51 protein-coding genes (1 of these 51 only partly in view) are annotated in these 56,280 nt (G+C 64.6%); 37 read left to right on the top strand and 14 right to left on the bottom strand.

Annotation, left to right across the window (positions count from 1 at the left end):
* The 3 genes from murD to ACVOLQ_RS12755 form a co-directional block, all read right to left on the bottom strand.
* Window positions 1–386, bottom strand: the beginning of a protein-coding gene (murD, locus tag ACVOLQ_RS12765) for a UDP-N-acetylmuramoyl-L-alanine--D-glutamate ligase (protein WP_481528256.1). 1,054 nt of this gene lie to the left of the window's left edge; the window shows 386 of its 1,440 coding nt (coding positions 1–386); the start codon lies at window positions 384–386; its stop codon lies beyond the left edge, outside the window.
* Entirely contained in the window at window positions 367–1,818 is a 1,452-nt protein-coding gene (gene murL / locus ACVOLQ_RS12760; RefSeq protein WP_481528255.1) for a UDP-N-acetyl-alpha-D-muramoyl-L-alanyl-L-glutamate epimerase, read from the bottom strand. Before murL ends, murD begins: the two co-directional genes overlap by 20 nt.
* Before the next feature lie 76 nt (window positions 1,819–1,894).
* Window positions 1,895–4,504 carry a bifunctional aspartate kinase/diaminopimelate decarboxylase gene (locus ACVOLQ_RS12755; protein ID WP_481528254.1) on the bottom strand — a complete coding sequence of 870 codons (2,610 nt, stop codon included), beginning with the start codon at window positions 4,502–4,504 and terminating at the stop codon, window positions 1,895–1,897.
* Between the two features lie 461 nt (window positions 4,505–4,965).
* Between ACVOLQ_RS12755 and ACVOLQ_RS12750 the strand changes: the two genes are divergently transcribed.
* Both ACVOLQ_RS12750 and ACVOLQ_RS12745 read left to right on the top strand, forming a co-directional pair.
* A complete protein-coding gene (locus ACVOLQ_RS12750; RefSeq protein WP_481528253.1) occupies window positions 4,966–5,835 on the top strand; it encodes a PhzF family phenazine biosynthesis protein in 870 nt (289 codons plus the stop codon).
* Window positions 5,836–5,867: 32 nt separating this feature from the next.
* Complete coding sequence (locus tag ACVOLQ_RS12745; RefSeq protein ID WP_481528252.1) at window positions 5,868–6,728, top strand: PhzF family phenazine biosynthesis protein; 861 nt, start codon at window positions 5,868–5,870, stop codon at window positions 6,726–6,728.
* 162 nt (window positions 6,729–6,890) lie between these two features.
* Here ACVOLQ_RS12745 and ACVOLQ_RS12740 read toward each other — a convergent pair whose 3' ends face one another.
* Window positions 6,891–7,064: a hypothetical protein gene (locus ACVOLQ_RS12740; protein ID WP_481528251.1), complete on the bottom strand. Its 174-nt coding sequence runs from the start codon at window positions 7,062–7,064 to the stop codon at window positions 6,891–6,893.
* Between ACVOLQ_RS12740 and ACVOLQ_RS12735 the strand changes: the two genes are divergently transcribed.
* Genes ACVOLQ_RS12735 through ACVOLQ_RS12725 form a run of 3 tightly spaced genes read left to right on the top strand, consistent with a single transcriptional unit; the run spans window position 7,063 to window position 9,155 of the window.
* On the top strand, window positions 7,063–7,938 hold the full coding sequence (locus tag ACVOLQ_RS12735; protein WP_481528250.1) for a PhzF family phenazine biosynthesis protein: 876 nt from the start codon (window positions 7,063–7,065) through the stop codon (window positions 7,936–7,938). The genes ACVOLQ_RS12740 and ACVOLQ_RS12735 overlap by 2 nt on opposite strands.
* Window positions 7,939–7,984: 46 nt before the next feature.
* Window positions 7,985–8,776: a hypothetical protein gene (locus ACVOLQ_RS12730; protein WP_481528249.1), complete on the top strand. Its 792-nt coding sequence runs from the start codon at window positions 7,985–7,987 to the stop codon at window positions 8,774–8,776.
* A gap of 13 nt (window positions 8,777–8,789) precedes the next feature.
* Window positions 8,790–9,155, top strand: a complete 366-nt coding sequence (locus ACVOLQ_RS12725; RefSeq protein ID WP_481528248.1) for a 5-carboxymethyl-2-hydroxymuconate Delta-isomerase — start codon at window positions 8,790–8,792, stop codon at window positions 9,153–9,155.
* A 70-nt stretch (window positions 9,156–9,225) separates the two neighbouring features.
* On the opposite strand, the gene ACVOLQ_RS12720 is transcribed toward ACVOLQ_RS12725, so the two are convergent.
* Complete coding sequence (locus tag ACVOLQ_RS12720) at window positions 9,226–9,669, bottom strand: hypothetical protein (RefSeq protein WP_481528247.1); 444 nt, start codon at window positions 9,667–9,669, stop codon at window positions 9,226–9,228.
* Between the two features lie 230 nt (window positions 9,670–9,899).
* On the opposite strand from ACVOLQ_RS12720, the gene ACVOLQ_RS12715 reads away from it, so the two are divergent.
* A complete protein-coding gene (locus ACVOLQ_RS12715; protein WP_481528246.1) occupies window positions 9,900–10,292 on the top strand; it encodes a bleomycin resistance protein in 393 nt (130 codons plus the stop codon).
* Window positions 10,293–10,376: 84 nt separating this feature from the next.
* Here the strand turns inward: ACVOLQ_RS12715 and ACVOLQ_RS12710 are convergent, their stop codons facing one another.
* Window positions 10,377–10,808 (bottom strand): hypothetical protein, encoded by a 432-nt coding sequence (locus ACVOLQ_RS12710; protein WP_481528245.1) that lies wholly within the window; start codon window positions 10,806–10,808, stop codon window positions 10,377–10,379.
* Window positions 10,809–10,889: 81 nt separating this feature from the next.
* On the opposite strand from ACVOLQ_RS12710, the gene ACVOLQ_RS12705 reads away from it, so the two are divergent.
* A complete protein-coding gene (locus ACVOLQ_RS12705) occupies window positions 10,890–11,252 on the top strand; it encodes a GFA family protein (RefSeq protein ID WP_481528244.1) in 363 nt (120 codons plus the stop codon).
* 220 nt (window positions 11,253–11,472) lie between these two features.
* Here the strand turns inward: ACVOLQ_RS12705 and ACVOLQ_RS12700 are convergent, their stop codons facing one another.
* The 3 genes from ACVOLQ_RS12700 to ACVOLQ_RS12690 form a co-directional block, all read right to left on the bottom strand.
* A complete protein-coding gene (locus tag ACVOLQ_RS12700) occupies window positions 11,473–13,818 on the bottom strand; it encodes a TonB-dependent receptor (RefSeq protein WP_481528243.1) in 2,346 nt (781 codons plus the stop codon).
* Between the two features lie 206 nt (window positions 13,819–14,024).
* Window positions 14,025–15,029 (bottom strand): extracellular catalytic domain type 1 short-chain-length polyhydroxyalkanoate depolymerase, encoded by a 1,005-nt coding sequence (locus ACVOLQ_RS12695; RefSeq protein ID WP_481528242.1) that lies wholly within the window; start codon window positions 15,027–15,029, stop codon window positions 14,025–14,027.
* An 84-nt stretch (window positions 15,030–15,113) separates the two neighbouring features.
* Complete coding sequence (locus ACVOLQ_RS12690; RefSeq protein ID WP_481528241.1) at window positions 15,114–16,517, bottom strand: GntP family permease; 1,404 nt, start codon at window positions 16,515–16,517, stop codon at window positions 15,114–15,116.
* 155 nt (window positions 16,518–16,672) lie between these two features.
* Here ACVOLQ_RS12690 and ACVOLQ_RS12685 point away from each other — a divergent pair, with 155 nt between their 5' ends.
* The 4 genes from ACVOLQ_RS12685 (at window position 16,673) to ACVOLQ_RS12670 (ending at window position 23,655) form a co-directional block, all read left to right on the top strand.
* The gene (locus tag ACVOLQ_RS12685; RefSeq protein ID WP_481528240.1) at window positions 16,673–18,871 is read left to right on the top strand and encodes a TonB-dependent receptor; all 2,199 of its coding nucleotides are present in this window, start codon (window positions 16,673–16,675) and stop codon (window positions 18,869–18,871) included.
* Window positions 18,872–18,882: 11 nt separating this feature from the next.
* Window positions 18,883–19,761 (top strand): alpha/beta fold hydrolase, encoded by an 879-nt coding sequence (locus ACVOLQ_RS12680; RefSeq protein WP_481528239.1) that lies wholly within the window; start codon window positions 18,883–18,885, stop codon window positions 19,759–19,761.
* Window positions 19,762–19,772: 11 nt separating this feature from the next.
* Window positions 19,773–20,243 (top strand): MaoC family dehydratase, encoded by a 471-nt coding sequence (locus ACVOLQ_RS12675; protein WP_481528238.1) that lies wholly within the window; start codon window positions 19,773–19,775, stop codon window positions 20,241–20,243.
* Between the two features lie 70 nt (window positions 20,244–20,313).
* Complete coding sequence (locus ACVOLQ_RS12670; RefSeq protein WP_481528237.1) at window positions 20,314–23,655, top strand: hybrid sensor histidine kinase/response regulator; 3,342 nt, start codon at window positions 20,314–20,316, stop codon at window positions 23,653–23,655.
* A gap of 51 nt (window positions 23,656–23,706) precedes the next feature.
* Here ACVOLQ_RS12670 and ACVOLQ_RS12665 read toward each other — a convergent pair whose 3' ends face one another.
* Entirely contained in the window at window positions 23,707–24,381 is a 675-nt protein-coding gene (locus ACVOLQ_RS12665; RefSeq protein ID WP_481528236.1) for a response regulator transcription factor, read from the bottom strand.
* Window positions 24,382–24,470: 89 nt separating this feature from the next.
* Here ACVOLQ_RS12665 and ACVOLQ_RS12660 point away from each other — a divergent pair, with 89 nt between their 5' ends.
* Both ACVOLQ_RS12660 and ACVOLQ_RS12655 read left to right on the top strand, forming a co-directional pair.
* Window positions 24,471–26,312 (top strand): 3-hydroxybutyrate oligomer hydrolase family protein, encoded by a 1,842-nt coding sequence (locus tag ACVOLQ_RS12660; protein ID WP_481528235.1) that lies wholly within the window; start codon window positions 24,471–24,473, stop codon window positions 26,310–26,312.
* A 24-nt stretch (window positions 26,313–26,336) separates the two neighbouring features.
* Window positions 26,337–27,998: a fatty acid--CoA ligase gene (locus tag ACVOLQ_RS12655; protein WP_481528234.1), complete on the top strand. Its 1,662-nt coding sequence runs from the start codon at window positions 26,337–26,339 to the stop codon at window positions 27,996–27,998.
* A gap of 377 nt (window positions 27,999–28,375) precedes the next feature.
* Here the strand turns inward: ACVOLQ_RS12655 and ACVOLQ_RS12650 are convergent, their stop codons facing one another.
* From ACVOLQ_RS12650 to ACVOLQ_RS12640, 3 genes are all read right to left on the bottom strand, one after another.
* Window positions 28,376–30,058, bottom strand: coding sequence for an amidohydrolase (locus ACVOLQ_RS12650; protein WP_481528263.1), 1,683 nt, complete (start codon window positions 30,056–30,058; stop codon window positions 28,376–28,378).
* Between the two features lie 99 nt (window positions 30,059–30,157).
* Window positions 30,158–30,898 carry a glycine zipper 2TM domain-containing protein gene (locus ACVOLQ_RS12645; RefSeq protein WP_481528233.1) on the bottom strand — a complete coding sequence of 247 codons (741 nt, stop codon included), beginning with the start codon at window positions 30,896–30,898 and terminating at the stop codon, window positions 30,158–30,160.
* 117 nt (window positions 30,899–31,015) lie between these two features.
* The gene (locus tag ACVOLQ_RS12640; protein WP_481528232.1) at window positions 31,016–31,450 is read right to left on the bottom strand and encodes an OsmC family protein; all 435 of its coding nucleotides are present in this window, start codon (window positions 31,448–31,450) and stop codon (window positions 31,016–31,018) included.
* 303 nt (window positions 31,451–31,753) lie between these two features.
* Between ACVOLQ_RS12640 and ACVOLQ_RS12635 the strand changes: the two genes are divergently transcribed.
* From ACVOLQ_RS12635 to ACVOLQ_RS12620, 4 genes are all read left to right on the top strand, one after another.
* Window positions 31,754–32,164: an HU family DNA-binding protein gene (locus tag ACVOLQ_RS12635; protein WP_057627275.1), complete on the top strand. Its 411-nt coding sequence runs from the start codon at window positions 31,754–31,756 to the stop codon at window positions 32,162–32,164.
* 208 nt (window positions 32,165–32,372) lie between these two features.
* Window positions 32,373–32,681: a DUF3861 family protein gene (locus ACVOLQ_RS12630; protein WP_313170445.1), complete on the top strand. Its 309-nt coding sequence runs from the start codon at window positions 32,373–32,375 to the stop codon at window positions 32,679–32,681.
* A 59-nt stretch (window positions 32,682–32,740) separates the two neighbouring features.
* Window positions 32,741–33,265: a hypothetical protein gene (locus ACVOLQ_RS12625; RefSeq protein WP_481528231.1), complete on the top strand. Its 525-nt coding sequence runs from the start codon at window positions 32,741–32,743 to the stop codon at window positions 33,263–33,265.
* Window positions 33,266–33,337: 72 nt separating this feature from the next.
* Entirely contained in the window at window positions 33,338–33,922 is a 585-nt protein-coding gene (locus ACVOLQ_RS12620; protein WP_313170442.1) for a YceB family lipoprotein, read from the top strand.
* 218 nt (window positions 33,923–34,140) lie between these two features.
* Here ACVOLQ_RS12620 and ACVOLQ_RS12615 read toward each other — a convergent pair whose 3' ends face one another.
* Window positions 34,141–34,608, bottom strand: a complete 468-nt coding sequence (locus tag ACVOLQ_RS12615; protein ID WP_313170440.1) for an SET domain-containing protein — start codon at window positions 34,606–34,608, stop codon at window positions 34,141–34,143.
* Window positions 34,609–35,298: 690 nt separating this feature from the next.
* On the opposite strand from ACVOLQ_RS12615, the gene ACVOLQ_RS12610 reads away from it, so the two are divergent.
* The 20 genes from ACVOLQ_RS12610 (at window position 35,299) to ACVOLQ_RS12515 (ending at window position 56,141) form a co-directional block, all read left to right on the top strand.
* On the top strand, window positions 35,299–35,745 hold the full coding sequence (locus tag ACVOLQ_RS12610) for an SUF system Fe-S cluster assembly regulator (protein WP_057627263.1): 447 nt from the start codon (window positions 35,299–35,301) through the stop codon (window positions 35,743–35,745).
* 19 nt (window positions 35,746–35,764) lie between these two features.
* Complete coding sequence (gene sufB / locus ACVOLQ_RS12605; RefSeq protein WP_312370881.1) at window positions 35,765–37,240, top strand: Fe-S cluster assembly protein SufB; 1,476 nt, start codon at window positions 35,765–35,767, stop codon at window positions 37,238–37,240.
* The gene (locus ACVOLQ_RS12600; protein ID WP_481528230.1) at window positions 37,237–37,647 is read left to right on the top strand and encodes a lysozyme inhibitor LprI family protein; all 411 of its coding nucleotides are present in this window, start codon (window positions 37,237–37,239) and stop codon (window positions 37,645–37,647) included. Before sufB ends, ACVOLQ_RS12600 begins: the two co-directional genes overlap by 4 nt.
* Before the next feature lie 36 nt (window positions 37,648–37,683).
* Entirely contained in the window at window positions 37,684–38,448 is a 765-nt protein-coding gene (gene sufC, locus ACVOLQ_RS12595; RefSeq protein ID WP_282271346.1) for a Fe-S cluster assembly ATPase SufC, read from the top strand.
* The gene (gene sufD / locus ACVOLQ_RS12590) at window positions 38,448–39,710 is read left to right on the top strand and encodes a Fe-S cluster assembly protein SufD (protein ID WP_481528229.1); all 1,263 of its coding nucleotides are present in this window, start codon (window positions 38,448–38,450) and stop codon (window positions 39,708–39,710) included. The genes sufC and sufD overlap by 1 nt, the downstream gene beginning before the upstream one ends.
* Window positions 39,707–40,963, top strand: a complete 1,257-nt coding sequence (locus ACVOLQ_RS12585) for a cysteine desulfurase (RefSeq protein WP_481528228.1) — start codon at window positions 39,707–39,709, stop codon at window positions 40,961–40,963. The genes sufD and ACVOLQ_RS12585 overlap by 4 nt, the downstream gene beginning before the upstream one ends.
* A 273-nt stretch (window positions 40,964–41,236) precedes the next feature.
* Window positions 41,237–41,773 carry a GNAT family N-acetyltransferase gene (locus ACVOLQ_RS12580; protein ID WP_481528227.1) on the top strand — a complete coding sequence of 179 codons (537 nt, stop codon included), beginning with the start codon at window positions 41,237–41,239 and terminating at the stop codon, window positions 41,771–41,773.
* Window positions 41,770–42,102, top strand: coding sequence for a non-heme iron oxygenase ferredoxin subunit (locus ACVOLQ_RS12575; protein ID WP_481528226.1), 333 nt, complete (start codon window positions 41,770–41,772; stop codon window positions 42,100–42,102). The genes ACVOLQ_RS12580 and ACVOLQ_RS12575 overlap by 4 nt, the downstream gene beginning before the upstream one ends.
* A gap of 246 nt (window positions 42,103–42,348) precedes the next feature.
* Complete coding sequence (locus ACVOLQ_RS12570) at window positions 42,349–42,789, top strand: hypothetical protein (RefSeq protein WP_481528225.1); 441 nt, start codon at window positions 42,349–42,351, stop codon at window positions 42,787–42,789.
* A 125-nt stretch (window positions 42,790–42,914) separates the two neighbouring features.
* Window positions 42,915–45,206, top strand: a complete 2,292-nt coding sequence (locus ACVOLQ_RS12565; RefSeq protein ID WP_481528224.1) for a TonB-dependent receptor — start codon at window positions 42,915–42,917, stop codon at window positions 45,204–45,206.
* A gap of 142 nt (window positions 45,207–45,348) precedes the next feature.
* Window positions 45,349–46,056 carry a tetratricopeptide repeat protein gene (locus ACVOLQ_RS12560; protein ID WP_481528223.1) on the top strand — a complete coding sequence of 236 codons (708 nt, stop codon included), beginning with the start codon at window positions 45,349–45,351 and terminating at the stop codon, window positions 46,054–46,056.
* A gap of 21 nt (window positions 46,057–46,077) precedes the next feature.
* Window positions 46,078–46,755, top strand: coding sequence for a Fe2+-dependent dioxygenase (locus ACVOLQ_RS12555; RefSeq protein ID WP_313170420.1), 678 nt, complete (start codon window positions 46,078–46,080; stop codon window positions 46,753–46,755).
* A 275-nt stretch (window positions 46,756–47,030) separates the two neighbouring features.
* A complete protein-coding gene (locus tag ACVOLQ_RS12550; RefSeq protein WP_481528222.1) occupies window positions 47,031–47,444 on the top strand; it encodes a hypothetical protein in 414 nt (137 codons plus the stop codon).
* 118 nt (window positions 47,445–47,562) lie between these two features.
* On the top strand, window positions 47,563–49,977 hold the full coding sequence (locus ACVOLQ_RS12545; protein WP_481528221.1) for a TonB-dependent receptor domain-containing protein: 2,415 nt from the start codon (window positions 47,563–47,565) through the stop codon (window positions 49,975–49,977).
* Between the two features lie 217 nt (window positions 49,978–50,194).
* Entirely contained in the window at window positions 50,195–51,271 is a 1,077-nt protein-coding gene (locus ACVOLQ_RS12540) for an acyltransferase family protein (protein WP_481528220.1), read from the top strand.
* Between the two features lie 90 nt (window positions 51,272–51,361).
* Complete coding sequence (locus ACVOLQ_RS12535) at window positions 51,362–52,003, top strand: PepSY-associated TM helix domain-containing protein (protein WP_481528219.1); 642 nt, start codon at window positions 51,362–51,364, stop codon at window positions 52,001–52,003.
* 25 nt (window positions 52,004–52,028) lie between these two features.
* On the top strand, window positions 52,029–52,550 hold the full coding sequence (locus ACVOLQ_RS12530; RefSeq protein ID WP_313170411.1) for a DUF2271 domain-containing protein: 522 nt from the start codon (window positions 52,029–52,031) through the stop codon (window positions 52,548–52,550).
* 25 nt (window positions 52,551–52,575) lie between these two features.
* Window positions 52,576–53,382 carry a DUF4198 domain-containing protein gene (locus ACVOLQ_RS12525; RefSeq protein WP_481528218.1) on the top strand — a complete coding sequence of 269 codons (807 nt, stop codon included), beginning with the start codon at window positions 52,576–52,578 and terminating at the stop codon, window positions 53,380–53,382.
* A 177-nt stretch (window positions 53,383–53,559) separates the two neighbouring features.
* Window positions 53,560–54,534 (top strand): FAD:protein FMN transferase, encoded by a 975-nt coding sequence (locus tag ACVOLQ_RS12520; RefSeq protein WP_481528217.1) that lies wholly within the window; start codon window positions 53,560–53,562, stop codon window positions 54,532–54,534.
* Complete coding sequence (locus ACVOLQ_RS12515) at window positions 54,531–56,141, top strand: sulfite reductase subunit alpha (protein ID WP_481528216.1); 1,611 nt, start codon at window positions 54,531–54,533, stop codon at window positions 56,139–56,141. The genes ACVOLQ_RS12520 and ACVOLQ_RS12515 overlap by 4 nt, the downstream gene beginning before the upstream one ends.
* The last annotated feature ends 139 nt before the right edge of the window (window positions 56,142–56,280 follow it).

Genomic DNA, 56,280 nt, shown 5'->3' with positions numbered 1-56,280 from the left:
ACCGTGTTCGGCAGCGTGCCATCGGCATCGGCGTGCTCGCTGAACCACAGCGAGGTGCCGCCGATGAACTGCGTACCCCGTGCCATGGCATGCTGCGCCTCGGGCTTGTACGGACTGATACCCGGTGACTTGATCACCACATCGAACGAAGCCAGCAGCTCACCACTGAGCTCGGTTTCAACGCGCAGATGCGCATCGCCCAGCGCCCGAATTTCCGCTGCTTCAGCAGCAGAACAAAGCACCGTCAAACGCGCAGGAAACCGATCTTCCGATTCCCGAGTCCCGATTCCCCATTCCCGATCACGCAGCGCGTGATAGGCCGCGCGGCCTTCACGGCCCCAGCCCCACAACGCGACGCGCTTGCCTTCAAGCTGCGAAATTCGCACGCAGACGCTCCCACAGTGCTGCCGGGATGCGGTGTTCACCATCGATGACCAGCAAGGGTTCGACCTGCAGTTCGTCGGCGGCCAAGGTCGGCTGGATCAGGCTGGCGAAGCGCTTGACCAGCACATCTTCCTTCCAGTCCGGACGCGATGCCAGGGTCGCCATTGCCGCGCGCGATTCCTTGCCCTCGCCCACGCACTCGAACGGTTTGTGGTCCTGGAACTCGAGCAGCGCGTCGTAGCCGCCGGCCTGCTCCATGTCATCCAGCAGGTTGCGGCCGAAGATGCGCACCAGCCGGATCTTCGGCATGAACGGGGCCAGCGCCAGGAACACGAAGTGGCACTTCGGGCAGACGCCGCACCAGCGGTTCACCGGGCGCTCGCCGAGGATGTGGAAATTGCGGTTGCAGCTGGAGAAATGCGCGTCGTAGAAATCGGTCTTGGCGAACTGACGGGCCACTGCCAGCTCCGACAGCGGACGCAGCAGCGAGTAGTAGTTCAGGTCGGCAGCGATGTACTGCTGCACGTAGTCACCAAACGCCTTCTCGAAGGCCCAGCCCTTGGACCACTGGTGGTTCACTTCGCCGGTACCGGCAATCTGGCTGCCGTAGCTGGCCGAGCGTTCGTTGGAGAACACCACCTGGTCCACACCCTGCACCACGGCGGCCAGCACCATGATCGCCGAGTTCACCGCGGTGACCGGGATATGCCCGTTCCACGCGCCCTGGCGATTGAGCTCGAACAGCTCCGGCGCCAGCGTGCGGCCGATGTTCAGCGTCGGCAGGCCGGTGCGCTCTGCACAGGCACGGATCAGCTGCGAGCCGCCGATCCAGGTAACGGTTTCGGCGACACCCGCATTGCGCAGGGCTTCGATGCTGACCAGCGAATCCTTGCCGCCACCGATGGCGACCAGGGCGTGGTGGGCCAGGCCGAGTGCCGGCGCGTTGCTCCCCTCTCCCTGCGGGAGAGGGGCCGGGGGTGAAGGTACGGCTGCGGCGGAAGCTGCGTCGGCTGACGCACCCTCTCCCCAACCCCTCTCCCGGGGGGAGAGGGGCACATTCACGGGCAGCTTGAACCGGTCGCGCAGGTTCAGGCCGTTGCGGTAGGCGAATTCGCCGAGGCCGTTGAAGTACACCGTCTCCACCAGCGCGGCGGTGGCCGCGTCGATGGCGTAGCTGTCGATGCTCACCTGCGACGGCACCGCTGCCTTGTAGTAGCTCACACCTGCGATCAGGTGCAGCAACTGCAAAGCGCGTTGCACCGCGGCCGCGCGCTCACCGTCCAACTGGAACGGCGCGCCCGGCACGGTGACGGTCTCGGTCATCTCCGGGCCGTCGTCGAAGGCGTATACCAGCCGCGCCACACCGGTGTCCGCAGCGAAATCGCAGCGGACGAAGCGGAAACGGGAAACCTGGTCTTTATCAAAAGCTGTCATGGCGTATCCGGGAATCAAACTGGCCGTTGCGCGTCAGCGCGCAACGGACGACAAAGGTTTTCGCATCAGGCGGACGTCACTGTGCATCATCAATCACGTCCTCGCGCGGCAAGGCGCGTTGGTTATAGGTACTGGCCATGCTGAAGCCATAGGCGCCGGCATCGGCGATGACCATCACATCGCCCGGGGCGGTCGCCGCCGGCAGCTTCACCCGCTCGGCAAACACATCGCTGGATTCGCAGATCGGGCCGACCACGCTGAAATCAACATCGCGGGCGGCATCCAGGCGCGACAGGTTGGCGATGTCGTGCCAGGCGTCGTACAGCGCCGGGCGCAGCAAGGCATTCATGCCGGCATCCAGGCCAACACGGCGCACGCCATCCTTCTCCACCACCTGGTTGGCGTGGGTCAGCAACACGCCGCACTCGGCGACCATGAAGCGGCCCGGCTCGATCGCCAGTTGGAAGGCCGGGTGCACCGCCTTGATATCGGCCAGGCCAGCGGCCCAGGCGTCCAGGTCGAACGGCTCATCGTCATCGCTGTACGGCACCGGCAGGCCGCCGCCGATATCGAGGATTTCAACGCTGCCGATGCGGCGCGCGAAGCCGGCCATTTCATCGACCATCTGCTTCCAATGGCCGCTGTTCTCGATGCCGCTGCCCAGGTGGGCGTGCACGCCGGTGATGCGGATATCCAGCGCGCGCGCAGCGGCGATGAACTCATCCACACGCAGCGCGGACAGGCCGAACTTGGAATCCTTGCCGCCGGTGTTCACCTTCTTGTGGTGACCATCGCCGTGGCCCAGGTCGATGCGCAGCCACAGCTTGCGGCCACGGAAAACCTCCGGCCAGCGCTGCAGCAGCTCGACGTTGTCGACGGTGACGTTGACGCCACGCGCCAGCACTGCCTGGTACTCGCTGATCGGCGCAAAGCTGGGGGTGAACAGCACGCGCTCCGGGCTGATGTCCGGCACCGAGGCAAACACCAGTTCCACCTCGCCCTGCGACACACACTCCAGGCCGAAGCCTTCGGCCGCCAGGGTGCGCAGGATCTCGGGGTGCGAGTTGGCCTTGATCGCATAGAAGCGGCGGTCGATGGCGTCGATGGCCTTCAACTGGCGGGCACGCTCGCGCACCTTGTCCAGGTCGTAGATATAGGCCGGCGTGCCCTGTGCGGCCAGCGCCAGCAGTTGCTTCTGCTTGGCCGGCGCATGCCACCACGGCGTCTGCCGCGGACGGATGCTGCCGATGATCTCGCGCCAGCGCGGGCCGAATACGTGTTCCTCGTAAACCGGCATCGCGCCACTGTCGATCAGCTCGGCGTGCAGGATGGGCAACAGCCCATCGGCATCGGCCTCGTCGATGACGAAGGTCAGGTTCAGGTCATTGGAGGACTGCGAGATCATGTGCACGCGCTCCTTGCCGAACGTGGCCCACACGTCCGAGAGCTTGTACAGCAGCGAGCGCATGCCACGGCCAACCAGGGTGATGGCCGCGCAGGGCACGATCACCTTGACCTTGCAGATTTCCGACAGGTCGGCCGACAGTGCGGCCAGCACATCGGTGCTGACCAGGTTTTCGGACGGGTCCAGCGACACGGTGACGTTGGTCTCGGCCGAACCGATCAGGTCCACCGACAGGCCGTGCTTCTTGAACAGGTTGAACACGTCGGACAGGAAACCGACCTGCTGCCACATGCCGATGCCTTCCATCGAGATCAGCACGATGCCGTTGCGGCGGCTGATCGCCTTGACCCCCGGCACCGGCTCGGCATTGCCGTCGATGCTGGTGCCCGGCATATGTGGGCGCTCGGTGTCGAGAATGGCCATCGGCACGCCGGCATCGCGGCAGGGCTTGATCGAGCGCGGGTGCAGCACCTTGGCACCGGTGGTGGCGATTTCCTGCGCTTCGTAATAGTCCAGGCGGGTCAGCAGGCGCGCGTCGGGCACGTCCTTGGGGTTGGCGCTGAACATGCCCGGCACGTCGGTCCAGATTTCCACGCGGCTGGCACCGAGCAGCGCGCCGAAATAGGCCGCCGACGTATCCGAACCACCGCGACCGAGGATGGCGGTGCCACCGTCGCCGTGGCGGGCGATGAAGCCCTGGGTGATCAGCAACTGCGTGGGCTGGGCCGCGAAACGCTGCTTGAAGCCCTCCTCGCCCTGCCACTGGCAGTTGACCGAAAGGCGCTGCGACCAGGCGGTCTGGTTGGGGGCCGGCGGCTGCGCATGCAGCCACTCACGGGCGTCCATCCAGCCAAAATCCAAGCCGGTGCTGCGCAGGTAGGCGGCACCGACGCTGGAGGACAGCAGTTCGCCCTGGCCCAGCACCTCGGCCTGCCAGTCCAGCGGACGGCTGGCCGCGCGCGGGTCGTCCAGCAGCGCCTGCAGCGCGGCCAGGCGTTCAGCCAGCACCTCGCGGCCCAGCTCCAGCTCGGCAAGGAAATCATTGTGGCGGCTGACCAGCGCGGCCACGCGCTCGCGGCTGTCGGCAGCGCCGTCGGCAATGGCGGTCAGTTCATTGGTGACGCCGGACAAGGCCGACACCACCACCAGCACCCTGCCACCGGTCTCGTCCGCACGTTTTTTCGCCAACTGACCGATCGTGTTCCAGCGATGACGACGCGACACCGAGGTGCCACCGAACTTGAGGACGATCCAGCGATCAGCAATTGGGGAAGCAGACATTGGCTTTGTGGGTTCACAGGTGGGAGAAAGACCCGGCAATGCGGGCGGAACTCCCGATTCTATGCCAAGCCGCTGAGGCAGGACGGCTGAGTTACCGGCGATACCATCGCCGCCCGGCCTCCCCTCCCGGGGCGAAGAAAGTAGCACTTGCAACGATCCGGGTCATCTTTGCGTGAATGGGGGCGGTTTGAGGGCTATGGCTATGGCTATGGCTATGGCTTTGGCTTTGGCACCCGCTTTTAAGAAGCCGTCATTCCCCCGCAGGCGGGAATCGCTCCTTCTCCTGCTCCTGCTCCTGCTCTGGCTATGGCTCTAGCAAAGGAAAAGCACAAAGCCCAGAGCGATTCCATCATGCGCGGGAATGATGGTTCAGTTGTTGGCAGATTGCGCTGAAACCAACACTTGACGACTTCCTGCATGCCCATGCCTAAGCTGTACCACCCCGCCCCACCCCAAAACCCATGCCTCCACGCCGTTACCTGCAACTGGACGTCTTCGCCGCCCGCCCCGGCAGCGGCAACCCCTTGGGTGTCATCCTCGACAGCGATGGCCTGGATACCGCCGCCATGCAAGCGCTCGCCGCCTGGCTGAACCTCTCCGAGACGGTGTTCTTCCTGCCGCCGGACGCCGGCGCCAGCTACCGCATCCGCATCTTCACCCCAAGCAGCGAACTGCCCTTCGCCGGCCATCCCAGCGTCGGCGCGGCCTGGGCGGCGGTCACCTCGGGCCTGGCAACGCCGCGTGATGGCCAGCTGCTGCAGCAATGCGCTGCAGGCCTGCTGCCGGTGCGGGTAAGCGGGCCGGAAGATGCTCCCACCCTCCTGTTGGCCAGCCCACCCGCCCGCCAGCATCCAACTGCGCCAGACGCTGTACCTGAACAACTGCAGGCCCTGCTCGCGCCCGGCCACAGCCCCGAACTCTGGGGCAACGGCCCCCGCTGGTGGCTGTTGCCGGCCCGCGATGCCGCCAGCGTCCGCGCACTGATGCCAGACATGCCCGCAATCGCCGACTGGAGCAATGCCACCGGCGCGACCGGTGTGGCGGTATTTGCTGCCGAAGCCGGCCCGGATCACGCGCTGGTAACGCGTGCGTTCTGCCCGGCCGATGCAGCCGACGTACCCGAGGACCCTGTCACCGGCAGTGCCAACGCCCTGATCGCGGCGTGGCTGCGGCAACACGGGCAACTACCCAAGGCTGATGGCAACTACGTCGTCAGCCAGGGCCGCGAAGTGGGCCGCGACGGTCGCGTCCAGATCGCAATCGACGCACAAGGAAGCGTCTGGATCGGCGGTCAGGTCCAACCGGTTATCGCAGGACAGGTGCACTGGTAAGCTGCCCAGCCGTCGTCTGGAAGCGATTTTCAATGTCTGTTCGCCGTTATCTGCAGTTGGATGTGTTTGCCGCCCGCGCCGGTGCTGGCAACGCGTTGGGCGTCATCGTTGACAGCGAGGGCCTGGACGACACCGCCCTGCAGGCCATCGCCGCCTGGCTAAACCTGTCCGAGACCATCTTCTTCCTGCCGCCCACCGAAGGCGCCAGTTACCACATCCGCATCTTCACCCCGAAGGGCGAGCTGCCCTTCGCAGGCCACCCCAGCGTCGGTGCCGCCTGGGCGGCGGTGGAACTGGGCCTGGCCACGCCCGATGACAACGGCCAGCTGATCCAGCAATGCGCCGCTGGTCTGCTGCCGGTGCGGGTACAGGGCGGGCGCTGGTTCCGCCAGATCCACGTGCGCAGCCCGCAGGCTGAACGCCGCAACGTCGCCGCCCCCGCACTGCCGGAAGGCCTGGCCGCATTGGCCAAGCCCGGCCATACCCCGGAACTGTGGAACAACGGTCCGGACTGGTGGTTGCTGGAAGCCGGCAGCGAGGCCGCCCTGCGCCGCTACAAGCCGGAGCTGGCCGCCATCGGCGCCCTGCCCGGCCGCGGCAAGCTGGCCGTGTACGCGCCCGCTGACCGCCCGGACGTGGGCTACCAATACGCCGTACGCGCCTTCGCCCCCGGCGTGGGCATCAACGAAGACCCGGTAACCGGCAGCGCCAATGCGCTGGTGGCCGCCCAGTTGCTGGCACAGGGTCGGATCAAGCCGTTCCAGCAATACCTGGCCAGCCAGGGCCGCGAACTCGGCCGCAATGGCGAGGTGCGGGTGGAAGTGGATGCCGAGTCCAACATCTGGATTGGCGGTGAAGTGCAGCAGGTGATTGCTGGGCAGATTGAGTGGTGACAGCGCAAGCGATGCCCGCTATTCCCTTCTCCCGCTCGCGGGAGAAGGTGCCCCGAAGGGGCGGATGAGGGGAAGCGTGCGAAGCACGCATGCCTTTGATTTTGCCTTTGCCGACAGCAACAACCAAAAAGCACCAAGCAAGCGGACTGCGTCCGCCTCCCCTCACCCCAACCCCTCTCCCGCAAGCGGGAGAGGGGCTAAAGCAAAAGCCAACTGCAACTGCCCAAACCAAGGCAACAGCCACGGCCAAAGCAGCAGCAACAGCAGCAACAGCAGCAACAGCAACAGCAACAGCAACAGCAACAGAACAGCCTTACAGCATTCGGACTCTCCCATGACCACCCGCCGCTTCCTGCAACTCGACGTCTTCGCCCCGCGCCCCGGCACCGGCAACCCGCTGGCCGTGGTCCTCGATGCCGATGGCCTGGACGATGCCGCCATGCAGGCCATCGCCCGTTGGACCCGCCTGCCTGAAACCACTTTCATCTTCGCCCCGACCAAGCCCGGCAGCAGCTACGGCATCCGCATGTTCGCCCCGCAGAAAGAGGTACCGTTCGCCGGCCATCCCAGCGTTGGCAGCGCGCATGCTGTGCTTGAAAGCGGCGTGGCTGCAGCCATCGACGGGCAACTGATACAGGACGGCATCGCCGGCCAACTGCCTTTGCAGATCAGCGAGCGCGATGGCATCCGCACCATCGCCATCCGTACCCCGCGTGCGTGGGTGGCCGAGGTCGTCAGCGCCAATGACCCGCGCCTGCAGCCGGCGATCCTCGGCTGGCCCTTGGGTGCGTTACCACCGGCACTGATGGACGGCGGTCGCCGCTGGTGGGTCGTGGAAGTGGCCAATGAAGCCGCCCTGCGCGCCCTCAGCCCGGACTGGGATGCCATTGCCACGCTGGCCGAGGCCACCGGCGCGATGGGCGTATTCGCCTATGCACGCACCGCTGGCGACAACTACCAACTGGTGGTGCGGGCATTCGTCGGCAATGGCCGTCGTTTTGAGGATGCTGCTTCCGGTGCCGCCAATGCGGTGCTGGCCGCCTGGTTGGACGAGCGCGATGCCCTGCCCGGCGTGGACAAGCGCTACACCGCCAGCCAGGGCCGCGAAGTCGGCCACGACGCCCTGCTGGAACTGCGCATCGACGAGCACGGCGATGTCTGGTCCGGCGGGCAGGTGCAGACTGTGATCCGCGGAACCATCGATTGGTGATGCGGTCAGAGACTCGCCAATAGCCGATCAAGACACGGAGTTCGGAATGCGCAGATGGATCTCGCTGCTGACGCTGTTGTTCGCCTTCACCGTGTGCGCTGCGCAACCGTCAGCGCAGCCGCAGAAAGCACTGTTCGTTGGCAACAGCCTCATCTACGTGGGCAACCTGCCAGCGACCTACGCTGCACTCAGCACCGCCAATGGCCATCCGCTGCAAAGTCAGATGATTGTCAAAGGTGGCGCGTTGCTTGACCAACGGGTTGCGGATGGCTCGGTTCAACGTGCTCTGGCCGAGCATCGCCCACAGCTATTGGTTCTGCAGGAACAAGGCGGCGCCCTGCTGTGCTGGCCCGACGAAGCCGCCTGTACGAAATCGCAGGCGGCGATTAGGACACTGGCAAAGGCAGGCAGCAACGCCGGCGCGCGCGTCCTGCTGCTGGGTAGCTACCAGGCACAAGCGGCAGCATCTGCCCGCCTGATCGCCAAGGAAGCAGCCGCCGCCGAACAGGCCGGCATTCCCTATGTGGCAATCTCCGAAGCCCTGCGCAGCGCCGCGGCCGCAGCCCCCGAATTGCAATGGTATGACGCTGACGGCATGCACCCGGGCCCGGCGCTGACCCTGCTTGATGCCATCCAGCTTTATCGTACCGCCCATGGCCGCCTGCCTGAGCACGGCTTCTCGGTGGCCGCGCCAATCTACCTGCCCAAAAGCGGGCTTGTTGCGGACCTGCGCGATGCCGATGCCGCCGCACCGCTCGCCGATACACCCACCCATATCCACTACCCGGATGCGATGATCCATCGGATCAACGCGCTGCTGCCATCCGCGCAGCCCTGACAACGAGTTCGCCATGCCCCACCTGACCGTCGAATACAGCAGCAACCTCGCCACCGCCATCACCCCGGCCGTGCTGCGCACCCTCAACCTTGCGCTGCTTGGCACAGGCCAATTCGAGGAGGCCGACATCAAATCGCGTGCGCTGGAGTTTGATTGCGTCGCGATCGGAACCACTGACAGCCCACGCGGCTTTGTGGCCGCGCGCTTGGCAATACTCAGCGGTCGCAGTAGCGAAATCAAACGCGAGTTGGCCGACACGCTGCTGGCCGCGCTTGAATCTGCCATCGCCGCTGGTGGAATGGAGCTGCAGATCAGCGCCGAAATTGTCGACATCGATCGTGACAGCTACGCAAAAGCCGTGATCCAGGCCGAGATCTGAGCGAACACCCGCCGCGATTGAAGTGCCGCTGAAGCCGCACTTAAATCCGCAGGACCGAGCGCCGTGACGCTCAGCTCTCGGCCATCTTGAAGCTGACCTTCGCACCATCAAACAAGGTGAGATAGGCATCATTTGCGCGCAGTTTGACGTCTACCCAGAAAATCATTTCCTTGGTCCCGGGAACAAACTCGGAGAACGAGGTATTGACGCTGAGCTCCACCTTTCCCCTATCGCCACGCGAGTTCAGCACTTCGCGCTGCAGGTTGCGCAGCTGGCTAACGCCTTCTGCGGTCAGTGCCAGCTCATAGGTTGTCACTGCGATATTCCTGCTGAGCACGCCGGGGCTGCGCTCGCCCTGGGTGCTGCCAATCAAACGCAGTGGCATCGCCGCGACGCGCGCAGCCTGCCCTTCTGGCTGCAGCTTCAAGGTCAGGCGGGTGGCCTCCGGGTTCAAGGTATTGCCGCGGGGAATCGCCACCTTGACCCGGATACCTGCAGGGTCCAATTGGACCAACGCTCGCTCATCCAATGAAGAAAGGCGCAGCGCGGTAGACAATGGGATCGAGGCGCAGCTGCACAACATCAGCAAGCACAGAAACACGGACGTTCTTGCAAAGAACATAGGAAAATACATCACAGCATCTCCTTGATGTTGGCACCTCCCCACTGACGCACCGGTTCCGGGAGCCCTCCCATGCTCCAACCGTGCCACTATTGCGGCAGACCTGCCATGGGATCAACAGCATGACGCCTGTTCACTTTCACTCCGTTTCGCCCTTTCTTGCTAGCGAGGACCTGCCTGTCAGCTTGGCCTTCTATCTCGACAAGCTCGGCTTCACCCTGGCCTGGGAATGGGGCCAACCCGCGGAGCTGGCGGCAGTCTGTCGTGACGAGGTCGAGCTGACGCTCGCCAGTCGCGCAGACGCCAAACCCGGCGGAATCAGCAGGTTGTACCTGCACATCGACGGCATCGATGACTATCACGGGCAGCTGCTGGCTGCCGGCGTTGCGATCACCGTTGCCATCGCCGACCGACCGTATGGCATGCGCGACTTCAGCGTCACCGATCCGGCCGGGAATGTGCTGTGTTTCGGGCAGGCGTTGCCGCAGCCGATGGGGGATGTGGGAACGGCGTAAGCCGTGAAGCTCGCACCCAGACAGGCAGGTCAACAACTGCAATCGCACACAAAGCGATTGCAGTTGCATCATCAGCTTCGCGGCTCACACCGCTCCCACAGCCCTGGCTGGCTTTCTTGCGAACAGATAGCCCAACCAGGCGAACGGGATATAGGCCAGCAGCACGTCCAACACCTCGAACCAACGCGGTGCTGGCAGCATGAAGCAGCTGGCGATGCCACCGGCCAGGAACAGCAAGCCGATCAGCAGGGCCGGCACTTTGCTGCTGCGCCCGACGATCCAGGTTGCCAGCACCGCACCAACAAAGGTGCCCAATGCATGGGCAAGGAAAGGAAACAGGAAGTGACGGGCCTCGAACAAGGGCATTGCGGCTTGCAGGCCTTCAGTCGTACGGGTGTCCGCACCCGCTGGCGGTGGCACCAGATGCCCGCCGAGCAGGATCAGCCCCATGTTCACCGCGCTGCCGGCGATCAAGCCCAGCACCACCGCCAGCAAGCCTTTCAGGAATGCACGCATCACCCTCTCCCACCCGTCCGATGATGGGCTGAGTATGATCCAAGCCCTGTCTTACCGCTTGCCTTCTTTCTGGAGATCCGTGTGTGCCACCGTCCCCTGCAGACTTACCAGGGCAGCTGCCATTGCGGCGCTGTCAGCTTCCGCATTCAAACCGACTTCCCGGAACTCACCACCTGCGATTGCTCGATCTGCCGGCGCAAGAACGCCTTGATGGTGAAGGTGCATGAATCCGCGTTCGAGCTGCTGTCCGGGCAGGAGACACTGGTGGAGTATCGGTTCCACACGATGACCGCGCACCACTATTTCTGCGGCACCTGCGGTATCTATCCGTTCCACCGCAAGCGGGTCACCCCAGACTACTACGGGGTGAATGTGTTCTGCCTGGAAGAGTTTGATCCGGAGGGGATTCCGGTACGGGCGACGGTTGGTGCGGGGATGGTCTGATCGGGCACCTGGAGGCGGCTTTGGCTTCGGCTTCGGCCCTGGCCTTTTCCCTTCTCCCGCATGCGGGAGAAGGTGCGCCGCAGGGGCGGATGAGGGCAGCTCTTGGCTTGTAGCTTCTGCTTCGCCTGCTGCATGCCGAGGTAAAGCGAAACTGCACGGCGCTTCGCACCGTCCCCTCACCCCAACCCCTCTCCCGCAGGCGGGAGAGGGGCTTGAGCAATCAGCGCCAGTTGTAGTTGAACGAAACACCAATGATGCGCGGATCGTTGTAGACCGCCGCCATGTAGTTCTCGATCACACCCTTGAGGTTCTTCTCGTTGGTGATGTTGCGGGCGAACGCCGCCACTTCCCAGGCGCCATAGCCGCCGGTATAGCCAACGCGCAGGCCACCTTCAAAGTTGCCCTTGGAGTAGAACTCCTTGCTGTCGTACAGCACGAACTGGGTTTCGCCCTGCTTGTTCCAATCGGTGGCGAAGAACACCGCGCCATCATCACCCACTGGAATGTCGTAACGCGCGGCCAGGTTCAGGTTGTACTTGGGTGCGTTCGGCAACGGGTTGCCGTCGATCTGGGCGTAGACATTGCTGCCGATCTTGATGGTCGGGTCGTTGACCGTACACACCACCACACCGTTCAACGCACAGGCCTGCGCATACACGCGCTTGTCCTGGATCTCGCTGTGCAGCAGGCTCAGGCCGGCGGTCAGCGACAGGTTCGGGATCGGACGCCAATCCATGTCGGCTTCCAGACCATAGGCACGCGCCTTGTCGGCATTGAACAACACGCCGTTGCCGTTGGAATCGTTGCCGTTGAGCTGGATGTCGTTGACGGTATAGGTGAAGCCGCTGACGTTCAGACGCAGGCGGTTGTCGAACAGGCTGCTCTTGATACCGGCTTCCCAGGACAGGATGGTTTCCGAATCAGCAGTGGTGAAGTCGGCATTGAATACCGCCGAGCGGCCCTGGATGGTCGGGCCACGGAAGCCACGTGCCACGCGTGCGTACAGGCTCAGCTCCGGGCTGACTTCATACATCGCGCTCAGGTCCCAGCTCGGCTGGGTGTCCGACATCTCGACGTTGTGGCGTCCCTTGTAGGTGACCAGACCGGCAGCGGTATCGGCGGTCTTCAGCAGGCGCGTGCTCTTCTCGTCCTTGGTCGCGCGGATACCTGCGGTCAGCGTCAACGCATCGGTGGCCTTCCAGCTCACCTGGCCGAAGCCTGCCCACGAGGTATTGATGTTGCGCAGGCGCACCCAGTTGTTGGGATTGCGTGCCGGCGTGTTGAGGAACCAGGCGCGCTGATAGAAGTCAGTGGTGTCGCGGCCATCGAAGTAGAACGCGCCAACCTGCCATGACAGCGGATCGGTGGCATTGGAGGCCAGGCGCAGCTCCTGGGTGAACTGGTCCAGGTCCTGCACCTGCCCCATCGACTGTCCGTATCCATTGGGCAGGCCATTGACCGGATAGTTCGCCGCCGCACCGCCGTCGGTATCGCCACGGCTGTAGCCGGAGGTGGTTTCGTAGGCGCTGATCGAGGTCAGCGTGGTGTTGCCGAAGTCGTAGGTTGCCTTCAGCGAGCCACCGTGGGTCTTGTAGGCCTGTGGGTTGTTGTCGGCTTCATCGAAGGCGACCTTATCGCGCGGCACATCGACGCGGTTGCTGCCCTTCACCAGCGCATTGCGCAGGAACAGGGTGGAGGTGCCTTCATAGTCGCGGGTATGCACGGAACCGAGCAGCGAGAACTGTTCGTTCGGCTTGTACAGCAGCTGCAGGCGCAGATTGCGGTCGTCGTAGCCGCCCATTGTGTCGTTCTTCGGCGTCACCGTGCCGTCGGCGCTGGGGCCGCGATAGGTGTTGTCCACCCAGTCGTCGCGGTGCTGGTACAGGGTGGAGACGCGGTAGGACAGCACGTCGTTGATCGCGCCGCCCATGCCACCGTCGATGGCCACCGTGTTGTAGCTGCCGTAGCTGATGTTGACCCGGCCACTCGGGTCCTGGCTGGGCTTGGCGGTGTCAAACTTGACGATGCCGGCGGTAGTGTTGCGGCCAAACAAGGAGCCCTGCGGGCCGCGCAGCACTTCCACCTGGTCCACGTCGTAGACCGGGTTGGACTTGAGCACCACGTGTTCCAGCACCACGTCGTCCTGGATGATGGAGACCGGCTGCGAGGCGCCGAGGTAGAAATCGATATTGCCCAGGCCGCGGATGTAGAAGCGCGGGAAGATGCGCCCGGTGGTGGTCTCGGCATAGAAGCTGGGGACGCGACCGGACAGCGCCAGCAAGGTGTCATCGGCACCTTCGGTATAGCTGCGCAGCGCCTCGCCCTGTACCACGCCCACCGACACCGGCACGTCCTGCAGGTTCTGCTCGCGGCGCTCGGCGGTGACCGTGATGGTATCCAATGCCGTCGCGGCGCTGCGCGCCTCGGTCGGCGCAGCATCCTGGGCCAGCGCGGTCTGCGCGGCCAGCGGCAGGATCAGCAATGCGCAGGCCTGGGCCAGCAGCGAGCGACGTGGAAAATCATGGGTAACGCGGGTAACTGCAGAAGCGGTGCGGTGACGCAGCATGGAATGGCCTTGGTTGGCAGTTGATGATTGCGCCCAGCCCGGACAGGGCCAATGACGCGGCATGAGGCGCGCAGATCATCACCGCACAAGGTTGCAATTCGATGGCATTGCCAGCGAACAACCCCGGAAAACCAAACGCCAGCGCAGGAGCCGATCGCTCCCACGCTGGCGATGACACCCTTCAATCAATTCCGCGCTCCAAGCGCTCAGCGCAGCTGGTCTTTCAGGAACAACCAGGTGATCAGGGTTGCATCCGGCCCCTGCGGATCGGTAAACGGCAAGCCGGACGTGCTGCCGCTCCACGCATGGCCCATGCCATGCACCAGATAGTCCTGGACCAGGGTCTTGCCACCGTAGTTGTAGTTCTTGACCGTATAGGCGCGCCCACCCGGGACCTGCCCGGCAACCGTGCTGGTCGGCACGTACTTGACCGAATCATTGTCCAGTCCATCATCAGCCAGATCATTGGTCTGCAGGAACTGACGCACCGCCTGCTGGCCGTTGACCGGATTGACCGTGGTATCGACGCTGCCATGGAACACCAGCACCGGCAACGGACGCGGCGACGGCGAGCCCGAGCACTGCCAGGCAAGCTTGCCATTGCTTTCCGGCGAGTAGATGCTGCCCGCCAGCAGCGCGTAGGCACTGCCGGATACGGTGGTCGCGCCTTTGTACATGCCGCCGGAATGGATGGCACCAGCTGCGAACACATCGGAGTAGCAGGCCAGCATGATCGAGGTCATCGCACCGCCGGCAGAGATGCCGGTGACATAGATCCGGCGCGGATCGACGGCATAGCCGCCCTTCACCGCATCGACGATGCCGGCCAGGATCGAAGCCTCGCCACTGCCACGTGCCTGGTTGATCGGCAGTTGCCAGTTCCAGCAGCGCGTCGGGTTGGAGGTAACGTTCTGCCGCGGATAGACCACGATGAAACCTTCGACGTCGGCGACATCATTGAAGCCCGAGGCCTCGCCCATCAGGTTGGGCCCGTTGACGCAGCCGTGCAGTACCAGCAGCACTGGCAATGGCTGGGTTGCCTCATAGCCTGCCGGCACCCACACCTGGTATTCACGACTGCCAAACAGGTTGCCGTAAACCCCGAAGTCCCAATGCCCTACCGAGCCTGCGGCGAAGGTGCTGCCAGCCGATGCGAGCCATGTGCATAGCGCGAGCAAAGCGATCTTGATCGTATTGGTTGCAGATTTCATAACCAGATCCTCATACGTGAGTCGTGGATGAAGTCGTACCGGAAATCCTCGCGGGGCCGCCGCCAGGGTGTTGCGACGCCGCCGTCAAACCCAGCCGGTGGCGTAATAGATGCCGATCACCACGAACACCGCCAGCGTCTTGATGATGGTCACAGCGAAAATGTCCTTGTAGGCCTGTCGATGGGTCAGCCCGGTGACCATCAACAAGGTGATCACCGCACCGTTGTGCGGCAGGCTGTCCATGCCGCCCGAGGCCATCGAGGCAACCCGGTGCAGCACTTCCATCGGAATGCCGGCTGCCTGCGCGTTCTCGATGAAGGTCTCCGACATCGCCGCCAGGGCGATGCTCATGCCGCCCGAGGCAGAGCCGGTGACGCCAGCCAACCCCGTAACCGTGACCGCCTCATGCAAGAGCGGGTCCTTGATCGAACCCAAGGCATTGGCCACCACCATGAACCCCGGCAATGCGGCGATCACTGCGCCAAAGCCATACTCCGAGGCAGTGTTCATCGCGGCCAACAAGGCGCCACTGATCGCGGTCTTGGTGCCATCGGCAAACTGGGTCACCACCGGCCGCCAGGCCAACAGCATCACCGACAGGATGCCCACCAGCAGCGCGCCCTCCACTGCCCAGATCGCAGCGATCTTCGGCACCTCCTGCACCACCGGTGCGGACTTGCCGAGGATGGACGGCACGAAGCTGTGCTCGGCGCCGTACCAGTGCGGGATACCCAGGGTAAACAGCTTGTTTGATACGAACACCAACAACAGCGGCAATACCGCGATCCCGGCATGCGCGAGATTGGTACCGGTGAACGGCACCGGCTCGTTGACCAGGGTTGCCGGATCGCCATAGCCCTCACCGTTGCGCACGGCAACACGGCGTCGCCACTCCAGGTAGGCCATGCCCACCGCCAGCACGAAGATGCTGCCGAGGATGCCAAGCACCGGTGCGGCCCAGGTATCGGTGCCGAAGAAGGTGGTCGGAATGATGTTCTGGATCTGCGGCGTACCTGGCAGCGCATCCATGGTGAAGCTGAAACCGCCCACCGCCAGCGTCGCCGGAATCAGCCGCTTGGGGATATTGCTCTGGCGGAACATCTCGGCGGCAAACGGATAGACCGCGAACACCACCACGAACAACGACACGCCGCCGTAAGTGAGCAGGCCCGACACCAGCACGATCGACAGCATTGCCCGCTGCGGGCCGAGCAGGCGGATCGCCGCTCCGACTATCGATTTGGAAAAGCCAGACAGCTCAATCAGCTTGCCGAACACCGCGCCCAGCAGGAATACCGGGAAGTAGAGCTTCAGGAAGCCGACCATCTTGTCCATGAACAAGCCGGTGAACATCGGTGCCACCAGCGACGGGTCGGTCAGCAACACGGCGCCGAGTGCGGCAATCGGCGCGAACAGGATCACGCTGTAACCGCGGTAGGCCACCAGCATGAGGAAGCCCAGCGCTGCAAGTACGATCAGTAACGACATACGGCGCTTCCGAGTGGAGAGGCGCCCAGTATCCTGATCTGATGGCCGCTGCCGACTGGACCTAGGTCCACTCGCTGGTGCACATCCGCGTCGCTAGCCTTGGCTCCGAGGGTGGCATGCGGCCATCTACAACGCACTTGCCTGGGGAGGACCGAATGAAGCGGAATTGTTTGAGCCTGATGATCGGCGCGCTGTTGGCCTCCGGGCCGGCATTGGCACAGGAAGCACAACCGGCTGCGGCGACGGAGGGCAAGGCCGCTTCGGCCACCAACCTGGACAGCATCACCGTCACCGCGCGCAAGCGCGAGGAAACCCTGCAGGAAGTGCCGGTCGCGGTCACCGCCTTCACCTCCGAAGCGCTGGACAAGTTGAACGTGCAGGACATCGCCGATCTCGACTCACAGGTACCCAACCTGACCATCTACGCGGCGCGCGGCGCCAGCAGCACGGTCACCGCCTACATCCGCGGCGTCGGCCAGTCCGATCCCACCTGGGGCGCCGACCCGGGCGTGGGCATCTACCTGGATGACGTCTATATCGCGCGTCCACAAGGTGCGCTGCTGGACGTGTTCGACGTCTCGCGCATCGAAGTACTGCGCGGCCCGCAGGGCACGCTGTACGGCAAGAACACCATTGGCGGCGCGATCAAGTACATCTCGCGCGGCCTGCCCACGCAGGTCGAGGGCTATGCCCAGATCACCGCAGGCAACTACAACCAGCTTGATGCCAAGGCGGCCATCGGCGGCCCGTTGGGCGGCGCCGACAGCGGCCTGCGCGGGCGCATCGCGGTGGCCAGCATGAACCGCGATGGTTTCGGCGAGAACACGCTTACCGGCCAGCCAATCAGCGACAAGCAGATCAATGCCGCACGCCTGACCCTGGGCGCCTATGCAGGCGACGACTTCGATGTGCAGTTCGCCTTGGACTGGATCGATGACCAGTCCGGCATGCGTGGCTCGAAGATGCTGGCGCGCAACCCGTTCACCCCGGCCTACCCGCCGATGGACGATCGTTACGACATCCGTTCGGGCATGCAGAACCTCAACAGCGTCGAGACCAAGGGCGCCTCGGCTACGGTGAACTGGCGTCCGAACGACGATATTGCACTGAAGTATGTGGTCGCCAAGCGCGAATCCGACAGCCACTCCAACATCGACTTTGACACCACGCCGGTCAAGCTGGCCGACGTCGGGGGCTTCTACGAGGACAGCCAGGTCAGCAACGAACTGCAGTTGAACTACGACGCCGGCGGCCGTGTGCGCGGTGTGGTTGGCCTGTACCAGTTCAGTGGCGAGGCCGGCGGGCAGATCCGCAACAACTTCTTCAACCTGCAGTTCGGCGATACCCGTGGCAAGGTGCTGACCGACAGCATCGCCCTGTACGCGGACTGGACCTTCGACCTGACCAACAAGCTCAAGCTCGACGTCGGCGCCCGCTACACCGACGAGGACAAGCGTGCGGTCGTGTTGAACCGTTTCTACTCCGACGCGACCTTCAGCCGCCCGATCGCAGTCGCTGCGGACTTCGACAAGACCACCAACTTCAAGAACGTCTCGCCGAAGGTGTCGCTGGATTACCAGATTACCCCGGACATCATGGTCTACGGTCTGGCCACGCGTGGCTTCAAGTCCGGTGGCTACAACATCCGCGCCAACGCCGTGGCGGTGCCGCGCTCGGCCGAGCCGTTCGACGACGAGACCGTCGACAGCTTCGAGATCGGCAGCAAGATGGGCTTTCTTGACTCGCGCCTGTTCCTGAACCTGTCGGCCTTCCACAACAAGTACAAGGACATCCAGCTGTCGGTGTTCACCGGCATCGACACCAATGGCGACGGCGTCAACGATGCCTTCTTCGGCGACTTCACCAATGCCGGCAAGGGCACCGTCAACGGCCTGGAAATCGAGTACCAGTACCTGCCGACGGCCAACTGGCTGATCTCCGGCAACCTGGCCTGGCTGGACACCAAGTACGACGAGTACATGGACCGTGGCGTCAACGTCGCCAAGCAGATGAGGTTCACCAACGCGCCGGATTTCTCGGGTGCACTGAACGTGGAATACCGCACCGAGCTGGCCAATGGCAGCAACCTGTCCGCCCGCGTGGGCTATAGCTACCAGAGCGAAGTGTGGCCGACCACCGACCTGAGCCCAGTGATCCGCCAGGACGGCTATGGTCTGGTCAATGCCGGCGTGATCTGGAAGCTCAATGACGCCTGGACCTTCTCGCTGCAGGGCACCAACCTGGCCGACAAGGAATACCGCACCACCGGTTACAACATCCCGGCAGTCGGCACCCTGATCGGTTTCTATGGCCCGCCGCGCCAGTACAGTCTCAGCGTCCGCTACGATTTCTAGGAAACACCTGCATGACCCAGTCTTACGATGATCTGTACTGGAGCAGCAACGATGGCCTGCGCCTGCACGCGCGCGACCATGCACCGGCCCCGGGGCAATCGCCCCGCCGCACGGTGGTCTGCATTCCCGGCCTGACCCGCAATGCCGCTGACTTCGATGCACTGGCCGAAACGCTGACCGCGGCCGGCTGGCGCGTGCTTGCGGTCGACCTGCGTGGCCGTGCGGGGTCGGCACGAGCGACCGACCCGACCAGCTACAACCCGCGCACCTACGCCGACGACATGGTGGCGCTGCTGCGTTCGCAGAAAATTGCCAAGGCGGTGTTCATCGGCACCTCGCTGGGCGTGCTGGTCACCATCACCCTGGCCTCGCGCGCACCGGAGCTGATCGTAGCAGCGGTGCTCAACGACGCCGGTCCCAAGGTGCAACGCGAAGCCCTGGCGCGGATCGGCAAGTATGCCGGCAAACCGTTGCCACCAATGGATCTGGACCAAGCGGCCGCTTACGCCGAATCCATCGGCAAGGCATCCTTCCCGCGTTTCACCGCCGAGGACTGGCGGGCGATGGCCTCGCGCAGCTTCCGCCAGCGCGACGACGGCCTGCTGGAACTGGACTATGACCCGGCCATCATCCGCACCACCCGACCATGGGTGCTGTGGCTGTTGCGGCCGGTGTTGTGGCGCGCGGTGCGCGGACTGACCTCACGGGTGCCGGTGCTGGTGGTGCGCGGTGCGCTGTCCGATATCCTGCCTGCCGATGTTGCCCAGCAGATGGCGGCTACGTCGCCGAACGCCAGCCTGGTCGTCGTGCCGGATGTTGGTCACGCACCGACCTTGTCCGAGCCCGAGGCGCATGATGCGATCCTGACCCTGCTTGGACGCCTGCAATGAGCGCCGGTGACATGACCAGGGAATTGCCGGAAGCCCTGCAGGCACTGCAGCAATGGGCCGCAAGCGAACGCCTTGGCAAGACCACGCACATCGCGCAGGCGCGCATCGATGCCTTCGCCGAGGCCACCGGAGACCACAACTGGATTCACGTCGATCCGGCCCGTGCGCAGGCCGGTTTGCCAGGCGGGACGACCATCGCCCATGGTTTCCTGCTGCTCTCGCTCACCGTCGAGGAGGACGTGGCCGCACTGGTCGGCTTTCCCGGCATCGCCCACGTACTGAACTACGGTTTGAACAAGGTGCGCTTTCTGGCGCCGGTACCCAGCGGCACCGATATCCGGGTGCGATCACGCCTAGTCTCACTGGAACCGCGCCAGCCCGGGCAATGGCTGCTGACCCAGCACAAGAGCGTGGAGCTGCAGCCCGGCGGCGAGGTGGCATTGGCCGCCGAGCAGTTGTCACTGATCGTGATCGCGCCCTGACGCGTCCCTGCATGGCAAGCGACCGGCGGGCATCCAGCACGCCGGCCACGGTTCTCTCTACACTGGAGCGATGTTGACGCCCTCCATCGTCCTGTTCGCCTGCATCGCGTGGACCGTGCTGCTGTTCGGCGTTGCCCTGTGGGGCGAGCGCCAGGGTCACCGCCTCGGCAGGATCTGGCCAGCCATCTACGCGCTGTCGCTGGCCGTGCACTGCACTGCATGGACGTACTACGGCGCTGCTTCGCAGGGCGTGCAATGGGGCTTCCCGATCCCGCCCACCTTGATCGGTATGGCGCTGATCTTCGCCTTCGGCCTGCCCTTCCTCGCGCGCCTGGGCAGGCTGGCCAAACAGCACAACAGCGCCACCATCGCCGACCTGGTGGTTGCACGGCTGCGCACCGACCAAGGCCTTGGTGTGACCATCACCCTGGTCGCGCTGTTCGGCATCATTCCCTATATCGCGCTGCAGCTCAAGGCGGTGAGCCAGGGACTCAGTGCACTGCTCGGTGACCAGTTCGCCGCCAACGGCTGGCAACTGGACATGTCGTTCTGGTTCGCGCTGACAATGGCGGCATTCACCATGTTGTTCGGCGCGCGCAAGGCCTCGGCCACCGAGCACAACCGCGGCATCGTGGTCGCGCTGGGGCTGGAATCGCTGCTGAAGTTGGCGGCGCTGCTGGCGATTGGCCTGTATGCGGCGATCTCGGTGCATCGGGCCGGCACGCCCTTGCTGGAAAAGATGGCGCACCTGCCACCGCCGGCGGTTATCCCCGACTTCCTGACCATGGTCGCGCTGGGCGCGATGGCGGCCTTCACCCTGCCCCATCAGTTCCATGTCGGCGTGGTCGAGCTGCGCCAGTCTTCCGATCTGAAGACCGCACGCTGGCTGTTCCCGCTCTACCTGCTGCTGATCGGCCTACCCTCGGTGCCGATGGCCTTGTCCGGTGCTGCACAACTGCCTGCGTCGGTATCGCCGGATCTGTACGTACTGGCCTTGCCGCAGGAACGCGGCCACCACCTGCTGGCGCTGCTTGCCTACCTGGGCAGCCTGAGCGCGGCCACCGGCATGATGATCCTGTCCGGCCTGACCTTGTCGATCATGCTCGGCAACCACGGCTTTGGCTCGCATCTGCTGGGTGGCATGAACGGCGGCGGCAACGATGCGGGTGCCGACCTGCGCCCGCGCGTGCTGGCATTCCGCCGCGCCGGCATCCTCGCCGTATTCCTGATGTCGTGGCTGTACAGCCGCGCCATGAGCGGCACCGAGGCGCTCAGCGATTTCGGCCTGATGTCCTTCACCGCCCTGTCGCAGCTGGCGCCGGCGGTGCTGCTGGCGGTGTATCGGCCGCGTACGCCCTCGCCTGCGATCATGGCCGGCATCGTGCTGGGCTCGCTGGTCTGGCTGTGGCTGGTGTTGCTGCCGATGGTGATCCCGGCACCCGATCCAACAACCGGCGGCGAAGGATTGCACTGGCTGGCGCTGTTCTCGCTACGCATGCAGCCCGGCCACATCGCCATCAGCATGGGCGCCAGCCTGGCGGTCAACCTGGTCAGCGTTGCGCTGGTGTCACGCGCGATCCGCCCATCGGCGCCACTGCAGAAGGACGCCGTGGCCGCGGCATCCATGCGCAAGACCGCCGGCCGCTTCCTCGGGCCGGAACGGGCGCGGCAATTGATGGATGGGCATGCCGGACAGATGCTGGATGACGACCGCGTCACCGCCATCGAGCGCGAGCTGACCGCCGTGGTCGGCGCAGGCATGGCGCGGCTGTTGGTCGAGGCAGCACGTGACGGCGGCGCCGCGCCGCTGGATGCGGTCACCCGCGCCGTCGGTGAAGCGACGCAGGCACTGCGTTTCAACCAGCGGCTGCTGGAAGCCGCATTGGAAAACATGAGCCAGGGCATCAGCGTGGTCGATGCGCAGCTGCAGCTGGTGGCCTGGAACAGCCGTTATGCCGCGCTGTTCAAGTTCCCGCCCGAACTGCTGCAGGTCGGGCAGCCGGTCGCCAACCTCACCGCATGGGCGCTGGGCGAACTGAAGATCGGCGAGGCGCCGGGTGACAACGTCGGCAAGGCGCTGAACCGTCGCATCGCGCATATGCGCCGTGGCACGCCGCATCTGTCCGAACGCATCTTCCCTGACAACACCATCGTCGAAATCCGCGGCAACCCCATGCCAGGCGGCGGCTACGTTGCCACCTTCACCGATGTCACCGCATTCCGCATGGCCGAGGACGCGCTCAAACGCAGCAATGAGACCCTGGAGCTCCGCGTGCAGGACCGCACCGCGCGACTGGAACAGGCCGTGCACGAAGCCGAGCGCGCGAACGTGGCCAAGACGCGCTTCCTGACCGCGGTCGGCCACGACCTGATCCAGCCCCTGCACGCCGCACAGCTGCTCACCGATGCGATGTCACAGCACATCGAATCGGAGTTCCTGGACAGCTTCCTGCGCCAGATCCGCGGCGCCCTGGATTCCACCGATGACCTGCTGTCGGGCTTGCTGGATATATCGCGACTGGAAGCGGGTGGACTGGTCGCCGATCCTCGCCCCTTCGCCTTGTCGACCGTGCTTGATCCACTGGCACAGGAATTCGCCGTGCTGGCAGCCGCGCGCGGCCTGCAGTTCCGCTACGTGCGCAGCCGCGTCTGGGTGCACAGCGATCCGCTGCTGCTGCGCCGCGTGCTGCAGAACTTCCTCGCCAATGCCATCCGCTACACCCGCAGCGGTGGCGTGCTGCTCGGCGTCCGCCGCCACGGCGACACGCTGACCATCGGCGTGCATGACAGCGGCCCCGGCATCACCCCGGAGCAACAGAGTGTGGTGTTCGAGGAGTTCCATCGCGGTGATCGCAGCAATGGCCAAGGACTGGGGCTCGGCCTGGCGATTGCGCACCGCATTGCCGACCTGCTGCACGCACCGCTGGCACTGCACAGCGTGGTCAATCGTGGCTCGGCGTTCTCCATCACGGTGACACGCGCAAGCCCGCCACCGGCCACACGCAATGACTCGCCCTCTGGCGGCACCAGCACCATCAAGGGCACCCGCGTGCTGGTGGTCGACAACGATGCGGACGCGCTGCAGGCGATGCGGCAGCTGCTGCTGTCGTGGGGCTGCGAGGTAAGCGCGTACAGCGACGCCAGCGGGATCGGTGCATCCGCACAGGAGGCGGACCTGTGGTTGTTCGACTACCACCTCGACGACGGTGACACCGGCGTCCAGCTGTGGAAGCGCCTGGACGGCGCACGCAGGCAGCGGCCGACCGTCATCCTCAGCGCAGACACCGGCAGCGATACGCGCGAGGCAGTACGCGAAGTTGGGCTGTCACTGTTGAACAAGCCGTTCAAGCCACTGGCGCTGCGCTGGGCTATCAACCATCTGCTGGCTACGCGCAGCACCGCAGCAACGTGACCCGAAGCAGACACTGCCGGATCCGCTGATCGGCCAGCGCCATATCGCGGATCAGGCGTCCTGCGTCTCTTCGATCTGCCGCGATGGATCGTTCAGCCCCATCTCATGCAGTACGCGGATCGCCTGCGCGCGGTTGCGTACACCGAGCCGGCCCATGATGCGGGTCATATGTGCCTTGATCGTGCGCAGCTGCACGCCAAGGCGATCGGCGATCTGTTTGTTGAGCAGCCCTTCGGCCACCAGGCTCAGTACCTTGTACTGGTGCGCGGACAAGCTGGCCAAACGCGCGGCCAGATCGGCGTCCTTGCTGAAGGGCGCAACCCGGGCAACGGTTTCACGCAGCATCGCCGGTATCCAGCGCTCGCCATCCAGCACGGTCTGCAAGGCCTGCTGCAGGTCCACCAGCCCCGAACTCTTGGGCAGGTAGCCGGCAGCGCCGAGGTCGATGGCGCGGCGGATCACATGCGGTTCTTCATTGGCCGAAACGATGATGATCGCCAGCCCCGGCTGCAGAGCGCGGATCGTCGCCAATCCGGCAAGGCCATGGTTGCCCGGCATATGCAGGTCCAGCAGCATCAGGTCGATCTGCTGGCTCTCGATAACCTCCAGCACGCTGTCCAGCGAATCGGCCTCGCTGATCTGCAGGTCGTCAACCGCCTCTTCGGCCGCGCGATGCAAGGCTGCGCGGAACAAGGGGTGATCATCGGCGATAAGCAGGGTCGGCATGTCCTGGCGAGGTTAGCAAATTAAGCTTGGGCCGGGCACGGGTACCTAGGTACGCTGGCATGTAAACATTGGCTTGCTAGTGTGAGGCAATGAACATCCCCCGCCCCGTTACCCTGCTTTGCGCCGCGCTGCCGCTGTTGGGCTGCGTTTCCGTCATCCAGGCCGCGACGCCCAGCCCTGCCGCTGCCGTGCCCGTGTTCGAACAATGGCGCGAAACCGAGCACCGCGGCGGCGATGATCTGCTGACCGCAGGGTTGGGCCTCGATGGCCTGCGCGTCGCCACTGCACCGGCATTTGCCAGCGCAGGCCAGCCGACCGCCGAGGAAGCACGCCGCCGCGCGATCTGGAGCAGCTGGCGCGGCATTGCCGACCTCACCCCCGGCGGCGGCTTCGGCGATGTCTACGGCAATCTTCAGGCAGCACCGGGCCGGGAGTTTTCGGCCTATGCGCGCCTCTCCGGCGCACATCAGCCGCATCGCGTGCTGGTGCAGATTCCCGACAATTTCGATCCGGCAAAGCGCTGCCTGGTAGCCGCAGCCTCCTCCGGCTCGCGCGGCATCTACGGTGCGATTTCGGTTGCCGGCAGCTGGGGCCTGGCCCATGGCTGCGCGGTCGCCTATACCGACAAGGGCACCGGCAGCGACTATTACGACCTCGGCGCCAGAAGCGGCTTCCAGGCCGACGGTACGCCTGCGACGCAGGGCGCACTTGCCTTCGTTCCAACCGACACCAAAGCCACGCACGGCATCGCCTTCAAGCACGCCCATTCCGGTGACAACCCGGAAGCGGACTGGGGCCGGCACCTGCTGCAGGCGCTGCAGTTCGGCTTGCAGGCACTGGACCGCGCCTATCCGCAATCGGCACCGTTCACACCCGCCAATACGCGCACGCTGGGCGCAGGCGTTTCCAATGGCGGTGGCGCGGTACTGCGCGCGGCCGAGATCGAGGGCGACTGGTTCGACGCGGTGGTCGCAGGCGAACCGAATGTCTCGGTGGCCGGCGCCCCGCCGCTCTACGACTTCGTCACCCAATCCGCCCTGTTGATGCCCTGCGCGCTGCTTGCGCTGGATGATCTGCCGCAGCCGCCGATGCAGGCACAGGCAGCACCGGCATGGACCCAGCGGTGTGCCATCCTGAAATCGGCCGGACTGGTGCAAGGCGATGACACCGCCGCACAGGCACAGTCGGCACGCCAGCAACTCGCCGATGCCGGGCTCAGCGATGGCGCGTTGCGCGCCGGTGCGTTCTCGACCGGCTTCGACCTGTGGCGCGCAATCGCGGTGACCTATGCCTCGGCCTATGGTCGCTACGGCGCGGGCGAACATCCTTGCGCTTACAGCTACTCTGCTGTCGGTGCGGACGGCAAACCCGTTCCTGCAGCCGCCGAGCTGCGCGCAAGCTGGTGGAGCGAAGGCAGCGGCATTCCGCCCGGCAGTGGCGTGGTGCTGGTGGACGGCAATGCCGCACAGTCGACGGAGGACCCGCTGCGCGGGCTGAACTGCCTGCGTGCGCTCGGCCTGGGTGACAGCGCCGATGCCAAGCGCGTGCGCGCCGGCATTGCCGATGCTGCCGCCAAGGCGCCGCGTCGCGGTCTGCCGATTGTGATCATCCACGGCATCGACGACGGATTGGTGCCGATCAGCATGACCAGTGACCGCTATGTACCGCTCGCACGCACGGCGGGTACGCAGATCGCCTATTGGCGCGTAAGCAACGGCCAGCACTTCGACTCGCTGCTGGCCTTCCCGGATTATCGCAAGCGCTATGTGCCGCTGCTTCCCTACATGTTTGCGGCGATGGATCAGGTGTGGGATCACCTCGAAGATCCCGCGCGCGCCCTGCCGCAGGATGCGCTGATCCAGCCAAAGCCGCGCGCGGAAGCACCGTTGCAGCGCGCGCAGCTGTCCATTCCCACAGTCTCCGGCCGCTGACACGCTGCCAACCAGGGTATCCAGATGTCACTCGCTACAAGCCCCGACCAAGCCGAATCCAGCACCTACGCCTATCCGCTGCTGATCAAGCAGCTCCTGCACACACCGCTCGCGATCAATCCCGATCAGGAAATCGTCTACGGCGACAAGGTCCGCTTCGACTACCGCACGCTGCAGGCGCGTATCGGCCAACTGGCCGGCCTGCTGACGTCACTGGGCGTGAAGCCCGGCGACACCGTGGCAGTGATGGACTGGGACAGCAACCGCTACCTGGAAAGCTACTTCGCGGTGCCGATGATCGGCGCGGTGCTGATGACGGTGAACATCCGCCTGGCCCCGGAGCAGATCGCCTATACGCTGAATCACAGCAGCGCGCGGGTGATCCTGGCCAACCGCGAGTTCCTGCCGGTGCTGGAGAGCATTGAAGAGCAGCTGCCGGGCCTGCGCACGCGGGTGCTGCTGGACGATGAAGCAGGCCCGCTGCCGGATGGCTTCGCCACCGAGTACGAAGCCGGTCTGCGCGGCGCCGAGCCGGTCCGCAACTTCCCGGACTTCGACGAGAACACCCGCGCCACCATGTTCTATACGACCGGCACCACCGGTCTGCCCAAGGGCGTTCTCTTCAGCCATCGCCAGCTTGTCCTGCACTCATTGGCGGCGATGGCCGCGCTGGGCAGTGCGCCCAAGCAGGGCCGGCTGCATCGCGGCGATGTCTACATGCCGATCACGCCGATGTTCCATGTGCATGCCTGGGGCATGCCGTACGTGGCCACGCTGCTGGGCATCAAGCAGGTGTATCCGGGCCGCTACCTGCCGGGCAAGCTGCTGGACCTGATCGCGCGCGAGAAAGTGACGTTCTCGCATTGCGTACCAACCATCCTGCATATGCTGCTTGCCCATCCCACGTCGGCAGACACCGATCTGCGCGACTGGAAAGTCATCATCGGCGGCGCCGCACTGCCGCGTGCGCTCGCCCGGCAGGCCTTGGCACGCGGCATCGATATCTTCGGCGGCTACGGCATGTCCGAAACCTGCCCGCTGCTCACCCTCGCCCAGATCGATGTGGATGCCCTGGCCGGCACCGATGAGGAGCTGTCGCTGCGCACCAAGGCCGGTATTCCGGTACCGCTGGTCGAGCTGCGCATCGTCGATGAAGAGATGAACGAAGTCGCCCACGACGGCATCGCCACCGGCGAAGTGGTAGTGCGCGCCCCGTGGCTTACCCAGGGCTACCTCCACAATCCAGAAGCATCGCAAACCTTGTGGGCCGGCGGCTATCTGCATACCGGCGACATCGGCAACATCGACGGCGGCGGCTACCTGCTCGTCACCGACCGCATCAAGGACGTGATCAAGACCGGCGGCGAGTGGATCTCTTCACTCGCGCTGGAAGACATCATCGCCATGCACCCAGCGGTCAACGAGGTCGCGGTGATCGGCATTGCCGATGCCAAATGGGGCGAGCGGCCGCTGCCGCTGGTGGTCAGGCATGCAGGCAGCACGGTTACCGAGGCCGAGATCATCGAGCTGGTCGCCGCCCGCAGCCGCGCAGGCGACATCTCCCGCTACGCGATCCCCGACCGCGTCAGCTTCGTCGATTCGATAGAGCGCACCAGCGTCGGCAAGATCAACAAGAAGAAGCTGCGCAGCCTGCATGACCTGCCGGTGGGTCCAGCCGGCGGCTGAAATCGAGCTCGCGACAGAGGGTTTTGTAGGAGCGGTGTAAGCCGCGAAGCTGGCAGCAATGAAGTTACCAACAAGCCCGTAATCTGATGGATCACGAGCTTCGCGGCTGACGCCGCTCCTACAAAGAAGCACCACGCCAGCACTTCGCGGGCCGAAGCCAGAAGCGCGGTTTCTGTCAGCATTCCTGCAACGCAGATTTTGTAGGAGCGGCGTAAGCCGCGAAGCTCGCAGCAATGAAGCGATCAACATCCCCGTAAAGCGAGCTGCGCGGCTTACGCCGCTCCCACACAAAGAAGAAAACCGATGCCAAGGGTTTGGCATCGGTTTTCGGGTGACTCAACGTTCAAGTGGAAAGCACTACCGAAGCTGCGGGGGCTTCAGCCCTCCGGCGTAGCCGCCTTGTAAACCGGCTCACCATCAACCCAGGTCGACAGCACCTTCAGGTCATCCAGCTGGTCGGCAGCGACCTTCAACGGGTCACGATCCAGCACCACGAAGTCGGCTCGCAGGCCGCGCTGCAGCTTGCCGACCTGGGCTTCGTCATGACCCGCCCAGGCCGCGTCGCTGGTGAAGCCGCGAAGCGCTTCGGCGGCGCTCAGGCGCTGCTCCGGCTGCCAACCACCCGGCGGCTGGCCGTCGCGGTCCTGGCGAGTCACTGCCGCATACAGGCCCAAGCGCGGATCAACCTGCTCCACCGGGAAATCCGAGCCCAAGGCCAGACGCGCGCCACTATGCAGGAAGCGCTGCCAGGCGTAGGCACCCAGGATGCGTTCCGGCCCAACCCGCTGCTCGGCCCAACCCATGTCCGAGGTGGCATGGGTCGGCTGCATCGAGGCGATCACGCCGAGCTTGGCGAAGCGTGGGATGTCCTGCAGCGACACCACCTGCGAGTGTTCGATGCGCCAGCGATGATCGGCGTCCTTGTGGGTGCCCAGCACCTTCTCGTAGGTATCCAGCACGATGCGGTTGCCGCGATCACCGATCGCATGGGTGGCAACCTGCACCTTGCAGCCGTCGGCCTTGCGCACGGCGACTTCGAACTCCTCCGGCGAGGTCATCAGCAGGCCGTGGTTATGCGGGTCGTCGCTGTAAGCGGTGAGCAGGGCTGCACCGCGGCTGCCCAATGCGCCGTCCATGTACAGCTTGACCCCACGCATCTGCAGGCGGCCGCCAGGATGGGCGTACAGGCCGGCCTTGCACAGGTCCTCCAGCGCTTCGTTGTTGCCATCAGCATAGGCGTCGATGCGCAGCGGCAGCTTGCCCTGGTCGGCCAGACGCTTCATCAGCGCCAGGTCCTCGCGCGACACGCCCATGTCATGCACACCGGTCAGACCATTGCTGACCGCCGCCTGCAGCGCAGCCTGCAGGCGCTTTTCGCGCGAAGCATCGTCCAACGCGGGGATCTGCGAATAGACCAGCGACGCCGCACCATCGACCAGCACGCCACTCGGCTTGCCAGCAGCATCGCGAAGAATGCGCCCGCCCTCCGGCTGCCAATCACCGGACAACGACTTGCCGGCCTTTTCGGCAATGCGGATGGCTGCGCTGTTGACCCAGCCAGCATGGCCGTCGACACGTTCCAGGTAGAGCGGCCGCTGCGGGAAGGCAGCGTCCAGATCGGCAGCGGTGGGGAAATCGGTGTTGTCCCAACGGTTCTGGTCCCAGCCACGGCCCAGCAGCCACTCGCCTGGCGCCAGCGTCTTTTCGAACGCCTTCAGCCGTTCCAGCACTTCGCCACGGTTGCGCGCACCCGTCAGATCAGCCTGCATCAGGGTATTGCCAAGGCCCATGATGTGCGCGTGGGCATCGATCAAGCCTGGCACCACCGTCGCATTGCCGACGTCGATGCGCGGGGCCTGCGGGTACAACTGCAGCAGCGCATCGGCGCTGCCCACATCCAGTACCTTGCCGCTGTCACTTTCCCAGGCGATGGCGCCCACCAGCGGTAGCGCCGGATCGCCGGTGCGGATCGTATCGGCCACCAGCAGCTTGACCTCGGCCTGGGCCGGGACTGCATGCAGACAGGGGAGCAACAGGGCCACACAGGCAAAACGACGCATCACGCACCCTCCAGAACGGAATGCGTGGACTATGCCGTCATCCATCCGGCCTGACAAACCGTGCCCTGCACCTCATTCGGGCAGAAACGCCCGTCGTGCTCAGTCGGCGCTTACGTCGACGCGTACGCGGATCTGTTCGCCCGGGTGGTAATCGCGATGGGTGCGGTATTGCCGGCCCGCGTATTCGTAGGTGACGTCGTAGCCATCGACCCGCTCGCTCTCGCTGCCATAGCCGCTGGGCTCGCAGACGCGCACGTCACCGCGCTGGTAATTGGGCCGGTTGCTGGCTTCGTAGATGGCGCGCCCCGCGGCGCCGCCTGCAATGGTACCGACCGCGGTGCCCAGGTAGCGGCCGTCGCCGCCGCCGATGCGGCTGCCGAGCACGGCGCCAGCCAGGCCACCGATCACCGTCGCCAGTTGCCGGCCAGTCTCGTTGCCCTGCCGGTACTGGCCGTTGTCATAGCCGCGTTCGTCGTAGCCGTCGTTGCGATAGGTGTTGTTGCCGTAGCGATTGTTGCCATAGCCGCCGACCTGGTAGCCATTGTTGTCCACATAGCCGCCATCATTGCGCTCATAGCAGCGCTCATTGCGACCCTGGCTGCCATTGACGATGACCGGGTCCACCCGCACCACTCGCGCGTAGTCGTACACCGCGCCATTGGTAAGGGTGTTACCGCCGCGGTACTGGCCGTCGTCGTAACGGGGATCCGGCCGGTACTGACCGTCATCGTAAGAGTCGTTGGGACGATATTGGCCATCGTCATAACGCTGCGCGGACGCATCGGCGGCAACCAGCCCACCGGCAAACAGGACAGCGGCAACAGCTAGCGATCGACACATGGCAGCAACCACTCCGGCGGGAATGAGGAACGAGGTATGGGAATGCTCAGGCGCGACGGGTGAAACGATCCTGAACCGGCCCGGCTAGCGTCCCACGCTGGCCGGGCCAAGACCCTGTCAGGCTGAAAACTCGGTATCCAGGCTGATCGGTACCGCACTGAGTGCCTTGGAGACGGGGCAGTTCTGCTTGGCGTCATCGGCAATTGCGCGGAACCGGGTCTCGTCCAGGCCAGGCACCACGGCCTTTACCTTGAGGCGGATCTGCGACAGTTGGGGGCCCCCTTCCATCGACAGGTCGACGTCGGCCCGTGTGTCCAGCGACGTCGGCGAAAAACCGGCCTCACTGAGCTTGGCTGACAGCGCCATGGTGAAGCAACCGGCATGTGCGGCGGCAATCAGTTCTTCGGGATTGGTGCCTTTTTCATCGCCAAAGCGGCTGTTGAAGGCATAGCGGGTGTTCTCCATCAGGCCACTCTGCGGCGTGCTCAGTCGGCCCTGCCCAGTCTTCAGATCACCTTCCCAATGTGCGGTTGCGTGACGCGATATACCCATGGTGGAACTCCTCGTGGTGGATGGCACAGGCAGCCTAAACCACGTCGTGTTAGCAGCTTGTGCGGCATCGCCACACGCTGTCCCGGCGTGCCCGCCAACGTGGGGCGACAGCGGTACGGAGCACGGCTCAGCCCTGTTTTTGCATGACTTCCGGCACCGATTTGTTGTCCAAATACGCCCACAAGCAATTTTTATGGGCTTTTTCTTCAATTACCTATTGGCGTCACGCAATTCATGCCCTACATTTCGCTTGCCGACGGGGTCGGCACGACCAACAACCAACCGTTCACGGAACAGGAAATCATGGCAAAGACCGCTAAAAAGGCTGCCCCGAAGAAGGCAGTGAAGAAAGTAGCAACGAAGGCTGCAACCAAGGCCGCCGCCAAGCCGGCCGCACCGAAGCCGATCAAGGAAGCTCTGACCAAGTCCGGTCTGGTCGCCCACATCGCTGAAGCCACCTCGGTCGCTGCCAAGGACGTGCGCGCTGTGTTCGCCGCCCTGGAAGGCGCCGTTGCCGCTTCGGTCAACAAGAAGGGCGCTGGCTCCTTCACCCTGCCGGGCCTGCTGAAGATCTCCACCGTGAGCGTTCCGGCCAAGCCGAAGCGCAAGGGCATCAACCCGTTCACCAAGGAAGAGCAGTGGTTTGCCGCCAAGCCGGCCACCACCAAGCTCAAGGTGCGTCCGCTCAAGAAGCTCAAGGACGCTGCGCTGTAATCAGCGCGCCCCTTGGCAAGAAAACGGGACGGCCCAGCCGTCCCGTTTTTTTTTGCTTGAACGAGGACGGAAAGCGTTCCCATGGGTCGCAGCGTTCCGCCCGTGGCATGGGGAAAACACTGGAACACAGCGTCATGGTTCGATGCCTCGTACCCACGCCGGCACCGGCCTATGGTGGCCACTCCCCCGCTTCCCTCCGTAGTCCGCCATGTCCATCAGCAAGCATCGCTACCGTATCTCCGTCACGCCGATCGAGACCGACGGCCAGCAGTGCAGCGGCCGTTGCACGATCGAATTCGAACAACGCAGCCAGTACAACTGGATGCGCCAGCTGGAGTCCGCACAAGGCCAACGCCGGCTGTCCTGCAATGAGGATGCAGGCGTGGTGGTTGTGACCGGCCTGCTGGAAACCCTGGCCGAGTCGGCCGCCAAGCCCGAAAACCTGCTGAGCGCCCTGCAGCCCGAGCTGGACCAGCTGCTGCACAAGCTGAAACAGCTGCAGAGCCCGGCCGAATAAGCGGCTGGCAGCAGCACCTGCGGGCCGCTTAGACTGGCGGCAACTTCCAGGAGCGGCCGATGCGCGCCTACCCGTTGTTGATCGTCACTGCCCTGCTCGCCGGTTGCTCCTGCCAACGCAGCGCGGATGTAGCCGATACCCCGGACGCCGCATCGGCATCGGCATCAGCCGCACCGGCACCAACGCCAGCGCTGGAAAAACCGGACCCGCAGGCGCAGAACGATGCAGCCGTCCGCAGGCAAGCTGCCATTGCCGCCCCGGTGATACATGCCTATCTGCAGGCATTGTTCGAGAACAACGGCCAGTCCGATGCGTTCTGGGCAGGCGGCCGACCATCGCCACAACCCGACGATGCCGGTTTACGCGCCGTGTTGCCAACGATGACCAGCTTGCGCGTCCACAATGGCCAGGCAATCGCACTTGATCGCGAATCGCCACCGCAGGCGCTGGAAATTCCGGTGGACATCCGCCTGACCAGCGCGGCGGGAAACCAGCGTTTCAAGGGCTGGTACCGGGTACGCCCGCGGATCGAGGGGGATCGCTGGGAAATCACCTCGGCATCGCTGCAGCCTGAATTGAATTGATCCTGCTAATTGGCCGTTCACCCGCAGCGGTTATCGTGCTGTTCCAGCCTGCCCCATCACCGAGTACGTCCGATGAATCTGCGTTCCCTGCTCCTTCCCAGCATTGCCTGGATCGTCCTGGCCGGCAGCGCCCATGCCGCACCACAGATCAATGGCAAACAATTGAGCGTCGGTGCTGCCGACGTACAGCAGTACCTGGATGGCAGCTTCCCGCGTACGCAGAAGGCCTTGGGTGGTCTGCTTGCACTTACCGTCAGCCAGCCGCGCCTGACCCTGCCCCAGGGCAGCCGCCTGGACCTGGGTTTCAACCTGGCCATGGCCGCCGGTGGCTCATCGATGCCGGTGGGCGATGTGCAGATCAGCAGTGGCCTGCGCTACGACGCACAGACCCAGGGCTTCCACCTGGACCAGCCCACCGTGGATGGCTTCCGCCCCAGTGCCGGTGGCGGCGAGTTGGATTCAAGCACCCGCAGCCTGCTCAACAGCTGGCTAGCCGACTACGCCCGCCGCGAGCCGATCTACAGGATCGACCCGGCCATCGCCAAGGTGATGGGCGTGCTGCAGGTGAAGTCGGTGGGCATCCAGAACGGCCGCATCGCGGTGGACTTCAACCAGAACCTGGGCAATTTCGTGCCGCAGGGGCTGCTGGGGAACTGAGCGAGTCTGCCGATGGAAACGAAAGAGGCCGCGATTGCGGCCTCTTTCAGTTTGTTTCTTTGTAGGAGCGGCGTAAGCCGCGAAACTGGCGGTGTGTCAGCCTCGAAGCCAAGCCTTCCCCAAAAAGAATCGCTTCGACATTTATCGGCAACAGCTGAGCTGGCAGTGGCTTCGCGGCTTACGCCGCTCCCACAAAACCAGGCCACGCCCCCAGAGGCTCAGCGCTTGGGCTGCAGCATCGTGCCGGTGCACTTGGGCGAGCCGCAACGGCACTCCCAGATCTTCTTCAGACGCGGGGTGTGGCGCTCGGCCAGGGTGATGCCGTAGTTGTAGGTCAACTCTTCGCCCGGCTTGATATCGCGGATGGCTTCGATGAATACCTTGTCGGCGGTGCGATCATCGCCTTCGACCTCCTCGATCATCGCCTCACAGTTCGGATCGCAGCTGTGGTTGATCCAGCGCGCGTCGTTGCCCTTGTAGTTGGCATCGATGACGTAGTCATCATTCAAGGTGAACAGGAAGGTGTGGCCGGTTTCCACGTCACCCGCATCGTCCGCGTCCACTTCTGCATGGGTACGGCGCTTGCCCTTGTATTCGATGACGCGCTCGCCCTTCTTGATGTCCGCGACGGCGAAGACGCCGTTGCCGTGGATGGAGGATTTGCGTGCCTGGATCTTCTTGGGCATGTACATGGCCGGAACGTGAGTGAGGCGGTGATTCTCGCCCATCGGGCAAGACAACCCAAGGGGAAGCACTGGGATTGGGGATTCTGCTTCCGCTCTGCAGCGAATCGACGGCATGAAGCAGCGACTGCGCCGTCCCCTCTCCTGCCTTCGGCATCCTCTCCCGCAAGGGGAGAGGAGAAGATCAATGGCTCCGCGTGCACCTGCTCTTGCCCCCTCTCCCCTAGCGGGAGAGGGTTGGGGAGAGGGGTAGCTCTTGGCGCGGAATTGAAGCCCACCACTATGTGCGCCTGACTTTTTGGGGAAGTAGAAGCCAAAAGCAGCGGCTGCGCCGCTCCCCTCTCCTGCCTTCGGCATCCTCTCCCGCAAGGGGAGAGGAGAACATCAATGGCTCCGCGTGCATCTGCTTTTGCCCCCTCTCCCCTTGCGGGAGAGGGCTGGGGAGAGGGGTAGCTCTTGGCATGGAATTGAAGCCCACTAACTATGTGCGCCTGACTTTTTGGGGAAGTAGAAGCCAAAAGCAGCGGCTGCGCCGTCCCCTCTCCTGCCTTCGGCACCCTCTCCCGCAAGGGGAGAGGAAACAGCCGCAGTCCCATGATTAGCTGGGGTTTTCTGCCAGCTGAACGGTAAAACTTGGCCGCCCGGACCAGAAAGCGTACAATTTTGGTCCACATTGATACCCCCGCTCCCGCAATGCTGCGCGTCACCAAGCTCACCGATTACGCCACCGTCGTCCTGACCGTGCTTGCCGCACGGCCAGCCGAAGTGCTGAGCGCGACCGACCTGGCTGAAGCTGCCGGATTGGAGCCGCCCACCGTCAGCAAGCTGCTCAAGCCGCTGGCCCAGGCCGGTCTGGTCGAAGGCCTGCGCGGCGTGCATGGCGGTTACCGGCTCACCCGCCCGGCCTCGGAGATCACCCTGATCGAGATCCTGGAAGCAATGGAAGGTCCGCTGGCCATCACCGAATGCAGCCAGGAGCAGAGCCAGTGCGGCCTTGCCGGGCAGTGCGGTGTGCGCTCGAACTGGCGGCTGATCAATGACGTGGTTTCCGATGCCCTGCGCGGCGTCACCCTCGCGCAGATGCTGCACCCCTTACCGCTTGCCGACCGTCGCCGCATCAGCGCCGACGTCGTCTCCTGAACAACCGTAGGCAGCCCTGATGGCCACCGAAATCATCGAACCGGTCGACACCGTCGACAGCCCGAACCGTGAAATCCATGAGCAATTGGGTCGTAAATACGACGCAGGCTTCGTCACGCTGATCGAATCCGAGTCATTCCCCCCCGGCCTGGACGAGGACGTCATCCGCGCCCTCTCGGCCAAGAAGGACGAGCCCGAGTGGATGACGCAGTGGCGCCTGGACGCCTACCGCCACTTCCTGACCATGCGTCAGCCGGACTGGGCCAAGCTCGAGATCGCGCCGATCGACCTGCAGGCGCTGAGCTACTTCTCCGCGCCCAAGGGCCCGAAATACCAGTCGCTGGACGAAGTGCCCAAGGAATTGCTGGACACCTATGAAAAGCTCGGCGTGCCGCTGCATGAGCGCGCGAAGCTGGCCGGCGTGGCAGTGGATGCGGTGTTCGACTCGGTCTCGGTCGGCACCACCTTCCGCAAGGAACTGGCCGAGAAGGGGGTGATCTTCTGCTCCATCTCCGAGGCCATCCGCGACTATCCGGAGCTGGTACAGAAGTACCTGGGCTCGGTGGTACCGGTCGGCGACAACTATTTCGCCGCGCTCAACTCGGCGGTGTTCTCCGACGGCAGCTTTGTCTTCATCCCGGCCGGCGTGCGCTGCCCGATGGAGCTGAGCACCTATTTCCGCATCAACGCCAGCAATACCGGGCAGTTCGAGCGCACCTTGATCATCTGCGAAGACAAGGCCTACGTCTCCTACCTGGAAGGCTGCACCGCGCCGATGCGCGATGAAAACCAGCTGCACGCCGCGGTGGTCGAGCTGGTGGCGCTGGAAGATGCCGAAATCAAGTATTCGACCGTGCAGAACTGGTACCCGGGTGACGAGAACGGTGTCGGTGGCATCTACAACTTCGTCACCAAGCGCGCCGAATGCCGTGGCGCGCGCTCCAAGGTGACCTGGACCCAGGTGGAAACCGGCTCGGCCATCACCTGGAAGTACCCGTCCTGCGTGCTGCTGGGCGACGACTCGGTGGGCGAATTCCACTCGGTCGCGCTGACCCACCACCGTCAGCAGGCCGATACCGGCACCAAGATGATCCACGTCGGCAAGCGCACCAAGAGCAAGATCATCTCCAAGGGCATCAGCGCCGGCCGTGGCCAGAACACCTACCGCGGCCTGGTGCGGGTTGACCGTGGTGCCGAAGGCGCGCGCAACTACACCCAGTGCGACTCGCTGCTGATCGGCAAGAAGTGTGGCGCCCACACCTTCCCCTATATCGAGGTGAAGAACCCCAGCGCCACCGTCGAGCACGAGGCCACCACCTCCAAGATCTCCGACGACCAGCTGTTCTATTGCCGCGCCCGCGGCATCGACCAGGAAAACGCGGTGTCGATGATCGTCGACGGCTTCTGCAAGCAGGTCTTCAAGGAACTGCCGATGGAGTTCGCGGTGGAAGCCAAGAAACTGCTGGAAGTCTCGCTGGAAGGATCGGTCGGATGAGCCGCCTGTCGCTGCTACTGCTGGCCGTGCTGCCGTTCGCCGCCTTCGCCGCGTCGCCGGGCAAGGCCTGCGACGATGCCCGCACCCAGCTGGATATCAACGAATGTGCGGCCGCCGAAGCCACCGCCGCTGACGCCGAGCTCAACGCCGTGTACCGGCAGGTGATGCAGAAACTGCAGGGCCAGCAGGTCGCCATCGACAAGCTGCGCGCCGCCCAGCGCCTGTGGATCCCGCTGCGCGATGCCGACATCGAAGCGCGCTACCCGGTCGGCAAGGACGAGAACCCGCGCGTCCTGTACGGCTCGATGTACCCGATGCTGTATTCGGCCAACAAGGCCGAACTGACCCGGCAGCGCACCCAGTGGCTGCGCGCCACCTTCCTCGATCGCGCCGAAGGCGAGCTCTGATCGCCCCGCACCCTACATATTGAAGAACGCACCCTCATGCTGAAGATCGAAAACCTCCACGCAAGCATCGGCGACAAGGAAATCCTCAAGGGTCTGTCGCTGGAAGTGAAGCCGGGCGAAGTGCACGCCATCATGGGCCCGAACGGCGCCGGCAAGTCCACCCTCGGCAATGTCCTGTCCGGCCGCGACGGCTACGACGTCACCGCTGGCAGCGTGCAGTTCGAAGATGGCGACCTGCTGGAGCTGGAACCGGAAGCACGCGCCGCCGCCGGCCTGTTCCTGGCCTTCCAGTACCCGGTGGAAATCCCCGGCGTCAACAACACCTACTTCCTGCGTGCCGCGCTCAATGCGCAGCGCAAGGCACGCGGCGAGGAAGAACTGGACTCGATGCAGTTCCTCAAGCTGGTCCGGCAGAAGCTGGCCGTGCTGCACCTGAAGGACGAGCTGCTGCACCGTGGCGTCAACGAAGGCTTCTCCGGTGGCGAGAAGAAGCGCAACGAGATCTTCCAGCTGGCCGTGCTCGAGCCGAAGCTGGCGATCCTCGACGAAACCGACTCCGGCCTGGACATCGATGCGCTGAAGAGCGTGGCCGATGGCGTCAACGCGCTGCGTTCGCCGGAGCGTTCGTTCCTGGTCATCACCCACTACCAGCGCCTGCTCGACTACATAAAGCCGGACGTGGTGCACGTGCTGGCCGACGGCCGCATCGTCAAGACCGGTGGCCCGGAACTGGCACTGGAGCTGGAGGCCCACGGTTATGACTTCCTGAAGGACCGCGTGGTCCGCGAGGCGGCCAAGTAATGAGCGCTCTTCTGGAGTCACTGGCCGGCACCTTCTGCGGCAGCAAGGAGCGCGCTGAGCTGCTTGAAGCTGCGCTCAAGACCGGCCTCCCCGCCGCCCGCAACGAGGCCTGGAAGTACACCTCGCTGCGCCAACTGGAGCGCCGCAGCTTCACCGCTGCACCGCTGCAGGCCCCAGCCGTCGATGCCGCGCTGCTGGCTGACATTCCGTCGCCGCGCCTGGTTTTCGTCAACGGCCGCCACAGCGCTGCGCTTAGCGATCTGTCGTCGCTGGATGCCGGCGTACAGGTACGCACCTTGTCGGCCGTACAGAACGAAGAGCCGGATGCATTGCGCTTCCTCGGCCGTCGCTTCGAACGCGCCGACGAAGTGTTCGCCCAGCTCAACGCCGCACTCGCCGATGAGGGCGTGCTGGTGCAGGTCGCCGACGGCATCGTCAGCGAAACCCCGCTGCATCTGGTGTTTGTCAGCGCGGCGGATTCCAGCGACCACGCCTGGCATCACCGTCACCTTGTCGAGCTGCGCCGTGGCGCCGTGTTCGGCCTAGTCGAGCACCACCTGCAGGCTGGCGACAGCGCGCACCTGGACAACACCCTCGTCCACGTCCACATCGCCCAGGACGCGCTGCTGTCGCATGCCCGCGTACAGGCCGACAGCGCGCGCGCCACTTCGCTGCTGCGCACCGACGCGGTGCTGGCCCGCGATGCCGAATACCGCCGTATCGACCTGGAACTGGGTGCAGCACTGAGCCGCCATGAGCTCAACGTGCGCCTGGAAGGCGACAACGCCAAGCTGACCGCCAATGGCGTGCTGCTGGGCACCGGCCGCCGCCATATCGATACCCGCCTGGGCATCGAGCACATCGCCAAGAACACCAGCGCCGAACTGGTCTGGCGCGGCGTTGCCGCCAACCGCAGTCGCGTGGTGTTCCACGGCGGCATCGGTATCCGCGAAGGCGCCGATGGCACCGATGCCAATCTGTCCAACAAGAACCTGCTGCTGTCGGCCGATGCCGAGATCGATACCCAGCCGACGCTGGTGATCGACGCCGACGAGGTCAAGGCGGCGCACGGCGCCACCGTTGGCCAGCTCGACGCCAATGCGCTGTTCTACCTGCGCTCGCGCGGCGTACCGGCAGAACAGGCCCGCGCCATGCTCAGCGCGGCGTTCTGCCACGAGCCGCTGTCCGCGGTGGAAGGCGCTCTCACCGAAAAACTGGCCCGCCACCTGGACCAGGCACTGCAACAGGCAGGCATGGCATGAACCTCAGTTCCCCGCGTCCGATCCACCACACGGCCACCGCCCCCGACTGGGAGCGTGTGCGCGCCGACTTCCCGCTGCTGATGCGCGAAGTCAACGGCAAGCCGCTGGTGTATTTCGACAATGCCAATACCGCGCAGAAGCCGCTGTCGGTGATCGGCGCGGTGGACGAGTTCTACCGCCGCTACAACGCAAATGTCAGCCGCGCGGTGCATGCGCTCGGCACCGAAGCCACCGACGCCTACGAAGGCGCGCGCACCAAACTTGCGCGCTTCCTCAACGTGCGCGCCGATGAGCTGGTGCTGTGCAGCGGCACCACCTTCGCGATCAACCTGGTCGCGTATTCGTGGGCCTTGCCGCGTTTGAAGGCTGGCGATGTGATCCTGGTCTCGCGCATGGAGCACCACGCCAACATCGTGCCGTGGCAGCTGGTTGCCCAGCGCACCGGCGCCAGCATCCGCGTGGCCGAAATCCGCCCCGACGGCAGCCTGGACCTCGATGCGCTGCATGCAGCAATGACCCCGGAAGTGAAGCTGCTGGCGCTCACCCACGTCTCCAACGTGCTGGGCACCATCAACCCGGTCCGTGAGATTTGCCGTGAAGCGCGCAAGCGCGGCATCATCACCGTGATTGATGGCTCGCAGGCTGCCCCACACCTGACGCTGGACGTGGCAGCGATCGGCTGCGATTTCTACGCCGTGACCGGCCACAAGATGTGCGGTCCCACCGGCACCGGTGCGCTGTGGGCACGCCGCGAGCATCTGCAGGACATGCCGCCCTTCCTTGGCGGTGGCGAGATGATCAAGGAAGTCAGCTTCGACGGCACCGTGTTCAATGACGGCCCGCACAAGTTCGAAGCCGGCACCCCGAACATCGCCGGTTTCATCGGCTTGGGCGTCGCGGTGGACTACCTGGAGGAGCTCGGCCGCGAGCACATCGAAGCGCGCGAGCAGGAACTGCTGGCCCACTTCACCGAAGAACTGCAGCGCGTTGAAGGCCTGCGCATCTTCGGTACTGCGCCGAACAAGGCCGCGGTGGTGTCGTTCCAGATCGAAGGCGCGCATGCGCACGACCTGGCGACCCTGCTCGACCTGCAAGGCGTTGCCGTGCGTTCCGGCCAGCACTGCGCGCACCCGCTGCTGCAGTACTACGGTGTCGCGGCCACCTGCCGCGCCTCGCTGGCGTTCTACAACACGCATGAAGAGATTGAAGCCTTCATGGCCGCATTGAAGAAGGTCCGCAGCCTGCTGGGCTGAGAACAGCGGCTGGTTTTGTAGGAGCGGCGTGAGCCGCGAAGCCACAGTTCCAACAGCACAAAGCTCAACCCCTCCCCAGCCCTCCCCTTGCCTGCGGCAAGGGGAGGGAGCGTAGAGCCGCAACTGCACCAGCTCGCGGAGAACCAACCCTTCCCTAGCCCTCCCCTTCTCTACGCGAAAAGGAGGGGACATTTCTTCCGTTTCGGCAGAAATCCCGGTATCCCAAGACACCTCCCATCGTGCGTTCCAGCTCCCAGCGCTAGAATGCAACGCATGAACACGCTGACCTTCCGCACCGCCACCGCCGCCGACATCCCGGCCCTGATCGATCTGGTCACCTCCGCCTACCGTGGTGACGCCTCGCGCGTGGGCTGGACCACCGAGGCCGATATCCTCGACGGCCAGCGCATCGACGCCGCCGGCATCCAGGGCGATCTGGACCGCCCGCGCAGCGTGATCCTGCTCGCCGAACAGGACGGCCAACTGCAGGCCTGCTGCCACGTCGCCGATGAGAACGGCCACGGCTATTTCGGCATGTTCTCGGTCAGCCCGGCCGCCCAGGGCGGTGGCATCGGCAAGCAATTGATGCAGCGCGCGGAACAGCATGCCGCCGAACAATGGCAGCTGCCCACCATGCAGATGACGGTGATCGACTGCCGCGACGAACTGATCGCCTTCTATGAGCGCCGCGGCTACGTGCGCACCGGCATCAAAAAGCCGTTCCCGTATGGCGACGAACGCTTTGGCATCCCCAAGCGCGATGACCTGCAGTTCGAAATCCTGGAAAAGGCGCTGGGGGCCGCTGCATGAGCGAGACCTGGACCTTCATCTGCGCCAGTGAAGAACTGCTGCCGGGCGAGCTGAAAAGCGGCTTCGACGAGGTCACCGGCGCCCCGATCGTGGTGTTCAATCTCGACGGCGAGCTGTATGCCCTGGAAGACCAGTGCACGCACGAGGAGTTCGAACTGTCCTCCGGCACCTTGGACCCGGACGAAGGCAGCATCGAGTGCATCCTGCACGGTGCCCGCTTCGACATCCGCGACGGCCGCGCCCTGTGCGCGCCCGCCTATACAGCCGTACCCAAGTTCCCGGTAAAGCGCGAACACGGCGGCATCTGGTCGCGCGACGACCGCGACTAAGCACCCGGCCGCTGGGTTGATCCGGGGGGCGTGCTGGCTGCCCCCGGCACGCCGGTGGGCAGCTCCCCAGCGTTGGCGGCTGCTGTCTTCACCCTTTCCCTACCCTTGCCTGCATCCGGCTGATCGGCACTGTGCCCCCGACGACCGGCGCTGTCCGGTAGGTGTTGGCATTGAAAACGCAAACAATTCTCAATAAGATGCGCATCTGTCGCGATAACGCGAAATTAACGGCCCGCATCTTTCCCCATGTCCTCACCCTCCACCAAGGCTCCTACGCTGACTGTCGCCACCGTGCGGCAGCGCCTGCCTTGGCTGATGCTGGTGTTCGGCATGTTGCTGGTCTGGGCCGTAGCTCTGCAGGCCAAGGCGGAGGTTGCCGTCCCGACGGCGCTGGCAGGTTTCGAGCAGGTGCAGGTCTCGCCTGAACCCGGCCATCCGCAGCAGCCGCTGCAGATGACCGCGATCAGCGAATCCGGTGCTGAATCCTCACGTGTCGGCAAGCAACGCCCTGCACCCATGCTGTCCAGCCCGTTGCGGCCGGCCTCGTTCACTCCCAGCCGCGTCTTCCTGACTGCCGCCAGCGACACGCTGCTGCTGCACGCGGTTGAACGTGCCCAGCGCTACCCGCTGGCCCCCTGCCTGCTGCTCAATCCCGGCCACGCCCCGCCGCGTACCCACGCCGCTTGAGCCGCCGCAGGCGGATCCGCGCGTCCGCTACGCGCCGTCGTTGACCTCCCGCTCCCGATTTCCGCCCGCAGCGCCATCCGGCCTGTCGTGCCAGTCCGTTTCTTTTCTCCCGGATATACCCGTCCATGACCCATATCAAGACCCGCAAGTACGCGCCGCGCGCCACCATGCTCGCCACCGCCACCCTGGCTGCCGGCTTCTCGCCGCTGACCGCGCTGGCCGCCGACGCAGATGCCGATTCGGCCAAGAACAAGGCCACCGACCTGGACCAGGTGCAGGTCCGCGGCAGCTGGTTCGCGCCGTCCTCGCCCAAGTTCACCGCTGAACTGCTGGATACGCCGAAGTCGGTGGCCGTGGTCAGCGAGAAGACCATCCAGGAAATCGGTGCGACCAACCTGGTCGACGCGCTGCGCATGGTGCCGGGCATCACCTTCGGTGCCGGCGAAGGTGGCAACTCCACCGGTGACCGTCCGTTCCTGCGTGGCTTTGACGGCCAGAGCAACATGTTCGTCGACGGCCTGCGCGACGTCGGTACGCAGACCCGCGAAGTGTTCGACCTGGAACAGCTGGAAGTGGTCAAGGGCCCGAGCTCGGCCTACGGTGGCCGTGATTCCGGCGGCGGCAGCATCAACCTGGTCAGCAAGACCCCGAAGCTGAAGAACGAAACCAGCGCCAGCATGGGCATCGGCACCGACAGCTATGCGCGCGGCACCGTCGATGCCAACTACGTGCTCGGCGACGGCATCGCCGCACGTTTGAACCTGCTCAAGCACGAGTCCGACATCGCCGGTCGTGACGTTGCCAATGTCAGCCGCTGGGGTGTCGCGCCGTCGATCGCATTCGGCCTGAACGGTCCGCTGCAGCTGATCGCCAGCCATTACCACCTGGAAACCGACGACATGCCCGATGCCGGCGGCTTCCCGTACGGCGACCCGGCCACCAAGACCACCGTCGGCGCACCGCTGGTTCCGAACCGCAACAACTACTACGGTCTGATCGACCGCGACTTCCAGCGCACCCGTGCCGACATCAGTACCCTGGACGCCAGCTACGCGTTCGGCGAGCACAAGCTGCGCAACATCGCGCGTCTGGGCAATACCAGCAATGACTACCTGTGGACCCAGCCGGACGACAGCAAGAACAACCCGCTGCAGTACGGCACCCTGTGGCGCCGTACCAACAACCGTGCGATCGACACCAAGACCTTCGCCGACCAGCTGAGCCTGACCGGTGCGTTCCAGACCGGCGGCCTGAAGCACAGCTACAGCGCAGGCGTCGAGTACAGCGAAGAAAAGAGCAGCAAGGGCAGCTACGTGATCGGCGGCGCCGGCACCAACAACCCGATCGGCAACAACCAGGTGTGCAAGACCACCGGCGCGGCAACCGGCTACAACTGCACCGATTTCTACAACCCGAACCCGAAGGATCCGTGGTCGGCCACCCACCCGGTGACCCGCAGCGACAAGGCGCTGGATATCGAGCAGACCACCAAGACCAAATCGGTGTATGCGTTCGATACGATCGAGATCACCGAACAATGGCTGGTCAACCTCGGCCTGCGCTGGGACGACTACGACACCGAGCAGGTCACCCCGGTCCTGAACAAGGCCCCGACCGTGCTGCGCAACAGCGACGGCTTCCTCAACTACCAGGCTGGCGTGGTGTTCAAGCCGACCGCCAACGGCAGCATCTACCTGTCCTACGGCACCTCCTCGACCCCGCCGGGCATGGACAGCGGTGAAGGCAATGACTCGATCAGCGCCGCCATCCAGAACCTGAAGCCGCAGGAGACCAAGAACTACGAGCTGGGCACCAAGTGGGACCTGCTCGACAAGCGCCTGAATCTGACCGCCGCCATCTTCCACACCGAGATGAGCAATGCGCGCGTCACGGTTGACTCCGGCAACACCGAGAACGCGGGCAAGAAGGCGATCAATGGCCTGGAGCTGGGCGTCACCGGTCAGATCACCGACAGCTGGAACGTCTCTGCCGGCTACACCTACATGGACTCCGAGCTGAAGGACAACGGCTTTGTCTGTGGCGTCACCGTGCCGCGCGGCCAGCCATGCCCGGCAGGCCAGTACGTCGTCTCGCCGAACAACGGCAACGTGTTCCCGAACACCCCGAAGCATGCCGCGACCTTGTGGACCACCTATGTGCTGCCGTTCGGCCTGACCATCGGTGGTGGCGCAAGCTACGTCGACAAGCAGTACGGCGACGCGGCCAACACCAAATGGATTCCCAGCTACACCCGTTGGGACGCCATGATCGGTTACGCCATCCAGGACAACATCAGCCTGCAGTTGAACGTGCAGAACCTGACCGACAAGACCTACTTCACCAAGGCCTATGCCTCGCACTACGCGAGCATCGCCCCGGGTCGCGCGGCCACCCTGGCACTGAACGTCAAGTTCTGATCCAGGCATGACCAACAGCGGCGGCAGGTGCAGACCTGCCGCCGTTGTGCTTTTCCGGTCCCCCCGCAACAGACGACGGCTCCTCCCCCACTGGCTACCATCAGCAGCAGAAGCCGCTGCAAATCGGGTCACAGGCAAGACCATGTCCAATCCCTTACCCACCGATACCAACACGCTGGCACAACAGCTGCTAAGCGATCCGCAGGGTGCGTTCACACAGGTCCGCGAGGCCGCCTTGGGTGGCCAGCTGGATGCACAGCTGCTGCTGGCCCAGCTCTACATCGAAGGCAAGGGCGTGGCACGTGACGAACACGCCGCCCTGCTCTGGTACGAGACCGCCGCCAACAACGGCAGCGCGCTGGCGATGAACATGCTCGGCCGCTGCCATGAGCTGGGCCAGGGTTGCACACCCGACGCCACGCTGGCCGCCGTCTGGTACCGCAATGCCGCCGAGGCCGGGCTGGACTGGGGCATGTACAACCATGCCAACCTGCTCGCCACCGGCCGCGGCGTGCCACAGGACCGGCCGCGCGCGCTGGCGCTGTATACCCAGGCCGCGCATATGGGCCACGCCAAATCGATGAACCTGCTGGCGCGGCATCTGGAAGACGGCCTGGACATCGAACGCGATCCACAGGCCGCCCTTGCCTGGTATCAACGTTCGGCCGAAGCCGGCGATTTCCGTGGCCAGGCCAACCTCGCCTCCATCCTGCTGCAGCAGGGCCAGGTCGAGCAGGCCGTGCATTGGCTGCGGCTGGCCCTTGCCCATGGCAGCCCGGCGTTCATGGCGCATATCGTGCCCGAGCTGGCCGCCTCCCCCCATCCGCAGATCCGCGCACTGGTCGCCTGAGCCAGGCGCCGAGGAACTCCCATGCTGCTGCATATTCCCAACGTACTCAGCGCCGAACAGATCGCGCAGTTCCGCCGCAAGCTGGACGCCGCCGACTGGACCGACGGCCGCGAAACCGTCGGCCACCTCGGTACCCATGCCAAGCGCAACGAGCAGTTGCCGGAGAACTCTGCGCTACGCCGCGAACTGGGCGAGACCGTGTTGCTGGCGCTGGCCCGCAATCCGTCCTTCTTCAGCGCCGCGCTGCCGCTGAAATACCTGCCGCCGCGCTTCAACCGCTATGCCGGTGGTGGTACTTACGGCTTCCATGTCGATGGCTCGGTGATGAACCTCGGCCAGGGCGAGCAGCTGCGTTCGGATCTGTCCTGCACGCTGTTCCTGTGCGAGCCGGAGGAATACGACGGCGGTGAGCTGATCATTGCCGACACCTACGGCGAGCATGAAGTGAAGCTGCCGGCCGGCGACCTGGTGCTGTATCCGTCCAGCAGCCTGCACAAGGTGCAGCCGGTGACGCGCGGCGCGCGCCTGGCCTCGTTCTTCTGGGTGCAGAGCATGGTCCGTGACGATGCCCACCGCCGCCTGCTGTGGGAGATGGATACCTCCATCCAGCAGCTCACCCAGGATTGCCCGCAGCACCCCTCGCTGGTCAGCCTCACCGGCATCTATCACAACCTGCTGCGGCAGTGGGCTGAGACCTGAGCAACACATAGCGCCGCCGGCAGAGAGTGCGTAGCCCGGGTAAGCAAAGCGCACCCGGGGCCGCGGGGCCCACCGCAGAAAATTCGATAGATCCCCGCCTCCCGGGTGCGCTGCGCTTACCCGGGCTACGTCGGCTGCCACACATGATGCCAATCAGCGATTGATATTCGTCAAATTGATATCAATTCTCATTTGCAAAAGTTAACTAATCGTATCTACAATGCCGCACCGCGCACGCCGGCCCCTGTCGCCGCGTCCGCAATCCGGGGATACGCATGCACCAACCACAGCGCCAGCACGCACAGACCAACGCCAGTTCCGGCGCTGTCAGCCTGCGTCCGCTGGCCTTGTGCATGCTGTTGTTGCTGTCGCTGCTGGCAGCGCTATGCCAGAACGGCGCCCAGTTTTCCCGGCTTGGCCTGACCCAGAGCGGCCATGCCTCGGCGCCGGCTGAAGAACGTCAAGGCGGCGAACGCCACCTGGAAGAAGAAAGCCCGGCCAAGCTGCGCCGGGTAGCACAGTTGCGCGCGCCACGCGCAGTCCAGCCCCAGCCAGATGTGCAGCCGCTGCTGTCTGCAGTGGTCGACGTCACTCCCATCCGCACGGTCATCCCGGCATCCGAGCCGGTCATTGCCCATGCACTGGCCAGCCCACGCCAGCAGCGCGGGCAAGCGCCACCGCTGAGCTGACGTTCCACACGTAGTCGTTTCCGCTACATCCCTTTCTTCTTCCCAGCTTGCCCTGCACGCGCCCAGCGCCAGCAGCGATTGCAACTGCTCTCCGCATTTCCAAGATCGAGGTATTCCCATGGCCCTGCGCCAGCGTCACCGCGTGTCCGTTTCCCGCCAACTGCTCAGCCTCGCCGTGCTCGGCGCCATCAGTGCCAGTGCACACGCCAACGGCAGCGGTGCGCCGACCACGCTGGACAAGGTGGTCGTCACCGCCAGCGGCTTCGAGCAGAAGATCACCGATGCGCCGGCCAGCATCAGCGTGGTCAGCCGCGAGGAACTGGCCCTGCGTCCTTACACCAGCCTGGTCGACGCATTGCGTGACGTCGAGGGCATCGACGTCGGCATGGAAACCACCGACAAGAACGGCCGCGCCACCATCTCCATGCGCGGCATGCCCTCCGAGTACACGCTGGTGCTGATCGATGGCCGCCGCCAGAGCAATGTCGGCAACCTGTACCCGAACAACTTCGGCGGCGGCCAGTTCGCCTACATGCCGCCGTTGGACGCGGTGGAGCGCATCGAAGTGGTACGCGGCCCGATGTCGACCCTGTACGGTGCCGACGCCATGGGCGGCGTGATCAACATCATCACCCGCCGCAACCAGAACGAATGGCATGGTTCGGTGACGCAGGGCTTCACCGTGCAGCAGGAAGATGCCTTCGGCGACGCCCGCACCACCGATCTGTACCTCAGCGGCCCGCTGATCAAGGACCGCCTCGGCATGACCGTGCGCGGCAGCTGGTACGACATCGACGAGTCGCGCCCCGAATGGGATTCCCTGCCCTTGCCCGATGGCAGCCGCTGGGAGCGTGCGCTTGGCTTTGGCGGCGGTGGCAAGGCGGTCGCCAATACCAACTGGAACAGCGGCATCCGCCTGAACTTCAAGGCCAGCGACAACGACGACCTGTGGCTGGACTACGACGTATCACGCCAGAAATACGACAACAGCCAGGGCCAGACCGGCACCCTGGACAGTGCTGCAAGCCTGTGGCGCAGCGGCGTGGCCACCATCCCCAACGGCAACGGCGGCACCACCAGCCGCCGCGTGGTGCAGCCGCGCGTGGGTTATACCGCCTACCAGCGCTATGAGCTGGACCAGCTGTCGCTGACCCACCAGGGCCGCTACGACTTCGGCACCTGGCAGACCAGCCTGTCGCGCACCCAGAGCAACAACCTCGGCCGCTCGCTGCCGCTGACCCTGGCCGAACGCGCCGACCTGCAGACGCTGTGGAACGATGTCTGCCGACGCCGCGGCCAGGCGGCCAACTGCAACATGGCCAGCGGCAACCTGTCGGTACTCAATGACGCCGAGCGCGCGCGCCTGGAGGCCTTCCTGCCGCGTCCGCTGCGCACGATGGAACTGGATGCCATGGTGCTCGACACCATGCTCGACCTGAGCTTCGGTGCGCACAAGGTCACCGTGGGTGGCCAGTACAACAACACCGATATGACCGACGGCGTGTTCGGCATGGACGGCAACGGCTACCGCGACAACGTCAAGCAGAAGCACCGCACCTGGTCGGTGTTCGCCGAGGACAACTGGGCGCTGACCGACGCACTTACCGCGACCCTGGGCCTGCGTTATGACCACCACAACATCTTCGGCAGCCATGTCAGCCCGCGCGCCTACCTGGTGTGGAATGCCAACGATGCCTGGACCGTCAAGGGCGGCATCAGCACCGGCTACAAGACCCCGCGTCCGGACCAGTTGTTCCCGGGTGTCACCGGCTTCGGTGGCCAGGGCGTGATCCCGATGGTCGGTTCGCCGCACCTGAAGCCGGAAACCAGCACCAACTACGAAATCGCCACCTATTACGACGGCGGCCGCTGGGGCTTCAACGCCACCGCCTTCCTCAACCGCTTCGACGACAAGATCGCCAGCGGCGGCAGCTTCGCCAACTGCGAAGTGGCGCCTGCCAACAGCGGCTACTGCGTGGACGTGGGCCCGGGCTGGGCGGCGTTGGGTTACAGCGTCTTCAGCCAGAGCGTGAACCTGGACAAGGCCGAAACCCGCGGCGTCGAACTGGCCAGCCACGTTGACCTGCTCGACAACCTGCAGTTGCGCGGCAACTACACCTATACCAAGAGCGAACAGACCAGCGGTGCCACCAAGGGCCAGCCGATCGCCGGCAATCCGGCCAAGCACATGGCCAATGCCAGCCTGAACTGGCAGCTCAACGAGGCCATCAGCCTGAGCCTGATCGGCGAAGGCCGCTACGACCGTTACCGCGACACGCTGGTCTCCAACATCGGCGGCGTCAGCAGCTCGACCGTGCGTTATTACGAGGACTACACCACCTTCCACCTGGGCGGCAGCTGGAAGCTCAACGACTGGCTGACCGTCAATGCACGCGTCAACAACCTGTTCGACAAGGACTTCGTCGCGCAGTCGTGCATCCTGACCTCGCCCAGCGAATACAGCTGCGTTGACGACTACGCGGTGAAGGAACAGCGCCGCAGCTACTGGCTGTCACTGAACGCACGTTTCTAAGCACCGCGGCGCATGGCACCGGCATCTGCATCGCCGGTGCCGGTGCCGGTGCCGGTGCCCACCGATGGTGGATGCTGTTCAACCGGATGTTTGCGTCATCCGCAATCCGATGCCAGAACGCTGGCATCGGATTTTTTTGTGGGAGCGGCACTGGGCTGTGCCGGCAGATCCACGATCCCGGTGCTAAAGTCCGCACACCTTTAACCCCGCTTTTTCAATGACCAGCCGCACTTTCCACTCCGTACAGGCGCTGCGCGCCATTGCCGCATTGCTGGTCGTCGTGTTCCACCTGCAGATCGTGGAGCAGAAATACTCTGCAACCGCACCGCTGATCCCAGCCTTGATGCGCTACGCCGACAGTGGCGTGGATCTGTTCTTCGTGCTGTCCGGCTTTGTGATGACCACGATTGCCGCCGGCAGCTACGGCAGCCCCCACAATGCCGGGCGTTTCCTGCTGCGTCGTTGCTGGCGCGTTCTGCCACTGTATTGGCTCTACACCAGCGTGGTGGTGGCGCTGATGCTGCTGGCGCCGGGCATGGCCAATAGTTCCTACCAGGACCAGAGCATCGTTGCCTCCTATCTGCTCTGGCCGCAATCACAGCTGCCGCTGCTCACCGTGGGCTGGACGCTGATCCACGAGATGTTCTTCTACTTGGTGATGGCCGGGATGATCGCCTTCGCCCGTGAATCGCTGTTGCCTTGGCTGCTGCTCGGCTGGGCTGTGCTGACCCTGTGTGCGCAGCAACTGCTGGGCCCCGCCGCCGCGCCATGGCAGCTTGTTGCCAGCAGCCCACTTACCCTCGAGTTCATCGCAGGTGCCTTGGTTGGCCTGTACTGGCAACGACTGCCCGCAGCTCTCGCACTTCCGGTGGCCGGGTTGGGCGCGGCGGGCTTCCTGTCTACGCTGCTGATACTTGCTGGCCTGGATGCCGCCGCGCCCTCGGCGGCACTGCGTGCACTTGGCTTTGGCCTGCCAGCAGCACTGCTGACCCTCGGGCTGGTGCGCTGGGAGCGTGCCAGCGCGCCAGTGCTGCCACCTGCGCTGCTACGGATCGGCGACAGCTCCTATTCCTTGTACCTGAGCCATGTCTTCGTCATTTCCGCCGCGGGCCGACTCTGGCAGAAAAGCGGGTGGAACAGCACCACCTGGCAATCCGGCCTGTTCGTGCTGTTGACCCTGTTGGCCTGTGTTGGTGCCGGGCTCGTGTCCTGGCGGCTGCTGGAACAGCCGTTGCAGAAGTTGTCATCACTGCGCCGCCGACGTGCCCAGGCACCCGACATCCTCGCGGAGTGAGTTTGGCGGTCTTTTGGATACAAATCGATACAAATTGCGAATCATTCTCATTAGTGATCTAATCGCACTCCTTCCATCCCCTCTTTCCCCGTGTCCGCAGATCGCAGCACCACCATCGTGCAACAACAGGCCAGCCGCGGTTTCTGGTTGCGCACCCTGCATCAGTGGCACTGGATCAGCTCGGCGGTCTGCCTGATCGGCATGCTGCTGTTCTCGCTGACCGGCATCACCCTGAACCACGCATCCAGGATCGAAGCCAAGCCGCAGGTGCAGAACCAGCAACTGGAACTGCCAGCGCCGGTGCTCAAGGCCCTGGGTGATCGCGAAGACGGCAACGCACCACTGCCCGCGCGCGTAGCGGATTGGCTATCCAGTCGCCTGGAAGTGTCCATTGGCAGCCGCGAGGCGGAGTGGTCGCCGGAAGAAATCTATTTGTCCATGCCCGGCCCCGGCAGTGATGCCTGGTTGAGCATTGACCGCGAAACCGGCGCGGTGGAGTTTGAAAAAACCCGTCGCGGCTGGGTCTCTTATTTCAATGACCTGCACAAGGGCCGCAATGCGGGCCCGGGCTGGGGTTGGTTCCTCGACGTCTTTGCGGTGGCCTGCCTGGTGTTCTGCATCACCGGCCTGTTCCTGTTGCATCTGCATGCGCGGCAGCGGCGCATGACCTGGCCGCTGGTCGGCCTGGGTTTGCTGATCCCGCTGCTGATTGCCCTGCTCCTCATCCACTGACCGTCTTTCTCTCCGGAGTCGCACCATGCGCGTCACCTTGACCATCGCCCTGAGCGGTTTGATTGCCACCGCTCCTGCCGCCTACGCCGCCAGCCTCGACGTCAATGTCGAAGTGCCCAAGCTCAACGTGGCCGAATACCACCGCCCGTATGTCGCGGTGTGGATCGAAGGTGCCGACCAGCAGGTCGCCGCCAACCTGTCGGTCTGGTATCAGCTCAAGGACACTGCCGAAGGCCATGGCACCAAGTGGCTGCCGGACCTGCGCCAATGGTGGCGCAAGAGCGGCCGCACCCTGCAGGTGCCGGTCGATGGCGTGACCGGCCCGACCCGCCCGGTCGGCAAGCACCAGCTCAGCTTCAGCGACCGCCAGCCGCAACTGCGCGCGCTGCCCGCCGGCCAGTACTCGCTGGTGGTGGAAGCCGCACGCGAAGTCGGTGGCCGCGAACTGGTCAAGATTCCCTTCACCTGGCCAGCCCGTGCCGCGCAGAACGGCCGTGCCCAGGGCACCTCCGAACTCGGCACCGTCACCCTCGCCGTCAAGCCCTGATCCCCCTTACCAACGGAGCCAACCGATGAAGCGTTCCCTCCTGCTTGCCGCCACCATCGCTGCAGCATTGCCGTTCTCCGCCGCCGCCCACAAGGCCTGGCTGCAGCCGTCGCAGACCGTCATTGCCGGTACCAACCCGTGGATCACCGTGGATGCGGCCGTTTCCAACGACCTGTTCTACTTCAACCACGTGCCGCTGCGCCTGGACAACCTGGTGATCACCGCACCGGACGGCAGCACCGTGCAGCCGCAGAATGCCGCCACCGGCAAGTACCGCAGCGTGTTCGACGTCGAACTGACCCAGCAGGGCACCTACCGCCTGGCCACCGTCAATGCCGGCCTGTCGGCCAACTGGCAGGAAGACGGCAAGCCCAAGCGCTGGCGCGGTAACGCCGCCACCTTCGCCACCGAAGTACCGAAGGACGCCAAGGACCTGAAGGTCTCCGAGACCGCCGGCCGCATCGAGACCTTCGTCACCAACGGCAAGCCGAACGACACCGCTCTGGCGCCGACCGGCAAGGGCATGGAACTGGTTGCCCTGGGCCATCCGAACGACCTGTTTGCCGGTGAGCAGGCCAAGTTCAAGCTGCTGGTTGATGGCAAGCCGCACGCTGGCCTGGAAGTCGAGATCACCCGTGGTGGCACCCGTTACCGCAACGCCCAGGAAGAGATCAAGGTCACCACGGACGCCAACGGCGAGTTCTCGGTGACCTGGCCGCAGGCGGGCATGTACTGGCTGGAAACCGGCACCGAGGACAACAAGACCTCGATCCCGCAGGCCAACGTCCGCCGCCTGAGCTACGTCGCCACGCTTGAAGTGCTGCCGCAGTAAAGCTCAAAACCCCTCTCCCTCCGGGAGAGGGGTTGGGGTGAGGGCAAAGCCGAAGCAGCATCAATGAAATTGGCTGCCGGCCAGAACAGCAAAAGCTCCCCCTCATCCGCCCCTTCGGGGCACCTTTTCCCGTAAACGGGAGAAGAAACACCTGCCCCAGCTGGCTTTTTGATACCGATGTCCACCAACGCCGACATCGCCGCCCTTGGCGGCCACACCATGGGCACCAGCTGGAGCGTCAAGCTGGTGGCTGCACGCAGCCGTGACCTGCACCCGCTGCATGCAGGCATCCAGGCCGAACTCGACCGCGTCGTCGCGCAGATGAGCACCTGGGAAGCCGACTCGGACATCAGTCGCTACAACCGCGCCACCGCCAACAGCTGGCACGCACTGCCCGATGACTTCTGGAACGTACTCAGCACCGCGCACGACATCGCCGAGCGCAGCGCTGGCGCCTTCGATCCCAGCATCGGGCCTTTGGTCGCCCTGTGGGGCTTTGGTGCCGATGCCGGCGCACGGACGGTGCCCGATCCGGCGCGCCTGGCCGAGGTCGCCGCACGCTGCGGATGGCACAAGCTGCAGCTCGACCCGCAGACCCGAAGCGCGCTGCAACCCGGCGGCCTGCAGCTGGACCTGTCAGCCATCGCCAAGGGTTACGGCGTGGATCTGGTCAGCGCCTGGCTGCGCCGTATCGGCATCAGCGCCGCACTGGTCGAGGTCGGCGGCGAACTGCATGGCTACGGTTTGAGGCCCGACGGCCAGCCCTGGCGCGTGCTGGTCGAATCCGCACCCGAAGAAGACGCCGGCGCCGAGTACCCACCGCGCGTGCTGGCGCTCGATGATCTGGCGGTTGCCACCTCCGGCGACCGCTGGCACCAGTTCGAGCGCGATGGCATCTCCTACAGCCACACCCTGGACCCACGCAGCCACGCCCCGGTCAGCCGCGCAGCTGCGGCGGTAACGGTCATTGCCCGCGATGCGATGCATGCCGATGCCTGGGCCACCGCGCTCACCGTGATGGGGGCCGAAGAAGGCCTGGCCTTTGCCAACGACCATGACTTGGCTGCACGCTTCATCACCCGTGGCAGCAATGGCCTTGTCGAAACCATGACGCCCGCCTTCCAGCGTCACCTGGACGCCAGCACGCAATGAATCCCAATCGTTCCACCCGCGCCCTGCTCGGCAATCTCGCTGTTGGCCTCGGCCTGCTGCTGATCGCGCTATTGCTGCTGCGCCTGCATCTGGGCGAACGCTGGTGGCCGGCCGCACCATTGGCATCGCAGTGGTGGATGGCGCTGGCAGCGCTGGTGGTCTATGCCGCAGCCTGCTTCGCGCTGTGGTGGTGTACCCGCCAACGCGATGACGACAACGGCGACAGCAATGAACCGCCGATCCTGGTGGCATGGTCCAGCCAGACTGGCTTTGCACAACAATTGGCACAGCGCACCGCCGCGCATCTGCGCGCTGCCGGGCACAAGACCCGCCTGCGCGCCATCGACCAGGTTGATGCTGCGCTGCTCTCCAGCAGTCGCCAGGCCCTGTTTGTCGCCGCCACCACCGGTGAAGGGGATCCGCCGGATCATGCGCTCGCCTTCCTGAGCCGGGTAATGCCAAAGCCGTTGCAGCTTCCACAGCTGCAGTACGCGGTGCTGGCACTGGGCGACAAGACCTACGAGCACTACTGCGCATTCGGCCATCAACTCGACGAGTGGCTGCGCACTCACGGCGCGCAACCGCTGTTCGATACGGTGGAAGTGGACAATGCCGATGCAGACGCACTGCGCCATTGGCAGCAACTGCTGGGCCAACTTGGCGGGGAAGCCAGCCATGCCAGCGATTGGAGCGCACCGGCCTATCAATCCTGGCTGCTGCGCCAACGTGAAGTACTCAACCCCGGCAGCATCGGCGGCAAGGTTTTCCACCTGCAACTGCAGCCCACCACGGGCACCCTGCCGGACTGGCAGGCCGGCGACATCGCCGAGATCGGCCCACGCCAATCCGCCGATGCGGTAATGCAGTGGCTGCAGGCAAACCGGTTCGATGCCGCAACCGTGCTGGCCGATGGCCGCACGCTGGCGGACGCCCTCGCCCGCTCCTACCTGCCGGATGGCACCGACAATCACGATGCCAATGCGTTGGCAGCCAGCCTCAAGCCCCTGCCCCATCGCGAATACTCGATTGCGTCAATGCCTAGCGAAGGCAGCCTGCAACTGATGCTGCGCCGGCAATTGCGCCCGGATGGCACACCCGGCCTGGCCAGCGGCTGGCTCTGCGACTACACGCAGATCGGCGACAGCATTGATCTGCGCCTGCGCAGCAACAGCAATTTCCATCCGCCGGCCAACGACACCCCGCTGATCCTGATCGGCAACGGCACCGGCATCGCTGGCCTGCGCGCGCACCTGCGCGCACGCATCGATGCAGGGGCACACCGCAACTGGCTGCTGTTCGGCGAACGCAATGCCGCCCACGATTTCCATTTCGGTGCCGAGCTGCAGCGATGGCAGCGCGAAGGCGGCATCGAGCGACTCGACACAGTTTTCAGCCGCGATGACGGCCAGTTCCACTATGTGCAGGACGCACTGGCCGCACACAGCGATGTGTTGCGGCAGTGGCTGGACGACGGCGCCACCATCCTGGTCTGCGGCAGCCTGCAAGGCATGGCCCCGGCGGTGGACAAGGTGATCATCGATGCGATTGGTGCCGATGCGCATCAAGCGTTGCGTATCGCAGGGCGCTATCGCCGCGACGTGTACTGATCGCAACAACGCTTCACCTGTAGTGCCGAGCCATGCTCGGCAAGGGCATTACAAGCAATCCCAACGTAGTGCCGCGGCCGCCCCCGCAGAAGCGTAGACGCGGTTGTCACAAACCAGCAAACAGAACCCCGAAAAGTAA

Source organism: Stenotrophomonas sp. STEN031, from assembly GCF_056759975.1.
Note: the sequence above shows the minus strand (reverse complement) of the source record. Positions and strands in the feature narration are given on the sequence as shown.

What these genes read in the sequence shown, in the direction of transcription:
- ACVOLQ_RS12655 (WP_481528234.1), top strand. Translation starts at nt 26,337, where the DNA reads ATGTCACTCGCTACAAGCCCCGACCAAGCCGAATCCAGCACCTACGCC.
- ACVOLQ_RS12680 (WP_481528239.1), top strand. Translation starts at nt 18,883, where the DNA reads ATGACCCAGTCTTACGATGATCTGTACTGGAGCAGCAACGATGGCCTG.
- ACVOLQ_RS12600 (WP_481528230.1), top strand. Translation starts at nt 37,237, where the DNA reads ATGAGCCGCCTGTCGCTGCTACTGCTGGCCGTGCTGCCGTTCGCCGCC.
- ACVOLQ_RS12570 (WP_481528225.1), top strand. Translation starts at nt 42,349, where the DNA reads ATGTCCTCACCCTCCACCAAGGCTCCTACGCTGACTGTCGCCACCGTG.
- ACVOLQ_RS12675 (WP_481528238.1), top strand. Translation starts at nt 19,773, where the DNA reads ATGACCAGGGAATTGCCGGAAGCCCTGCAGGCACTGCAGCAATGGGCC.
- ACVOLQ_RS12660 (WP_481528235.1), top strand. Translation starts at nt 24,471, where the DNA reads ATGAACATCCCCCGCCCCGTTACCCTGCTTTGCGCCGCGCTGCCGCTG.
- ACVOLQ_RS12695 (WP_481528242.1), bottom strand. Translation starts at nt 15,029, where the DNA reads ATGAAATCTGCAACCAATACGATCAAGATCGCTTTGCTCGCGCTATGC.
- ACVOLQ_RS12730 (WP_481528249.1), top strand. Translation starts at nt 7,985, where the DNA reads ATGCGCAGATGGATCTCGCTGCTGACGCTGTTGTTCGCCTTCACCGTG.
- ACVOLQ_RS12520 (WP_481528217.1), top strand. Translation starts at nt 53,560, where the DNA reads ATGTCCACCAACGCCGACATCGCCGCCCTTGGCGGCCACACCATGGGC.
- ACVOLQ_RS12575 (WP_481528226.1), top strand. Translation starts at nt 41,770, where the DNA reads ATGAGCGAGACCTGGACCTTCATCTGCGCCAGTGAAGAACTGCTGCCG.
- ACVOLQ_RS12550 (WP_481528222.1), top strand. Translation starts at nt 47,031, where the DNA reads ATGCACCAACCACAGCGCCAGCACGCACAGACCAACGCCAGTTCCGGC.
- ACVOLQ_RS12750 (WP_481528253.1), top strand. Translation starts at nt 4,966, where the DNA reads ATGCCTCCACGCCGTTACCTGCAACTGGACGTCTTCGCCGCCCGCCCC.
- ACVOLQ_RS12560 (WP_481528223.1), top strand. Translation starts at nt 45,349, where the DNA reads ATGTCCAATCCCTTACCCACCGATACCAACACGCTGGCACAACAGCTG.
- sufC (WP_282271346.1), top strand. Translation starts at nt 37,684, where the DNA reads ATGCTGAAGATCGAAAACCTCCACGCAAGCATCGGCGACAAGGAAATC.
- ACVOLQ_RS12690 (WP_481528241.1), bottom strand. Translation starts at nt 16,517, where the DNA reads ATGTCGTTACTGATCGTACTTGCAGCGCTGGGCTTCCTCATGCTGGTG.
- murL (WP_481528255.1), bottom strand. Translation starts at nt 1,818, where the DNA reads ATGACAGCTTTTGATAAAGACCAGGTTTCCCGTTTCCGCTTCGTCCGC.
- sufB (WP_312370881.1), top strand. Translation starts at nt 35,765, where the DNA reads ATGGCCACCGAAATCATCGAACCGGTCGACACCGTCGACAGCCCGAAC.
- ACVOLQ_RS12540 (WP_481528220.1), top strand. Translation starts at nt 50,195, where the DNA reads ATGACCAGCCGCACTTTCCACTCCGTACAGGCGCTGCGCGCCATTGCC.
- ACVOLQ_RS12630 (WP_313170445.1), top strand. Translation starts at nt 32,373, where the DNA reads ATGTCCATCAGCAAGCATCGCTACCGTATCTCCGTCACGCCGATCGAG.
- ACVOLQ_RS12700 (WP_481528243.1), bottom strand. Translation starts at nt 13,818, where the DNA reads ATGCTGCGTCACCGCACCGCTTCTGCAGTTACCCGCGTTACCCATGAT.
- ACVOLQ_RS12610 (WP_057627263.1), top strand. Translation starts at nt 35,299, where the DNA reads ATGCTGCGCGTCACCAAGCTCACCGATTACGCCACCGTCGTCCTGACC.
- ACVOLQ_RS12670 (WP_481528237.1), top strand. Translation starts at nt 20,314, where the DNA reads ATGTTGACGCCCTCCATCGTCCTGTTCGCCTGCATCGCGTGGACCGTG.
- ACVOLQ_RS12580 (WP_481528227.1), top strand. Translation starts at nt 41,237, where the DNA reads ATGAACACGCTGACCTTCCGCACCGCCACCGCCGCCGACATCCCGGCC.
- ACVOLQ_RS12530 (WP_313170411.1), top strand. Translation starts at nt 52,029, where the DNA reads ATGCGCGTCACCTTGACCATCGCCCTGAGCGGTTTGATTGCCACCGCT.
- ACVOLQ_RS12745 (WP_481528252.1), top strand. Translation starts at nt 5,868, where the DNA reads ATGTCTGTTCGCCGTTATCTGCAGTTGGATGTGTTTGCCGCCCGCGCC.
- ACVOLQ_RS12665 (WP_481528236.1), bottom strand. Translation starts at nt 24,381, where the DNA reads ATGCCGACCCTGCTTATCGCCGATGATCACCCCTTGTTCCGCGCAGCC.
- ACVOLQ_RS12625 (WP_481528231.1), top strand. Translation starts at nt 32,741, where the DNA reads ATGCGCGCCTACCCGTTGTTGATCGTCACTGCCCTGCTCGCCGGTTGC.
- ACVOLQ_RS12640 (WP_481528232.1), bottom strand. Translation starts at nt 31,450, where the DNA reads ATGGGTATATCGCGTCACGCAACCGCACATTGGGAAGGTGATCTGAAG.
- ACVOLQ_RS12565 (WP_481528224.1), top strand. Translation starts at nt 42,915, where the DNA reads ATGACCCATATCAAGACCCGCAAGTACGCGCCGCGCGCCACCATGCTC.
- ACVOLQ_RS12685 (WP_481528240.1), top strand. Translation starts at nt 16,673, where the DNA reads ATGAAGCGGAATTGTTTGAGCCTGATGATCGGCGCGCTGTTGGCCTCC.
- ACVOLQ_RS12715 (WP_481528246.1), top strand. Translation starts at nt 9,900, where the DNA reads ATGACGCCTGTTCACTTTCACTCCGTTTCGCCCTTTCTTGCTAGCGAG.
- ACVOLQ_RS12740 (WP_481528251.1), bottom strand. Translation starts at nt 7,064, where the DNA reads ATGGGAGAGTCCGAATGCTGTAAGGCTGTTCTGTTGCTGTTGCTGTTG.
- ACVOLQ_RS12650 (WP_481528263.1), bottom strand. Translation starts at nt 30,058, where the DNA reads ATGCGTCGTTTTGCCTGTGTGGCCCTGTTGCTCCCCTGTCTGCATGCA.
- ACVOLQ_RS12545 (WP_481528221.1), top strand. Translation starts at nt 47,563, where the DNA reads ATGGCCCTGCGCCAGCGTCACCGCGTGTCCGTTTCCCGCCAACTGCTC.
- ACVOLQ_RS12725 (WP_481528248.1), top strand. Translation starts at nt 8,790, where the DNA reads ATGCCCCACCTGACCGTCGAATACAGCAGCAACCTCGCCACCGCCATC.
- ACVOLQ_RS12755 (WP_481528254.1), bottom strand. Translation starts at nt 4,504, where the DNA reads ATGTCTGCTTCCCCAATTGCTGATCGCTGGATCGTCCTCAAGTTCGGT.
- ACVOLQ_RS12620 (WP_313170442.1), top strand. Translation starts at nt 33,338, where the DNA reads ATGAATCTGCGTTCCCTGCTCCTTCCCAGCATTGCCTGGATCGTCCTG.
- ACVOLQ_RS12710 (WP_481528245.1), bottom strand. Translation starts at nt 10,808, where the DNA reads ATGCGTGCATTCCTGAAAGGCTTGCTGGCGGTGGTGCTGGGCTTGATC.
- ACVOLQ_RS12735 (WP_481528250.1), top strand. Translation starts at nt 7,063, where the DNA reads ATGACCACCCGCCGCTTCCTGCAACTCGACGTCTTCGCCCCGCGCCCC.
- ACVOLQ_RS12635 (WP_057627275.1), top strand. Translation starts at nt 31,754, where the DNA reads ATGGCAAAGACCGCTAAAAAGGCTGCCCCGAAGAAGGCAGTGAAGAAA.
- sufD (WP_481528229.1), top strand. Translation starts at nt 38,448, where the DNA reads ATGAGCGCTCTTCTGGAGTCACTGGCCGGCACCTTCTGCGGCAGCAAG.
- ACVOLQ_RS12615 (WP_313170440.1), bottom strand. Translation starts at nt 34,608, where the DNA reads ATGCCCAAGAAGATCCAGGCACGCAAATCCTCCATCCACGGCAACGGC.
- ACVOLQ_RS12585 (WP_481528228.1), top strand. Translation starts at nt 39,707, where the DNA reads ATGAACCTCAGTTCCCCGCGTCCGATCCACCACACGGCCACCGCCCCC.
- ACVOLQ_RS12555 (WP_313170420.1), top strand. Translation starts at nt 46,078, where the DNA reads ATGCTGCTGCATATTCCCAACGTACTCAGCGCCGAACAGATCGCGCAG.
- ACVOLQ_RS12525 (WP_481528218.1), top strand. Translation starts at nt 52,576, where the DNA reads ATGAAGCGTTCCCTCCTGCTTGCCGCCACCATCGCTGCAGCATTGCCG.
- ACVOLQ_RS12515 (WP_481528216.1), top strand. Translation starts at nt 54,531, where the DNA reads ATGAATCCCAATCGTTCCACCCGCGCCCTGCTCGGCAATCTCGCTGTT.
- ACVOLQ_RS12645 (WP_481528233.1), bottom strand. Translation starts at nt 30,898, where the DNA reads ATGTGTCGATCGCTAGCTGTTGCCGCTGTCCTGTTTGCCGGTGGGCTG.